Source organism: Helicobacter vulpis (genome assembly GCF_003660395.1).
Classification (GTDB): domain Bacteria; phylum Campylobacterota; class Campylobacteria; order Campylobacterales; family Helicobacteraceae; genus Helicobacter; species Helicobacter vulpis.
In genome coordinates this window covers 1-57,671 of the sequence record NZ_QXQT01000007.1, presented here as the reverse complement: position 1 = coordinate 57,671, position 57,671 = coordinate 1, and the positions used below count along the sequence as shown (strand labels likewise).

The following is a 57,671-nucleotide window of genomic DNA, read 5'->3' as shown; positions in this document are numbered from 1 at the left end:
CCAAGATAAATTTTTCAAGGTGATCCAAGGGTATTTACGCCCCGATGATGTGCTGATCGCCGAACAGGGGACTTCTTTTTTTGGCGCGCTTTCTATTCCCTTGCCCAGTGGGGTGAGCTTCATAGGACAACCCCTTTGGGGCTCTATTGGCTACACTTTGGGGGCGTTGCTGGGCAGTGCGCTAGCCAATAGAGATCGGCGCAATATCCTTCTAATTGGCGATGGGTCTTTGCAATTAGTTGTCCAAGAGCTCTCTACCATTTTAAGAGAAAATATCACGCCCATTATTATCGTGATCAACAATGACGGCTACACCGTGGAGCGTTGTATTCATGGAGCCCAACGCCAATACAATGACATTAATATGTGGCATTACTCCAAATTGCCTAGTGTTTTTGATGTGCAATTAGCTAGGGAGTGCTTGAGTTTTCAAGTGTCTAGCGTGTCTGCGTTGCAAGAAGCTCTCGATATCTCTAGAACAGAAGACTCCAAACTGGCCTTAATTGAAGTGTTTATGGACAAACATGACGCGCCCGCTTTGTTAAAAAAACTAGGCGCGCTCTTTAGCGCGCAGAACAATGCGTGATCTAGGTGAGTTCTAGGACGATTTCCCTTAGAACGCGGGCGATGTGTTGGATCTGTGCTTTATTAATACAATAGGGAGGCATGCAATAAATCGTGTTGTGTAGGGGACGCAAGAGTACCCCTTTTTGCATGGCTTTAGCAAAGATAGCTAAACTTGGGCGTTGCTCACCCCCATACCCCACCAATTCAAAAGCAAAGACCATCCCCAGCGCGCGCAAATTAGCCACCCCCTTTAGCCCCCCTAAGCAATCCTGCAAACACATTTGCATGTACGCGCTTAACATGCGGTTGTGTTCTAGGATCTTCTCCTGCTCTAAAATATCTAAAGTGGCGTTGGCGCAAGCGCAGGCTAGAGCGTTGCCCGTGTAGCTGTGCGAATGGAGAAAATTTTTATGGTGCGTGTAGGGCGCGTAAAATTGATCGTAAATGCGATTAGAAGTGAGCACAACCGCTAGAGGCAGGTACCCCCCGCTAATGCCCTTAGAAAGACATAAAAAATCGGGTTTGACTCCGCATTGTTCAAAGGCAAAGAGAGTCCCCGTGCGCCCAAAGCCCACGGCAATTTCATCAAAGATCACATGCACCCCGCGCTCTTGGCACATTTGGCTAGCTTGGCGTACATACTCTGGGCTGTAAAAATGCATCCCCCCTGCACACTGGATTAGGGGTTCTAAAATAAAGGCACTGAGGCTATTTTGGTGCGTGTCTAGAATCTCTTCTAGCGCGCGCAGGGCTTGGGGGATGTCTGTATCGTCTTTGGGCACGGGGGTACTCAAATGCTCTAAAAATAAGGGTTTGTAGGTGTCCTTATAGAGTCCCACATGGCTAATGGAAAGCGCGCCCAAAGTTTCGCCATGGTAGCTATTGCTCAAGGACAAGAATTTGGGCTTGTGCGCGCCTTGAAGCAGGTGGCTATGATAACTCATTTTCAAGGCGACTTCTATGCATGACGAGCCATTGTCTGCATAAAAGCATTTCTCAAACCCGCTTAAAACACAAAGCCGTTCTGAGAGGCGGATAATTTGGGGGTGAGTGAAACCGGCCAGCAAAACATGTTCTAGGGTGTCTGCTTGGGCTTTGAGTTGTTGGGTGATATGAGGGTGGTTATGCCCCAAGAGATTCACCCACCAACTGCTAATCGCATCGATGTAGGCATGATTCTCAAAATCGTAAAGATAGACCCCTTGGGCGCGTTGGATGGGCACTAGGGGGAGTTGTTCGTGATCGTGCATTTGGCTACAGGGATGCCAAATATAGCGCATGTCTAAGTCGTGATAGGGGGTGTTTGCGTGCATTTAAAATCTCTGTAGATCGTCATTTTTGCCAAAAAACCAAATCTTAAAGCAAATTTTAGTCAGCTTTCACTAAAATAGCCCTTTAGCATAGAAATCTTAAGCGCGGGGCTTTCGTGATCACCTGGATGCAAAAGCATAAGAAATACCTAGTTGTTACCATTTGGATCAGCACCATCGCTTTCATTGCAGCCGGGATGATTGGCTGGGGGCAGTATAGCTTTTCATTAGGAGGGGGCAGTGTGGCTAAGGTGGGGCAGGTGCTCATCACCCAAGAAGAGTTAGAGATGGAGTACAAACGCCTTGTGGACGCTTATAGCCAGTCCATCCCCAATTTTAAAGACCTAGATGCCAAGCAAATTCAGGCGATGGGTTTAGAAAAAAGCGCGTTGCGCATGTTGATCAACCAAGCCTACTTGAAAAACCTTGCCCTAGATGTGGGCTTGGGGGTGAGCAACGCCGAAATCATCGCAGAAATCCAAAAGAGCAAGATGTTTCAAAAAGATGGGCACTTTGATGAGGCTTTGTACAAACAACTCTTGCAACAAAACCACTACCGCCCCAGCGCGTTTGAAGAGAATATCAAGAATGCCCTACTCTTGCAAAAGATCTCTGCGCTGTTTCCTAAAGCCACCACACCCTTAGAGAAAAATGCTTTTGCCTATCCCTTGCAACTACAGGATCGCGCCTTCATCAAAATCTTGCATGCCAAAGACGCACCCCTCAAAATTGAAGAAAGCGCGCTCAAAACTTACTATAACCAGCACAAGAGTGCTTACAAATTGCCGCCTAGCTACACCCTAGCCGTGCTGAAAATAGAACCTAGTAGCGACATGCCTAATCTAGAGACATTGCACAAACACTACAAGGCCCACAAAGGCAACTACATGGGTGCAGATGGCAAGCTAGAGGACTTTGAGCATGCCAAGTCAAAGGTTGCCCATGACTATTTGCAAGCCCAAGCCAAAGAGCGCGCTTTGGAGCAATATTTAGCTCTTAAAAAAGGCAAGCTCACCCCCAAAGAACAAACCTTTAGCGATCTTCCCTATAGCGAGGAGATTAACGCCCAAATTGCCAAAATGCGCCCCGGGGAGGTGCTCAAACCCCTAGCATACCAAGAGGGCTACTTGGTACTCAAACTGGTTAAAAAATCTAGCGACATGCTTAAGAGTTTTGCACAAGCGCGTGATGCCGTATTGGACGCGCTCACCAAGCAAGAACAGCGGGCATGGCTTCAAGCGCAGGCGCGCAAAGAGCTCAAGGATTTTAAGGGCGATGACATCGGCGCGATTTCGCCCGAATTTCAAGGCAGCATTCAAGAGTTAGACCCCAAGCAGGCTAAAGAACTCATCACCTACATTTTTAAACGCCCCAACGCTAGGGGGTTTCTTGTCTTAGAAGACAAAGCAGTCTTGTATCGAATCTACAAACAGGATTTCCAACACGCCCTGCAAAACAGGCCCTATTTAGAGGAGATGGCCAGTAATTTTAAAGCGCAGGATTTTGATCAGGCATTAGTGGGCATGCTCAAGAGCAAGTATCCGGTTGTGATCTATGCAAAGAATTTACAGGAGTAGGCTGTGAATCCGATCGTTCTGGGCGTGGATATTGGTTCCAGCAAGATTTGTGCCATCATCGCCGAGCTCAAAGAGGGGACACCCCAGATCATCGGGGCGAGCACGCAAAAATCTGAGGGAGTACGCAAGGGGAGCATTAGCAATATCTCCCAAGCGGGCGAGATTGTCAAAAAAGCCATTGAAGACGCTAAACGCATGGCCGGTTTGGATTTTGTAGAAAAGGCAATTGTTTCTATCTCAGGGGCCTATACCCAAAGCGTGAATAGTTCAGGAATTATCAATGTGCCCAATAATGAGATCACCCTCAAAGAGATCAACCGCGCTTTAGACACCGCTTTGCACAACGCCTCTATCCCGGCCGGCATGAAGTGATCCACATTCTGCCCTATCAATTCAAGTTAGACAATCAAGACAATATTGAAGACCCCATGGGGATGAGTGGCTCAAGGCTAGAGGTCTTTACCCACATTGTTACGGTGCAACATAGCAGCTTGGAGAATCTACGCCGTGTGATCCAAATTGCTGGGGTCAAGATTGAAAACATTGTCTTGGGGGCTTACGCGGCCTCTATTGCGGTATTGAGCGAAGATGAAAAAACCTTGGGCGTGGCTTGTATTGACATTGGGGGGAGTACTTGCAATATCATGGTCTATGAGGGCAATTCCATGCGCTTTAATGGCTATGTGCCGGTGGGATCTGAGCATATTAGAGACGATCTAGCCATTGGTTTGCACACGCCCCTAGGGGCAGCCGAATATGTCAAGCGCGAATACGGGAATTTGCTCGCTGAAGAGAGCGATCAAGAGATCGAAGTACCTGCTGTGGGTGTTGAAAACAAGAAAAACCGCTTCCCGCTCAAATTTGTACATGAAATCATCAGTACCCGCGTGTTGGAAGTTTTCAACTTGCTCAATAACGCGCTCATTAGCAGCAAGCTTAAGGATAGTTTAGGGCGGGGGGTGGTGCTCACCGGGGGGATGACCCACATGCAGGGCATAGCCCATGTAGCTGGGGCAATCTTTGGCAACATGCCCGTAAGGATCGCCAAACCTATAGAAATCAGCGGGTTGTTTGAGGAACTCAAGGACTCCACCTATGCGGTGGCGATCGGCTTGATTCTTTATGGCGCAGGGGGGCATACCAATTACGAAAAAGATTCTGAAAAGACCATTCGCTATAAAGAAAGTCGGCATAATGCCCAGCCTGCTTTCACTTATGCGCCCGAGCGCAACTATATTGAAACGGATTTGACCAATCTCAAGCACAGCAGTGAGCCCCTCAAAGAGGGCGAAAAAGAGCGGAAAAAGGATATAATATACCCCTATAACACGCCTAAGAAAGCGGGCTTTTTTGAGCAGATCAAAGAGTGGGGATCGAAGTTATTTTAAAGGACAATGGGTGGCGGTATTGAATGAAGCGGGCGTAGAAATAGAAGAAGTCTTTGAAACCAATGGGGCAAAGATTGTCGTGATCGGCGTGGGGGGTGGAGGGTCTAATATGATCGCCCATTTGATTGCCACGGGCACTTATAAGGACATCACACTCATTGTTGCCAACACAGACGGGCAGGCACTCAAGTCGTCTAATGCCAAGAATAAAATCCGTTTGGGGGAGAAGATCACCGGAGGCAGGGGGGCGGGCATGAAGCCAGAGATTGGCAAGCAAGCCGCTCAAGAGTGCGTAGAAGTCATTAAAGAAATGGTCGCGGGGGCAGATATTGTCTTTATTTCGGCCGGTCTAGGTGGAGGGACGGGCACGGGGGCAGCCCCCGTGATCGCCCAGATCGCCAAAGACGCGGGGGCGTTGACCGTCTCTGTGGTAACCAAGCCCTTTAGCTTTGAGGGGCGCAAACGCACTAAGATCGCCGAAGAAGGCTTGCAGGAGCTCAAGGCGGTAAGCGATTCGATTGTGGTGATCCCCAATGAAAAACTCATTGGTTACGTGGATAAGAGCATGGGTATGAAGGATAGCTTTAAAGAGGTGGATAACATACTGGCTAAGGCGGTGAATGGTATCTCAGGGATGATTATCAATTATGGCGAAAATGATATTAATGTGGATTTTGCCGACCTTAAAACCGTGATGAATCACCGTGGGTTAGCTCTAATGGGCATTGGGGAGGCAACGGGGGTTAATGCCGCCACAGTGGCCGTAGAGAACGCCATCGCTTCGCCCTTATTTGACAATGTCTCTATCAATGGTGCGATGGGGGTTTTGATCAATTTTGAATGCCACCCAGATTACCCCCTCTTAGAAATCACCAATTCTGTGAGCATTGTCGAGTCAATGGCCGATGAGGATGCCGATATTATCTTTGGTAAATGCACTTCCACCAACACCCCTACCGATCATGTCAAGGTTACCATCGTGGCGACCGGGTTTGAAAAACCCGCCCCTCCCAAAGAAGAGCTCAAATCCGAACCCTCCTTTAGCCTTTCTAAAAGTGCTCTAGAAAATATCAAGTTGGTGAGCAGTGGAGAGACCTTTCAAGGCATCGATTTAGACAAGCCCGCTTTCTTGCGCAACCAAAAGGACTAGCCTAATCTCTCTAGCATGCAGGCTTTGTAGCTTGCATAGTTCTGTGTTAAAATGGCCTCCCTAGCCCCGCGCATTAATTCCAAGTAAAAATGTAGATTGTGCAAACTCGCCAAACGAAAATAACTCAACTCCCTAGCCTTAAAAAGATGATGCAGGTATGCCCTAGAGTAATGCGCGCAGGTGTGGCATGTACAACTAGAATCTAGGGGCATGTCGCTGTCCTTGTGGCGCGTGTTTTTAATGGCGATCTTGCCCTGCATGCTAAAGAGTGTGCCATTTCTTGCGTTACGCGTGGGCATGACACAATCAAACATGTCCACACCCAAATCAATGGCTTCTAACAAGTCTTGAGGCGTGCCCACTCCCATGAGGTATCGGGGTTTATGGGGGGGTAGGAGGGGGGCGGTGTGCGCGATAGTCTCATACATTTCTAACGCGCTCTCACCCACAGCCAACCCGCCAATGGCAAACCCATCAAAATCCAACGCGCTAAGTTCTAACGCGCTTTGGGTGCGCAAGGCTAAATGCGTACCCCCCTGCACAATGGCAAAGATATGGTGATTAGGGCTGGCGTGTTGGCGGTGGTGCTCTAAGCTCTTTTGTGCCCAAGCTGTGGTTTTTTGCACGGCTTGCAAAAGGCGCTCATAGGAGGCGGGCAAGCCTACCAAATCGTCTAAAACCATGCAAATATCGCTATTGAGAGCGTATTGGATGTCCAGCACCTTAGCGGGGGTAAAAAGGTGGGAACTTCCATCAATATGGGATTTAAACACGATGCCCTGATCGTGTTCTTTGGTATTGTGGCGCAAAGAAAAGGCTTGAAAGCCCCCACTATCGGTTAGAAAATTCCCTTTAAATCCGCTAAAACCATGCAAACCGCCCAACTTGGCGATGCGTGTGTGCGAGGGGCGCAAATAGAGGTGGTAGGTATTGGCCAAAATAATGGGAGCTTTGAGCCCATAGAGGTCTTGGGTATCAAGACTCTTAACACTGCCCTGCGTGCCTACAGGCATAAAGATAGGGGTTTGCACGCACCCATGGACAAGCTCCATGCTCAAGGCGCGCGCATGCCCGTCTTGAGCATCCAAACAAAGAGGAATCATGTGTCTTAACTTTTTTGCTATATAATAGCCAAAAACACTAGGAAGTGCTTGAAACGAGTTGCGTTGATTTTAGAGGGTGCTGTTGCTAAAAAATTCCTAGAAGCAGTGGCCACCCAATACTTTAGTAATAATTTCTATCTTGTGATCACCAAAGACGCTTCCTGTCTTCCTAGCACTCTGCCTAGCACCTTTGAAGCGCATGTTTTTGACCCCACTTCTGCTTACAGACTCCACACTGTTTTAGACACGAAGGTCAGCGATGTCTTCATTATGTTGGATAATGCCCAAGAACAACAGGCGATCTATGAGATCATCAGGCAGCGTAATAAGGATGTGCGTTTGTTGGTAAATTTACCCCATGCGGACATGTGGGGGGGAGTCAAGGACGACAGACTGCTCATCATTGACAACACCCAGATCTTAGCTAACAAATGCATCACCAAGATTCCCAATGTGCCCAATGTGCCCCAAGGCTTTGGGTTAGAGCAGGGGGAGGTGATGGAGATTGGCGTACCCTATGGAAGCGTCTTTGCTTATCGCCATGTCGGGGCGTTGCGCCAAAAAGATTACAAAATCGTGGGAATTTATCGTAAAAATAAATTCTTTTTAAGCCACCCCTCTACGATCATTTTACCTCGCGATCAGTTGTTAGTGGCGGGTAATCCAGAAGTGCTTAATAATGTGTACTTGCAGGTCAAAAGCAATGTGGGGCAATTCCCCGCTCCCTTTGGACGCGATATTTATCTTTATATAGACATGCGCCTACAAAGCCCCAAAGCTTTGAATCGCGATCTCCAACAAGCCCTTTTTTTGCATGAAAATCTCAAGAGTCTCGCGCTGTATGTGTGTGTTCTCAATCCTAAAGTGGGGATGATCGAGTCAATCCGCATGATAGAAAAGCCAGATATCCATGTCGTGCTAGATTTTAGCGGCATGCCCTTTATGAAAAAACTCTATACGGATAGCCAGAAAAAAATCGGTCTGGTGGTGGTGGGGCAGGAAATCTTTGGGCATCAAGAGCACAGAAAGGCGCTTTTTGAGATCGCCACCCCTATTTTTAAGACCAATGCCCATGGCTTGGCAGAGATCAAAAAGGGCATGGTGGTGCTCAATGAGAGCATGCAACAGAGCGAAGACATCTCTTCGGTGATGTTTGATATTTGCGCACAAATGAGCTTAGACATGCTATTATACGACTTTGACCCGGATAAGCGTTACAAGGTAGAAGTCATTGACAACTACAAACACCTCTCCCATATTTACAGCCGCAAGATCAAGATCATCCGTACCTCTATGAAAAACCCCATTTTATTTTTAAGAAAGCTGGAGACACCCATCATGCAATTCTTGCCCTTTGAATCCTGTATCACCCAGAGCCAACTTTTTTGGGCCTTTTCTACCAAAGTAGAAAAGATCGCCTTTTTAAGCGATATGCATCCCCAGCTCTTTATCCCGGTGGTGGAATGATGTACCTAGACATCCAAACGGGGCAGGGGGCTTATAGAGTGCATGTAGGGGGTCTACCTCCCATCGCACTCCCTTGTAAAGCACTCATTGTGAGTGATACAAAAGTGGGAGAATTATATTTGAGCTCTTTGTTAGGGCATGTGCAGGCTGCAGAGATCGCAACGCATTTAGTCCCTATGGGCGAATCCTTTAAAACATGGCAAACCCTAGAGGGCATTTTAGAGAGCGCCTTTGAGGCACACTTGAATCGCACGGATGTAATGGTGGCTTTAGGGGGCGGGGTGGTGAGCGATATGGTGGGCTTTGCGAGCGCGATTTATAAACGCGGGATCGATTTTTACAATATCCCCACCACACTTTTAGCCCAAGTGGATGCGAGTGTGGGAGGCAAGACGGGCATTAACAACGCGCATGGGAAAAATCTCATTGGGGCGTTTCACCCCCCCAAAGCCGTTTATATTGATCCGCATTTTCTAAAAACCTTGCCCCAACGCGAGTTTAGGGCAGGTGTCGCAGAGATGATCAAAAAGGCAATCTGTTTGGACGCGCCCTATTTTGAATGGCTACACACCCACCCCATAGAGGCGCACTTAGAAGAGGCGATCTTTAAAAGTGTGCAAATCAAAGCTAGGGTGGTACAAGCCGATGAGAGAGAGAGTGGGGCACGCATGGCGCTCAACTATGGGCACACTTTCGCGCATGCCATTGAAAAAGAGGGGCATTACACGGAGTTATTGCACGGGGAAGCCGTGGGAGTGGGTATGCGTATGGCTAATGCGCTCGCCATGAAATTAGGCTTGTTAGATGAAAAAAGCCATGCGCGCATGGAGGCATTATTGCATGCCTATGGTTTGGATTTGCCCTACAAAATTAAAAACATGGCAAATTTCTACGCCACCATGCAGCAGGATAAGAAAAATAGCACCGGTGTGCGTTTCATTTTGCCCACCGGCATTGGGAGTTTTAACATCGTGGATGGTGTGCCCCAAAGCGTGGTGTATGAGGTGCTTGGCACATGGGCTTGAAAATTTTAATGGCATTGGGCATGCTGTGCGCGCTCTTGAGTGCGCAACCAGAGCCTAGCGCGCTCAAAGCCCAGTTAGAGAGTTTGGACAAACAGCTCGAACCCAATTTATGGATCCAACAATTTAAAAATTTTGAATCTTATCAAAAACTCTCTGCACAAATCCAGCACCTCCAACAACAACTCAAAACGCTCAAAAGCAAGGGGGAACATGGCTTAAAAACAAGCGCGTTAGAACACAGCCTGCAAAGTCTCCAGCACCAACAAAAGCTTTTGCAATCCTATAAAAGCCCCCCCTTTAAGGAATTGGTAGAAAAGCCCCCCATCCTCAACATCCCCACCATCACTAACCCCTTTGCCATCATCGGGGGGCTTTCTTTTCTCAAAAGCCTACAGGCACGCTATAAAAGCATGCAAACCAATTTAGAGAGTTTAAAGCGCGCCTTACACCTTATTCAAGAAAAATACGCCCTCCTAGAACAGCTCAACACTCTAAGCCCTGGGCCCCAGCTTGGCGCGCAGATCTCCCAAGAACAGGTTAAAATCTTGGAGTTCCAAAGCGCACAAAGTCTCTTGGACGCGAGTCTAGAAAGTTACGCTAAAGATGTGCAAGCCATGCGCGCGCGCATCCAAGCCCAGATCAAAGATCAGCTTTTCAAATTATTTTGGGTGGTCTTGGCCGCGTTAGGAAGCGTGTTGTTAGCATGGTCGCTCAAGCACCTAAGCCATAAATACTTAGTGGGCGATGAGCGCGCCTACACCATCAACAAGGCGATCAACTTCATCAACGCCAATGTGATTGTCTTGATCTTTTTGTTTGCCTATTTAGAAAATGTCTCTTATTTGATCACCTTTTTAGGTTTTGCTAGCGCGGGGTTTGCCATCGCCATGCGCGATGTGTTCATGAGCGCGCTGGGGTGGTTGTCTATCTTGATCAAGGGGAGCGTGCATGTGGGGGATCGCGTCAAAATTTCTAAAGATGGGAATACCTATGTGGGCGATGTGCTAGACATCTCCATGCTCAATATCACCATTTTAGAAGAGGTGACTCTCACCACCTACACCAAGAATAACGGGCGCGCGGGGCGCATTATTTTCATCCCCAATAATTATATCTTTACCGGACTCTTCTCCAACTACACCCATTTGGGTTTGAGCGCGGTGTGGGATAGTCTAGACTTCTTATTGCCCTTTGGCTCTAATTATCAGCGCGCCATAGAGATCGCCCTAGAGATTGCCACCACCCACTCTAAACCCTATAGCCAAGCCACCCGCACACAGCTGGGCAAGTTGCGCGCTAAATACGCCCTGCGCGCCTTGGATTCTGAACCTAAAATCGCCCTCATGCCCGAAAAAGAGGGCATGCGCTTGTATGTTTCTTACTTGGTGAGTGCCTATGATACTTTGGGGTTACACTCCACCATCGCCTTAGAAATCCTCAAAGCTTTTGAGCAGGCAGAAGACATTTTTATCACTCCTAAGTCTGCCCCATGAGAAGGTGGTGGCTGTGTTGTTTCTTGCTATGGGGGGTGTTGTCCGGGGCGCAGGATTCTAGCATGCCCGGCCAGGATGGACGCGCGCAATTGTTGATGGAATTAACGCGCTTAGAAAAACACTTAGACAATGGCAACAATATTTGGTTGAAGAAATTCAACAATACGGAGAGTTACGAGCAGATCTACGCAGAAATTCAAAGTATCCAAGGCCAACTTAAGATCCTCAAACATAGGAAAGATGGCAATGCCCTACAGATTAGCGCGCTAAAACACACTTTGCAAGCCCTTAAACACCAAGAAGAACTCTTAGAGCAGTACAAGGGTAACCCTTTTAAAGAATTGGTAGAAAAGCCCCAGATTGGCGATATCCCCACTATTAGCAATCCTGTCGCCATCATCAGCGGGATTTCCTTTGTGAAAAACATCAAGGCTAGATACGCCACCATGAGGCGCAATAAAAAGCTTTTAATGGAAGCTTTGGGCTTTTTGGAAGAAGAAGTGAGTCTGCTCACCCGTTTACAAGCCCTGCAAGATGATAACAATACGGCTAAGAAACTCTATCAAGAACAAATCAAAAAGATCGAGTTGCAAGGGGCGCAAAAACTCTTAACAACCAGCATGGATCTCTATGCTAAAGACATTGAAGAAGTGGATGCTAATATCCAAACCCAAATTAAAGCCCAACTTTTTAAACTCTTGTATGTGGTGTTGATCGCTTTAGTGAGTATTATCTTAGCATGGATTTTAAAAGTCATCAGTCATAAGTATGTACAAAGCAATGAGCGCGCCTACACCATCAACAAGGCAATTAACTTCATCAACGCCAATATTGTCATTTTGATTTTTCTATTTGCCTACCTAGAAAATGTTTCCTACTTAGTCACGGTGCTAGGCTTTGCTAGTGCAGGGTTAGCCATTGCGATGCGCGATCTCTTTATGAGCTTACTAGGTTGGCTGACAATTATGGTAGGGGGTAATGTGCATGTGGGGGATCGTATAAAAGTCTCTAAGGATGGCAATACTTATGTGGGCGATGTACTCGACATTTCCATGCTCTATATTACCATCTTTGAAGATGTAACCCCTCTAGCCTATAAAGAGAATCATTGCCGCGCGGGGCGCATTGTCTTTGTACCTAATAATTACATCTTTACTAGCCTCATCGCCAATTATAGCCACTTTGGCATGAGAAGCGTTTGGGATGGGATCACGTTTCACATTACCTTTGATTCTAATTACAAAAAGGCGATGGATATTGCTTTCAACACTGTTAACATCCACGCCAAACAGTATACCGAGATGACCTATAAACAGCTAGGTAAAATGCGCACCAAGTATTCCTTGCGCAACACCAGTGTCAGCCCTAGGGTTTTCATGTCTTTGGAGAAAGATGGGATTCAAATCAGTGTGTGGTATCAGACCAATTCTTATGCCACCCTCGCGCTCAAATCTAAGATCTCTAGCGACATTATAGAAGCGCTCTTACAAGAACCCGATATTTTTGTGGCCTACAACACAACCAAGCTCGTGCGCGATGTGGGTGATGGGTTTGGCAATAAAGACTATGAGCTCAGGAAGAAACATGAAACAGAAAGTTTACTTTAAAACCTTTGGTTGCCGCACTAATCTCTTTGACACCCAAGTGATGTTGGCACACCTCAAAGATTTTGAGCACACCTGCAAAGAGGATCAAGCCGATATCATCGTGCTCAACTCTTGCACAGTCACCAATGATGCCGATTATAGCGCGCGCGCCTATGCTAGAAAGATGAGTGCTTTGGGCAAAAAGGTGTATTTTACCGGGTGTGGGTCTAATTCTCAGGGTTTAAAACTCTTTGAAAGCGGGCATGCTTTTGGAGTCTTTGGGCACGATGCTAAAGAGCAAATCAACACCCTATTGCACGCCAAAGAGGGCTTTTTTCACGCCGATAGCTTGGCGCATGTCGATTCTAGCATTGTGCCTCTCTTTGTGGGCAAAACGCGCGCCTTTGTCAAGATTCAAGAGGGCTGTGATTTCAAATGTAGCTATTGTGTGATCCCTTTGGTACGGGGTAAATCTAGAAGCTTGCCAGAGAGTCAGATCTTAACACAATGCCAAGTCCTAGCCCAAAACGGGGTGTTAGAGATTGTGCTCACAGGCACGAATGTAGGGAGCTATGGCAAGGAGACAGGGAGCAACATCGCGCGCCTCATTAAAAACATCGCACGCCTTGAGGGGATTAAGCGCGTGCGCATCGGGAGTTTAGAGCCTAGCCAAATTGATGCCGAGTTTTTAGAATTGCTCGATCACCCCATTTTAGAGCGCCATTTACACATCGCCCTGCAACACAGCCATGACAGCATGTTAAAGCGCATGCGGCGGCGTAACCGCACGCACAGCGATCGCCAACTCCTAGAAAAGATCGCACTCAAGGGTTTTGCACTGGGGACAGATTTTATTGTAGGACATCCTTATGAGAGTGAAAGCCTTTGGCAAGAGGCGTTGCAAAATTTTAAAGCTTTGCCCCTAACCCATCTGCACCCCTTTATCTACAGCGCGCGCGCGGGTACGCTCTCTAGTACAATGGGTGCGCGCGTACGCGGAGATGTTGCCAAGCAGCGCTTAAGAACGATTAGCGCATGCGTGCAAGAGAAGAACCACGCTTTTCGCATGCGCGCCCAGAACACCCCCCTAGAGGTGTTGGTGGAGAGTTACAAAGATGGGTATTATCATGGGAGCGATCAGTATTTTAACCCCGTGGTGATTAGCGCGCCGCGCGATTTGCGTGCCCAATGGGTGCGCTTAGAAAATTACCAAGTGCAAAGAGAAAGAAGTTATGCGGCGCTTTAATAAAAAGGTTGTGATCGGGGCGTTGGGGGTGCTGGTGGGGGCGATTGTGGTGGCGTTTTTATTCTTAAGAGATCAAGTAAAACTGGTGAGTATCAAGGATTTTAACGCCCTCTTGCATTCTGATAAAATCCAGAGTATTCAAATGGATGACAATTACATCTACTTGAAAGTGAATTTCAAAATCTACAAGACGCGCGGGTGGGTTGGAAAGAGAGCTTGCAATTCCCTAGCAATATCCCTATTGAGATTCTCAAGGAGGAGAACACGACCCAGCAACTCTTAGACATGGTGATCATTTTCTTTTTTCTCATTTTATTGGCGTTGATTTTGCGCTTTGCCTGGACACGCAAAAACCTCCCCCTGCAAACCAGTTATGACAGCGTTTTAAAAGCCCAAAGCCCGCCCATGCCCTCTTTGCACGCCACCTTGCCCAGTGTGCGCTTTGAAGATGTCGCGGGCACTAAAGAGGTTAAAGAAGAGCTCTATGAGATCGTAGATTATCTCAAAAACCCCAAAAAATACCAAGATTTAAAAATCAAATTGCCCAAGGGGGTGCTCTTAGTGGGACCTCCAGGAGTGGGCAAGACGATGATTGCCAAAGCCCTAGCCTCTGAAGCCAAAGTGCCCTTTTTTTACCATAGTGGGAGCGCGTTTGTACAAATCTATGTAGGCGTGGGGGCTAAGAGGGTGCGCGAACTTTTTGCCAAGGCGAAGGCTTTTAGCCCCTCGATTGTCTTCATTGATGAGATCGATGCGGTGGGCAAGGCGCGTGGACACCAACGCAATGACGAACGAGAAGCCACACTCAACCAGCTTTTAACCGAAATGGATGGCTTTGAGGAGAGCGCACAGGTGATTGTGATCGGGGCGACTAATAAAATTGATGTGATCGATGAAGCCTTGCTCAGAAGTGGGCGTTTTGATCGGCGTATCTTTATCTCCCTGCCCGATCTAGAGGAGCGCACCCAGATTTTAGAGTCGTACTTGAAAGACAAGCAACACAGCCTAGATTGCCTAGAGGTGGCGCGTATTTGTGTGGGCTTTAGCGGGGCGATGCTCTCCTCTTTGGTCAATGAAAGCGCGCTGAATGCCTTGCGCCACAACCACAACACCATTAGCATGCGCGATATTTTAGAAGTCAAGGATAAAATCGCCTTTGGCAAGAAAAAACATGTCGCCTTAAGCGAACAAGAAAAAAATCTCTATGCGCTCTACCAAAGCGCGAAGGCGCTCAGCGCGTATTGGCTAGAAGTGGAGTTTGATAAAGTCTTGTTGATGGGGGATTTTCTGATCGCTAGCGATCAAAAGGTGCGTAGCCAAAGCGAGATGAACAATAGTATCAAGGTGTATTTAAGCGGGATGATCATCTTAGAATTGTTCTTTCAAGAGCATTACACCTTAGCCAAAGAAGACCTCAAACACGCCTTTGAAATCGCCAAGCGCATGTGTGAAGAATATGCGATGGGGCGTAAATTCATTGGGGATCGCGCGGACATGGAGGCGTTATTAGGCGCGTTGTATAAAGAACAAAAAGAATTTTTGAGCAATTCTAAAATGCAGGTGCAGGCGATGGCGAAAATCTTGCTAGAAAAAGAAAAGCTTAGTAAGCCCCAAATTCAAGAGATTTTACACTCGTTTGTGTGATGGTGGGTACATACTTTAGCGGTTTTGGCTTTTCTAATGAAGACTGGCTTTTTGCATGGCTCTTAGAAAAGGGCACGCGTTACGATGTGGCTGGCTTTAGCTATGGGGCTACGCGCGCGCTAGAATTTGCCTATCATCAAGTAAAGCAGGGCAGACGGGTACAAAACTTGATGTTGATCGCCCCTTGCATGCTTGCCCACAAGAGCCAAGCCTTTAAAAACTTGCAACTCAAAGCCTACCAACAAGACCCACACGCCTACATGCGCGCGTTCTTTGAAAAAATTGGTTGGAGCGCGCTCTTGCAACAAGACCCCAGTTTGGCGCGTTTCACGCATTTGGGCAGCTTGCAAGATTTGCAAATCTTGCTCAACTACGCCTACGCCCCTGAAAAGCTAGAATTTTTATGCGCTAAGGGAGTGCGTTTAGAAGTGTTCATTGGGTTAGAAGATGCGATCATGGACGCGCAAGCTCTGAGGAGCTTTTTTAAAAACTATGGCTGTGTGTGGTGCTTTAAGGGGGCTAATCACTTGCTCTTATAGTGGCAGCTGGGATCAACTTCTGCGATTTATATTATAATGCAGAGCTCGATCGACTGAAAAGGGAAAGAATGTTACGAAGGGCTGTATTGTTGTTATGTATGGCCGTGCTGTCCTATGGGAAGGGTTTTAAGGATTACATGCGCTATGATTTGGGCTTCAATCTCTTCATCATGGATCACGAGGGTTCGACCACCTATTGGCCCAACACTAACACCACTTTAAGCACGCGTTTGACCCCTGAAGTCGGGTTTGCCTTTGATTTGGGGCGTGTGGAGCAGAAAATCATGGTCGGAGCGTTCTTGTTCCAAAATATCCATACCTATCAGATGAACTTCCCTAGCAAATGGGGCCCTACGGTCTATTACCAAGCGCGCGCCAAGTCCTTTAATTTCTATGGGGGCATTTTCCCTAGAAAATACCTTATTGGGCATTATCCCCTAAATGTCTTTGCGCCCTATTATTGGTTCTCCGATCCGAATGCGCGCGGGTTTGCCTTGCAGTACAAACCCCCTGCCAATCCCTATCAAGACACCCACATAGAAGCAGAGTTTCTACTGGATTGGTTTGGGGGCAATTGTTATACCTGTAAATATGGGCGCAATGCGCTGGGCAATGGCATGGATCGCTTCAGTTTCATGGGGGCTAGCGAATTCTCTAGTTTTAAAGACTTTTTGAAAATCGGGGCCAATGCGGAGTATTTCCATGTCGAAGATCAGTTTTTACTCAATTGGCCCGCCCCATTAAAGGCATCCGCCATGGTTCGATCTATTTGTTAGATCGACTCTATTACCAAGCCTATGTCAAAAGCGACCTGCTCAATAGTGCCCCCTTCATGGAAGCATTGAACTTCTCTGTGGGTGTGTTGGGCAATTTGGAACGCCTGCGCCGCATTGGTATCGCCGAGCCTTTCAGAATCAGCACGGGGTTATTTGTGGAAAGCCATGTCCAATTCAAAGGTTTTGGGGTGAGCGATCTTTTCTTTGCTAGCAAGCATGGTGAGGATTTCTACTACAGCAGATACGCTAAGGTGAATCTCATCTGTTCTAAGGACTATTGCCCCACCCCTATTTATCGTGGGGTACCCTTTTTCCAAGCTCCCCTTTATAATCGTCTAGACATTTATTATGAGTTTAGGAGTTCCTTTGCCAAAATCCGTACCCAATTTGTCTATAACTTGATGAGTGATTACACCACCACCCAAGATTCCTACCAAGTCTATTTCACTGTGGCACTAGATAGCTACGATCTACTCAATTTCATCTTACGCAAGGTACACCGATAATCTCTATCAATAGGAGGGGTTTAACGCCGATTTAGAGCTAAAGCAAGGAGGCGTGCATGTCCTATGTTACCGGCAATGTTACCCATGTCAATCAGAATGCCCCCTTTGGCTCTATTGTGTATCAAAATGCCCTGCCCAAACTGGATAATGAAAACCACAAGGAGTTCTTAGAGCGCTTGCAAGCAGTGCAAGAAACCCGCGCTTTAGAAAAGAATAAGGCCATCCATCGCGACAAGGATGAAAACCCCCCCCAACAGCACAACCCCCCACCCCACCAACAGCCCGACCCGCGTTGTTTGGGTGATAAACGCCATTGTTACCACGGGCACTATTACAGCGATCACGCTTTAGAACGCGCCCTAGAGAACACTCAGGAATTAGAGGGCTTTTTAGAACCCCATGTACTAGATGTGGTCATCTAAGCCTTGTTGGCTTGGCTTGGGCTTTTGGCCCCCTAGCCCAAATACCTGAGCACCAAACTCGCGTAGTAGCTCGCGCCGCGGGCTAAAAGCGCGTCATTGAAGACATAGCCAGAGGTGTGGAGATAGTGGGTGTTCTCATTTTCTAAAAAGGCGTAGGCACAGGGGCGTAACTGGGTGAAAAACCCAAAATCTTCACTCCCCATAGCCGCGGGGTGTTCAAAACAACAAGCCTCTTCTCCAAAGACTTCTTTAGCCACTTCTTGGGCGAATGCGCTAGCCTTTGGATCATTGATTGTAACAGGGGCAGCGGCTTGCTTGCTTATCTCAATTTCTACCCCTTGAGCCAAAGCGATCCCCTTAGCGATTTGTGCAATGCGTGCAGCGGTGATCTCTTGGCTTGCAGCGTCCAAAGCGCGCACACTTAGTTTTAAAGTGGCGTGATTAGGGATGATATTAAAAGCGCTCCCGGCATGGAACGCCCCCACACTCACCACCGCGCTGTGTTGGGGGTCAATATTTCTAGCCACAATGCCTTGCAAGGCCACCACCAATAAAGAGGCGGCCAAAATAGGGTCCTCGCATTTTTCAGGCGCGCTCCCATGCCCCCCCCGCCCCTTGATCTCTAGGGTGTAGCAATCCGCACTCGCCATGATCGCCCCACTCTTCAGGTAGATTTTTTTATCCGTGCCTAGGGGCATGTTATGCCAGCCAAAGATCATATCGCTATCAAATTGTTCTAACAAGCCCTCTTCAAGCATGGCTTGTGCGCCCCCCAGCCCTTCTTCAGCGGGCTGAAAGTACAGATGCAACGCGCCCTCAAACTCTTGGGTGGCTAAATACTTAGCAGCTAATAGCAAAGACGCGCTATGCCCGTCATGCCCACAGGCATGCATTTTGCCCGCATGTTGGCTCTTATAGGGCAAGTCATTTTCTTCTGGCATGGGCAATGCGTCCATATCCGCCCTCAAGCCAATTTTCTTGGGCGAATCGCCCTTTTTGAGCACCCCCACCACACCGGTTTTGCCCACACCCGTATGCACCTTGTAGCCAAATTCTTGCAATTTGTTAGCCACCAGCTTAGAGGTTTGCACTTCTTCAAAACCTAGCTCGGGGTGTTGGTGGATTTGTTGGCGAATCGCTTTAAACTCCTCTTGCATCGCGACAATCTCTGGGATCAAGGGCATAACTCTCCTTTAGGGCTTTCTTTTGAAAAGGCGTTTGATTCTATACCACAGACGCCTACGGCGCTTCTCCTCCTCTATCTGCTTGTCAATCTCTGCAACCGGTCGATCAAAGACAATTTCTATGTAATCGCTACTCCCATCCTTGCATTCTATGCGAATCACATTCTCGGGGGGAGGGTTGTCGTAATCTATGGGTTTTTTGCTCTCTTCCATGCTCGCTCCTTGAGGCTTGATGGCTATTAAATCAATAGGCGCGCTGATCCATGCACTTGATTTCAATCTCTTCGGCAATGGGGGTAGTGTTGTGGTGGAGCAAATCTACCTTGACCAGATCGCCCTTTTTGAGATCGACAAATTTCTTTGCCTTATCCCAGCCCACACCGCATGCATCTTGTTCAATTTTCGTGTAGGGCATCACCTTGATCACCATCCCATTGATCGCAATGGTCTTTTGCGTAGCATCAATATTTTCAATGATCCCCTTAAAATCAGAGGCGCAGACAACCCCCACAGCCACAAGCCCCAGCGCTAATTTTTTCATTTTCTTCCCTTTTTAGAAATATTAGAGACGAGAGTATAGGCATTTTGTACTAAAACTTTCCTAATATTTGAGCATGCTGGGAGTACTTCCCTCCCGACCTCTGCCTTAGATTTTAAACATGCTCAAAAAGCCATCCAAATCAGCGGTGTGTTCATTGAGCTCATGAGAAGACTTTTGCATAGAATCGTTAATTTTTAATAAATCTTGCACGCAGAAGGCGATCTTGTCCCCATTTTCTAGGATGCTTGTGGTGTGCTCATTGATTTTGTTGATATTGTTGATATTGACCAAAGACTGCTCCACCGCGCTAACAATCACGGCAGAGAGATGATTCATGTGATCTTGCATCTGGCTTGAGTGCTGGGCTAGGGTTTGCATCAAGCCTAGATCGTCCTTGCTCTCTTGGTTAATCTTGGCAATGGATTCTAAGATATTCTTGACAATGGACTCGCTCTCTGTGATATTCCTTTGAGTCCTTTCGGCCAAAGTCCGCACTTCATCAGCCACCACCGCAAAGCCCCTGCCATGCTCGCCCGCGCGCGCCGCTTCAATGGCGGCATTAAGGGCGAGTAAATTGGTTTGATCGGCGATGTCTGTGATCGCATCTAGCACGCTTTGGATATTTTGGGCCTCTGTGGAGAGCGCTTGGATTTTCACGACATTGCTTTCTTCATGGGACATGTTGCGTTGGACATACTCGTTGATCACGCCCATCGCACTTTTAGTTTCAGAGACATTTTTGAGCACGCCCTCCAACAGTTCCCTAGTGGACATGGACACCGCTACACTTTCATCTAGTATTTGGCGGCTAGAATGGCTCAAATCCGTATTATTATGGCTGATTTGCTTGATTTGCTTGGAATTGGAGTCCAAGTCTATAGAGATGGTGCTTAGAGATTTGGAGATAGCTGTATTGGTTTGCACCTGCGCAAAAATTCTTTGTAAGGTGTCGTGTATGTATCCTATGAAGACGTTCACAGACCTAGTCATCAAGCCTATTTCGTCATTGGCCGCAATGGTGATCTTATCGGTGAAAGTTTTGCTGTCTATGATGTGCTCTAGCGTCTTGTTGACCTTTTTTAATCTCCTAGAGATATTGCGCACCACCACAAAGGATAAAATAATGGTAATCAAAATGAGCAACACTTCACAGATCACCAAAAATCTAAAGTAATGGGTGTTCTTGGTGATCTCAATCTCTGTGAGCTTTGTGATGTGATCGCTGATGTTGTCTTCTACTTGTTTGAGCAAATTGATCTTCTGGGTAATGGTGTTAAACCACACTGTGGGCTTGATGCCAAACCCCCCGGTGAGATATTTTTTGATCAAGACTTGGCGCATCGCCTCCACATCTTTAAAGCTAGCATCCTTACGGACTTGGTGGAATAGCGCGATACTCTGCGCGTCCCCAAAGGATAGGAAAAATTTTTCAAAGACTTCCTGCTTGGCCACGAGGGCAATAAAATGCGCGTAATTGGGATCAGCAGGGGCATTTACGTTGAAGATTTGATTAGCCGTGGCCCGTTCTAGCCCAGCTGCTTCTTTCGCGTAAAGAAAACTAATATAGCCCATCACCGCATCAGAGATTTTAGAATTAGGGATGATCTTGATGGACTCTAGCACCGTGTCTAAGAACATCGCAATGCTTTTTGTGAAGTAGGTTACTGTGCTGTCCACAAGTGCCCTTTTATCCTTAGCTTGCATAGCGCTACGGATTTGGGGCAATTTGTCTAAGGAGCGCAACCCCTCTTGCAAAACCCGCATATAAGCTGCGTCTAAATCTGAAGCGGAGCTTAGAAATCTTTTGAGCTGTTCTAATCTGGCATCTGTGTGCGCTCTTTGTTCTTGCAACGCGCTGGCAAATTGTACCCCATTACTGGACAAGAACCCCGCGCTCATTCCCCGCTCTTTTTGCATCTCATGCACCAGCAAGGACAAGTATTTAGACACCTCTATTTGGCGCGCCAAATCCTTATTGCGCGCCAAGGAACTATAGGTGTTATGCAATTGCCAAAACATAAAGGACAACAGGGCGACCACGGGGACAGAAAGGATCAAGATAATTTTGCTTTGCAGTTTTAAACCATCAAATAGGCGCAATGGAAACTCCTTATAAAAGGAATCGGGGTTTCTAACTCAAAACCCCCTGCTTAAAACTTTTTGCGATGGGCCTCATCTAAGATATTTTGCGCAATCTTTTGCACATTTTCGCTAATGGTGGAGGAAGTGGTAGCTATTTTAGTGTTGTTGGCCATCGTCTGTTCTAACTCATGTACAGCAGTGTCGATCAAAGTGATACTATGACTCTGTTCTTCTATAGCGCTGGCAGCTTGGTTGATGGATTGTGTGAGGGCTTGGGTGTTGGCCTCAATTTCACCCAAAGACTTTTGGGTGCGCTCAGCTAGTTTGCGCACTTCATCAGCCACCACGCTAAACCCACGCCCATGCTCGCCCGCGCGCGCCGCTTCAATGGCGGCGTTCAAGGCCAATAATGTGATTTGATCGGCAATCTCTGTGATGACAACGACCATGTTCTGAATCCCTTGGGATTGCGCGATCATCTCCTGACTCTTAGCGTTCACACTTTGCATGCCTTGACTGATCTGGACTAGGGCGTTGGTGGTTTGTTCCAAAGAGATCACCTGTTGTTTAGACGCATCCTGCATCGCATGCGTGGCTTGGTTGAGGATATTGGTTTCTTGAGTGAGCGCGTTAGCAAAATCTAAGGAGTTTTTCAAAGAATCGACAATGCTTTGTTGTAAGGTGTTGATATTATTGGCCAATTGTAAAAACCCACCCTGTAGCGAGGAAGTGTCCATGCCCCTTGTGAAATCGTTTTGCGAATACGTTTCAATAGTTTTAGAAATATGTTGGAAAATATTATTTAAAAAGCTAGAAAAATTATTGAGATTTGCACCCAAGTGTTGGAGCTCTGGATTGATTGCTTGCGCGTGGATATTTTGGGTGAAATCGCCCGTACGCGCGCTATCAAGCACCATCAAAGCTTCCTTAGAGAGATTCTGATCGGCTTGCAAATAAGCCACCGCCTCTTGGATGTTCTCATTGAGAGCGCGCGCCATCTGCCCCAATTCGTCCTTAGAGTGCAAGATAATCGCTTTGGGGACTTCTTGTTGTTTGTAATTGACAAAGGCAAAAAAATCCTTGAGCCCCTTGTTGAGCGCGCTAATATTGCTCGTGATCTTGCGATAAAAAAGATAGTAGAGGGGAATCACCACCACAACCAAAAAAACCAAGGCAATCAACACATAAAAATTAAAGCTGCTGCTGAGTTTGTCCTTGATGTCCCCAGTGATGGTCTGGGTGCGTTGTTCCACATTGTCCATATACACACCCGTGCCCACCCACCAATTGGGCATGCCCTGAATTTTTTGGGCATAGGAAACCTTATCTGTATAACGGGTGGTGCCATCGGCTAGGGGTTTGGGGGAGACATAGTAGACAAAGCCCCCTCCAGCCATGGCCGCTTCGTAGAGTTTTCGCGTGTAGAAGACTCCGTTTTTATCTTTGACATTTTCTGCGCTCACACCCGCGCGGTACTTGGGGTTGGCCGTGTAAATAGGGCTGTATTTATCATAGGCAAAGAAATAGCCAGACCTGTCTTTTTCAAAGCGAAACCCCTTGAGCATGGCTATTACAATCTGTTTTTTGGCTTCTAGGGTGGGCGCGTCCTTGATGGCTTGGGCGAGATCGAAGCTCACGAGGTCTACAGCCAGTTGAATCTTATCTCCTAGCATGCGTTTTAAATCCACACTAACCGATGTGTTCACGCGGTGTACCGATTCTCTATTGTTTTGCGCAAAGAGCAAGAGGGTCGCCACCATCGCCACAATGGTGAGCATCCACAAAGCGACAATCTGTTTACCTAGGGAAAAGGAACGCATCAAAACCTCTTTTGACAACTTTTCTTAGAATTTCTTGCTATTGGCTTCATTGAGAATATTTTGGGCAATGTGTTGTACATTCTTGCTAATGGTTAAAGAAGTGCTCGCGATCTCAGCGTTATGAGTCATGGTCTGCTCTAGGGTTTCCATAGCGCTGTTGATCTGGGTAATGCTCTTTGTTTGTTCTTCTATAGCGCTGGCAGCTTGGTTGATGGATTGGGTGAGGGCTTGGGTGTTGGCCTCAATTTCACCCAAAGACTTTTGGGTGCGCTCGGCTAGTTTGCGTACCTCATCGGCCACCACGGCAAAACCCCTGCCATGTTCGCCCGCTCTAGCGGCCTCAATGGCGGCGTTCAAGGCTAACAAACTGATTTGATCGGCGATTTCATTGATGATGAGTACCATATTTTTAATCCCCTCAGAGCGTTCGATCACCTCTTGACTCTTGGCGTTCACACTCTGCATAGACCCACTAATTTGCCCTAATGCGCTCACGGTTTGCTCTAAAGAACTCACCTGTTGCTTAGAAGCGTCTTGTAGGCGGTGTGTGGTTTCATTGAGGGTGTTGGTTTCTTGATAGAGCGCGTGGGCAAATTCTAGGGAGTGCTTGAGCGAGGCGACAATGCTTTGTTGCAAGGTGTTGATGTCATTGGCTAGCTGCAAAAACCCGCCCTGCAAATGGCTTGTGTCTATGCCCATTTTAAAATCATTTTTAGAATAAGTTTGAATAGTGTTACAGATATGCCGAAAAATGTCATTTAAGAATTTAAAAAAGGCGTTGAGATCCGCTCCCAAGCGTTCTAGCTCCGGATTAGCCGCGTGGGCGTAGATGACTTGGGCAAAATCGCCCGTGTGTACATTGTCTAACACATTGAGCGCGTCTTTAGAAAAGTGCTGATCGGCTTGGAAATGCGCTACGGCTTCCTTTACATTGTTTTTGAGCGCGTGCGCCATCTCGCCCAACTCGTCCTTAGAATGCAAGACGATCTCTTTGGGCTCTTTTTTGGCGTGGTAATTCACAAAGGCAAAAAAGTCTTTGAGAGCCACGCTCAATGTGCGGATATTCCTTGTGATTTTGCGATAGAACAAATAGTATAGGGGCATCACCACGATAAACAGGAATAAGATCACAATAGCGCCATAGAGATAAAAGTGGTACTTCATGCCTTTGTCAATTTCTTGCATAATGGTGCGCGCACGGGCGTCTACATTGTCCATATAAACTCCCGTAGCAATCCATAAATTAGTCGTACCTTCAATTTTTTGGGCATAGGAAATTTTATCCGTGTCGCGCATGCCCCCCTCTATTAAAGGTTTGGGGAAGACATAGTAGACAAAATTCCCCCCTGCCATCGCTGCCTTATAGAGTTCTTGCACATAGAAAACGCCGTTTTTATCTTGGACATTCTTAAGACTTGTGCCTAGCTTGTCCTTAAGATTGGGGTTATAAAAGGGGACATATTCTTCATAGGCAAAGAAGTAGCCCGACTTGTCTTCTTCAAAGCGAAACCCTTTGAGGACATCTGCAATAATTTTCTTTTTGAGCGCGTCTGTGGGCGCGTCCTTGATGGCGTTAGAAATGCTATGGGCTAGCGCGTCTGTGGCGAGCTTGAGTTGTTCCCCTAGCAAGTGTTTTAAATCCACATTGACCAGCTCGTGCACATGGCGGACAGATTCTTTATTGCTTTGGGCAAATAATAGTAGAGTCACTCCCATAGTGATGACAGAAAAGGCCCATAAAACGATGATTTGCTTACCTAAAGAAAAAGAAGTCATGGCCACTCCTCAAATGACTTTTAAACACATAGACATCCGCAACGCTCTAAACAGCGCGTACCCACTCTCAAACTTCCTTAAGTAAAATTGTATCATTTTCCACATCAAATAAGAAACTCTTGTCGCTCAAATCCGTGCTATCCGTCTTTAAAAGCAGCGTGGCGAGGCGATCCTCTACTTCCTCATACAACGCCCGTTTTAAGGGGCGTGCGCCATAGATGGGATCAAAACCGCTCTTAGCGATGTACTCTTTAGCGCGATCGCTCAAAGCGATTTGTACGCCCCGCTCGCCTAGCTTGTCTTGGATTTGGGCAAACATCAAATCCACAATCTGCACAATGCTTTCCATGTGCAAAGGGTTGAAGATCACAATCTCATCTAGGCGGTTTAAAAACTCGGGTTTGAAATAGGCTTTGAGAGCTTCTTGCACCACCTTTTGTTTGTCGTATTCCTCGCTCAACTCCATGATCTGATCGTTTTGAATATCATAGGCTTTTAACACTTCTTGTTCAGCCTTGTGCTTGGCGTGTACATTCTCTAGCTCTATGATCTTGTCGCTGGCAATATTGCTGGTCAAAATAATGATGGTGTTTTTAAAATCCACCACCACGCCCTTATTATCCGTGAGTCGCCCATCGTCTAACACTTGCAAGAGCATGTTAAACACCTCCGGGTGCGCCTTTTCAATCTCATCAAAAAGCACCACGCTATAGGGGCTACGCCTCACCGCCTCAGTGAGTTGCCCCCCCTCTTCATAGCCCACATACCCGGGAGGCGCGCCCACCAGACGACTCACCGCGTGCTTTTCCATGTATTCGCTCATGTCTAGTCTAATCAAATTCTTTTGGCTATCAAAGAGAAATTGGGCTAAGGTCTTAGCGCTTTGGGTCTTGCCCACCCCACTAGGTCCTAAGAATAAAAAACTCCCAATGGGTTTATTAGGATCGCTCAGACCCGCCTTATTGCGCTTAATGGCTTTAGCAATCGCGCTAATGGCTTGGGGTTGTCCGATCACGCTCTTAGCTAGCTCCTGCTCGATGTGTAAAATGCGATCCTTTTCCTCTTGCAACATCTTTTGCACCGGGATTTGGGTCCACTTGCTCACAATGCGCGCGATGCTATCCTTACTCACAGCGTGCTGTAACAAGCTCCCATGCTCTTGCATGCGCGCCCATTGCGCTTCTAAATCGCGCACCGCTTGCTCCAATCTAGGGATCTCGCCATGATCGATCTTAGCCGCCCTTTCAAACTCCGATTGGCGTTTGGCTAGCTCAGATTCGCGCTTCAAGCTCTCAATATTGTTCTTAGCCTGCGCGATGTCTTTGAATACCCGCCTTTCGTTTTCAAATTGCGCCTCTAGGCGTTGCTTCTCTTCTAGCGCGTTGCTAAGTTCTTTTTGCACCTCCTCTAGGCGTTGTTTGTTGCTGGGGTTCTCCTCCATCAAGAGGGCTTGTTTTTCTACTTCTAGTTGTTGCACTAGCCTTTTGGTGTGGGAGAGCGCGTAAGGTTCGGATTCGATTTGCATTTTCAACTCGGCAGCGGCCTCATCGATCAAGTCAATGGCTTTATCGGGCAAAAAGCGATTGGTGATATAGCGGTGTGAAAGCTTCGCGCTAGCCACTAGCGCGCTATCAGTAATGCTCACATTGTGGTGGGCTTCTAAACTCTCTTTGAGTCCTCTTAGAATTTGCAAGGTTTCATTCACGCTGGGCTCCTCCAATGCGATGGGCTGAAAACGGCGCGTGAGCGCGCTATCTTTTTCAAAGTATTTACGATACTCCTTAAGCGTGGTCGCCCCGATGGTGTGCAACTCCCCGCGCGCTAAGGCAGGCTTTAAAATATTAGCCGCATCCATGCTCCCCTCAGACGCGCCCGCGCCCACGATGGTGTGGATTTCATCAATGAATAAAATCACATTGCCCGCTTTTTTGACCTCTTCTACTACCTTAGTTAAACGCTCCTCAAACTCGCCCCGATACTTGGCCCCGGCAATGAGCATGCTCATATCCAACATCACCACTTGCTTGTGTTGCAAGGATAAGGGCACTTCTTTTTTGGCGATGCGCTGGGCTAACCCCTCCACAATGGCGGTCTTACCCACTCCTGGCTCCCCTAATAAGATGGGGTTATTCTTAGTCTTGCGAATCAAGATTTGCATCATGCGCAAAATCTCTTCATCGCGCCCGATCACCGGGTCTAGGGTGTTTTCTAGGGCTTTGGTGGTCAAATTGATCCCGTATTTTTCTAGAGCCTCTAGGGTGGCATCATCGCTAGCTTGGGTGATTTTAGCCCCCTTGCGCAACCCCTGCAAGGTTTTAATCAGTTCTGAAACATCTAAGAATTGCTTGAAATAATGGCTAAAAAGCTCCGCATTGGCGCTAATAAAACTATCCACCGCCACAAATTGATCCCCATTTTTCACGCTCAAACCCAAGGCGTTGTGCAACGCGTCTAGAAGATTCTTGCCCAAACTAATCCCCTGCGCGCTCACACTCGAACTCTTGGGCAAGCTGTCCACCACACTTCTAGCCTCTAACTCTAGGGGTGTTTTCTCCACGCCCATTTTGATCAAGGCATGACTTAGTAAAGATTGGCTATTGCTCAAGAGCGCCCAAAAAAGGTGGATGGGTTCGATCTCTTGGTTCTTGGCGTGCAGGGCTAGAGAGAGGGCTTGATCCAAGCTTTCTTTGAGCTGGTGGGTGAGTTTTTCAAAAATACTAGAGCTGTGCATGGAGTTTCCTTTCTTTCAACAATCTAATCATAGTGTAAGGTTTAAAATAGATTAGAAACTTTTTATAAAATCTATGTTGGTTTAAAGGAGGACTGGCTTTAGAACACGCAACTTAACAGAGTGTCTTTAAAAGCGTGCATAACGCGCTTAGGCGTTGCAAAGTGTTATGGGGTTGGATGTTCAAAGACACCCGCAATAGGGGTTTTTGCACGGTGGGGGGGCGGATGGGCGCGCATAAAAAGCCCGCTTCAAGCAGGCTTGAATGGGCACTCAATAGGGCTTGAACGCGCCCAAAGGGTAAAGTTAAAATATTACTAGGGGTGCTAAAGCCTAGAATCTGCGCACAACACGCGCGCATTTTTTCTAAGATAGACACATAGCTAGGCAAATGGGCATAGAGGTGTTCTAAATGGGCTAGGGCTAATGCGCTATCTAGTAAGGATAGACTGGTGGTGTAGATCACGCTCTTGGCGCGGTTGCATAGAAAATCTACCACCTGCACGCTAGCCCCAATGAACGCCCCATAACTCCCATAAGCCTTAGAGAGAGTGCCTAAGATGATGATCTGGGGCGTGGGTTTTAGGCGGTGGTGGCTCAAATACCCCCCCAAATCATGCCCCAACACGCCCAAGCTATGCGCTTCATCTACAATCAAGTAGGCTTCATACTCTTGGGCTAGGTGGTAAAACTCTTTGGGCGCGACCTGTCCGTCCATAGAATACACCCCCTCAATGGCGATAAAAACGCGCCCCTTGGTGTGGCAAGCGCGATAGCTGGCAAGTTGCTGGGCTAAATCTGGGGCATTATTGTGGGCAAAAAAGCGCGCATTGGGCAATTTCTTAGCCAAGAATTGCCCGCTGGCGTGGTAATGCGCGTCCATAAAGAGCATGTCGCGTGGGCGCACCAGCGCATCGATTAAGGCCACATTGCCCAAAAACCCACTCCCCACTAACAAGCAGGCCGCATAGCCCAAATGCGCACATAAGAACGCCTCAAGTTGGGCATGCAGGGGGTGGTAGCCATTGAGCAACATAGAGGCCTTGGGCGCGTGGGCGCTCAAAGGGCGCACCTTCTCAAAAGCGCGCTCTAATAAAGGGGCATGGGCACTCAAGCCCAAATAATCATTGGAGGCAAAATCGGCTAAATGATCGGGGTAGAGATGGCGTTGGCGGTATAGATGCGCGCGCTCAAGGGCGCGCAACGCGTGCGTGTAGGGGCTCATTAATGCTCAGAGGTTGTCTTAAGCTGTACGTTCAGATTGTCTACTTTTTTATTGATCTCATCTTGTTTTTCAAAGAACATCTTGTCAATGACCTCGCGCACACTGGAGGCATTTTGTTCTACGGCGCGAATCCCCTGTTCGACGGCACTCAAGGAAGCCTTAGCGGGTTCTTTGATGAGATTTGCCAGCGCATTGGCCTCATCATGCACGCCATTATGGCAGGATTCCAAATTGCGATAACTCGGCGTGTTGGCGAAACGCTCCTTGCCCTTACCCTCATAATACCATTTGCCCAAGCGACATTCATGGCCATTGATCATTTTAAAGGCGTTGGGCACGCCAAAGATCAAGCCATAAAGATTGCTTTTATAGACAATGTGATCCACCTTTGCTAGCCCGCAGAAAGTGCGGTTATTGGAATTCTCAATGGAAAAAAGGGCAGCATCGGCAACGATCTTATTGTTGTGCGCAAAGCTATGGATATTACTCACATCGTCTTTAATACTCCCCACGATGTCATTGGTCTCATAGGTGTTGTTTTGGATATCGCTAGCTTCTTGTTGCATGGATTTGACCACCACGGCGATTTCTTTAGTGGCCTTTTGGGTCTTCTCGGCCAATTTGCGCACTTCATCGGCCACCACGGCAAAGCCACGCCCATGTTCGCCCGCGCGCGCGGCCTCAATGGCGGCGTTCAAGGCTAATAAATTGGTTTGCTCGGCGATATCATCGATCAAAGAGATCACCTGAGTGATTTCGCTACTGCGCTGGTTGAGCGAATCGGCTAAAGTGGTGGCGTTTTGCATTTTTTCATAAAGGGTGTCGATCTTTTGGCCGGTTTTGGCCACCTGCTCTAAAGCACCTTGGGAGTGTTTGCTCCCATTGTTAGCGGCTTCTACGAAGATGTCAGAATCTTGCAAAAGGTTATTCAAGGTCTCTTGAATACCCTCAATCCCCCCCTTCATGCTATTGTAGTAGAGATTGAAAATGCTGTTCTTACCCAATTCAGCTAGGGTTTTAAAGTCCTCACTTAGGGCGCAATAGAGGGTGTCGTCAATGCGCGTGCTCTTGATCTTGTAGGTGCGGTTATTCCAATCAAAGCTTTGATCAGCGCGGGCCAATTCGCCCGCCCTCTGCTCCAAATCCCCCATTTCTGCGATATTCCCGCTCTTGAAAACGACTTTATTGTCCTTGATCCCAACAAGACCCTCATGGGCGCACAATTCTACAAGTTGCTTGTAAACCTCTAGCTTTTTCTGCAAGGAGCGAATCTGTGCGTCTTTATCGTCCACTTGCTTGCTACGCTCTTTAGAAAAAAACATACAAACCCTTTTTTTTTTAAATTATGGGAACCATTGTATAGCAGTTTAACTTAATTTTGAGAAGTATTACAACTCGTAGCTCAGAGATGTCATCAAATAGGAGCGATCTTGAATAGTGGGCGCAAAGTTTGGATTGGACGCGCCAAAGTAGGCCACCTTATAGCCCCGGTGCATGGAAACGACATAGCCATTGAGGCGAATCATCGCGTGGATGTGTTTAGTGATATTGTAAGTACAGGTTAAACCCAGACTTTTGGAGCTGGCGCGTGGGGAATAGGTGAGTTTGCCCAGCAGAGCGCAACTCAAATTCTTGTAGCTAGTGCCTAGGAAGGCAAAGGGAGTAACAGAATTGGCGTTATAAATATTGGTGTAAGCGTCTTCATAGGGGGTGTCGTCTGTCGCGTCAAAGGGAATGGGCGAACCATTCCAGCCTAGCTGGGCGCTGGCGTTGCCAAAATTTTTATACACGCCCCAGCCAAAATTGTAACTTTTTGTCTCAAAGCGTTGGCGCACCAGCAGACTAGCGCTGGTCTCATCGATGCGATTCCCGCGATAATAGGTGCGCGCCAAAGCCACGCTATAGAGGGGAAACCACACATACACACGGGTTTGGATCTTCCAATTTGCCGGTTTAAACAGCGCGCTCACATAGAGCCCGGGGGCATTAAAGTTCTTGGGATAGAACCAAAAAAAGGGCATAATCTGCCAGTGTTTGGACTGCCAAGCCGCGCTTAGAGCGTGCATGCCATAATTGGTGCGCCTTCCATTGGCAAAATGGAATTGCACAGGGGCGTAAAAATCGCGAATAAACTGGATATTGGCCAGCCCGCGCCCATAGGTGCTAAACCAATCCAATCTGAAATTTCTCCAACGCACAAAGGCCTCAAAACCCTGGTTATAGCCGCGCAAAAACAAAGCGCGATCGCTTTTATAACGCCCCAGTTTGATCCCAAAAATGTCTTTGTAGCGGTAGTCCAAATAGGCGTTGTAAAGAATGTAATTGCGCGCGTGCACCCCATCGCCATAGCGCGATGTGTGCCAGGGCGCGTCCATTAAATAGCCCTCCCAACGCCCCATATAATACCAGTTGGCCGGCTGAAACCCCGCACGCGGATCGCTTTGATCGATCAAGGTTCTAGTCGAATCAAAGGCCAAACCCCCCACCTCCCCCCCCAGCCCCGCGCTGAGTTGGTGCGCGCTGATGGACTTGGGCAATAAATTGAGATCAATTTGCAACGCCCCAATAGCCGTTACATAACTACCGGTTGGGTAAATCCCCTTGTTGGAATTGATGCTAGAATTGTTAAAGCCAATGCGCGAGAAGGAGCCCATGCGCCCCCCGATTTTATAATCCAAAGCGTGCAGACCTCCCACCACCAATAAACCCAAACTACAAATTCTAGGGACACTACAGCCGTGATTTTTATCGCGCATGCCTCAAACTTGACTTCCGATTTAGCGCGTTTTTAACATGTGATTCCTTAAGCGATAATCATTTAGAATCTCTGCGTCTTTCTTAACGATTAAAAAAATTAGGATATCCCGTATGACTTTCAAAGCTAAGATTTTATTGGTATTGGCAGGGTTGTTGGTGATCACATTTACCCTTGTGATCTATGTGATCAGTGTTACGACAAGCGCTGGGATTGCCAAGACGGTACGCCATTCTTTAAACACGGCCGTGGGCTTGGTGTCTTCCTCCTTAGCCGGGTGGAATAACGACCTTAGCAAAGGCTTAAACGCTGTGTCCAAAAGTTTAGGACAACTGAATTTGACAGACTTGGTTCGCTTTAATGAAGTTCTAAAATTTGTGCACGATGGCATGGGGGCAGAAAACGCGTATGTGGGTTTTAAAGATGGGCGCATTGTGGGTACTATGAAATCCCTCCCCTCAGACTACGATCCTAGAAAAAGACCTTGGTATCAAGAAGCCAAAAAGCACAATCAACTGACAACCTCCTCTCCTTACAAAGACATGTTTACCAATAAGATGATCATCACCTACAGCGTACCCTTGTTCGTCAATGGGGTTTTTGAGGGAGTGTTGGGGCTTGATATGAGCTTAGAACATTACAATCAAGAAAAATTTTACTTTGACGCGATTCGGGTCCACGTGTTGGATCGGGATGCCTTTGTGATTTATTCGAGGCGTTTTCAACCCGGCTCTAGCTATCGCGATACCCACGCTTATCCGGGGGGTAAAGAACTTGTTGACCAAATCATGAGTACCAATTCGGGCTTTATAGAACACGATGCAGCTGGGGTGGATAAATTCTACGTATACACCACCATACCGGGTTTGAATTGGAAAGTTCTAGGAGTCATCAACAAGAAAGACGCGTTCAAGGATTTGAGCAGCCTACAAAAGATGTTGCTCATCATTGCCCTAAGTGCCATTGCGATCGTCTTGGCCGTGCTCTTTGGGGTGATTCATTTTCTCTTTAAACCTCTCTTGCAATTGCGCGACTTGATCATTGAACTAGTGTCCAAAGAGGGGGATTTAACCAAGAGACTCGCAGTGAAAGGCAAGGATGAAATCGCCATCATTTCTAAGAATATCAACGCTTTTTTAGAGAAAACCCAGGGTGTGATCGCCAAGATCAAGGAACTCAGCGCGCAAAATACCAAGATCGCCAGTACATTACAGGCTAGCTCTAATGATGTACAACAACACACCCAAGAGGAAACCCAGCGCATTTCTCTCACGGTGTCCAATGGCAATGAGATCGCCAACAGCATTTTAACCGGGGTGGCTAACGCCCAGCAGAATAATAATAACTTGGTACAAACCGGGAACACCTTAGAGGAAGTGCGCGCCAAAATCCAAGACTTTAGTACGAATTTAGCTAGCAACGCGCGCGTGGGTGTAGAGTTTTCTAACAAGCTAGAAGAGACTTCTCAAAACACGCAAAATATTAAAGAGGTGTTGACCATCATTTCAGACATCGCCGATCAAACCAATTTGCTAGCCTTGAACGCCGCCATTGAAGCGGCGCGCGCGGGCGAACATGGGCGTGGTTTTGCCGTGGTGGCCGATGAAGTGCGCAAATTGGCCGAGAAGACTCAAAATAGTTTGAGTGAGATCGATGGGACGATCACCCAAGTGGTGCAAAGCGTGAGCGATATTAGCCAACACCTGCATGGCAATGCCCAAGAGATTCTCAAAACCTCTGAGCTCACTTTGGGCTTACAAGAAATTGTGGACACCAATGTACAGAGTATTCAAACGGTGATCAACGCCACGACTCAAGATGTAGAAAAATTTAGACGCGTGGCAGATGCGACCAAGACCATCGTAGAGGACATCAAAGAAATTAGCAAGTTGGCTTCTTTGAATTACCAAAGCGTACAAGATGTCTCTAAAGCCAGTGCGTCCCTCAACGACATGGCCAATGTCTTTAACCAAGAACTGGGCAAGTTTAAAGTATAGGGGCACAAGGGGGCTCTTTCACTCCCCCTTGTCTGACATTTCTATCCTCTCCACATCTTTGCCTTTCTGGTGGTAGGTGTAGGCAAAATCCGCATCCCCACCCATACAAAGGTCTGTATGTACAGAGATGGTTTTGGCATCAAGGCGTTTGATCTCTAAGCCATAAAAATTCTCTTCTTGGGGTCCAAATTTTTGATTTTGCAAAAGGGACTTGGAGGCTAGTACCCGCTTAAAAAATTGTATGCAACGCGCATCGCCCCCATTAGGGTCGCGACTTGTCTTTTCTAACCAATAGTTAAGATCGTTTTTGAGCGCGCCTAAAAGATTTGTATTTTTGATCCAACATTTAGAAGCCCCGCAACTAAAATCATCGCCGCATTGTTTTTCTTGATAAGACTTGGCGCACACAATCTCCAATCTCCCCTGTGCTAAAACAACACCCCCTAGCAAGCATAAAAGCCCAAGTATTCTCTTCATCTTTTTCCTTCTTATTTTAATGGTGCGGACCAAAGAAAACATATGCCGCAAAGCCCATGCCTCCTATTAAAATCACCCCATTAAGCCCGGCGATCGCCAAACAAGCCCCCTTCCACACCTTGCTAGGTTTTGTTTCATCATAAACCACATAAATTATCCAAAAGGAGGGCAAACTACAAAGGGGTGCGCTCAAAAGCGCTAAAATTTCATGCCCCAAATAAGATAATCTGCCCCCCACTCTAGCGCATAAAAAAAGCGTTAAAAAGGGTGTGATGAAAAGAAAAAGCCCTAAATAAAACCGATATACGCGCTTGATCCACTTCTTCATAACGCCCCTTTAATCATGCGGACCAAAGAAAACCCATGCGACAAAGCCCATGCCTCCTATTAAAATCACCCCATTAAGCCCGGCGATCGCCAAACAAGCCCACTTCCACACCTTGCTAGGTTTTGTGTCATCATAAACCCCATGAATTGTCCAAAAGGAGAGCAAACCACAAAGGAGTACGCTCAAAAGCGCTAAAATCACATGCCCCGAATGCAATAATATGCTCCCCACTCTAGCGCATAAAAAAGGCGTTAAAAAGGGTGTGATGAAAAGCAAAACCCCTAAATAAAACCGCTCTATGCGCTTGATCCACTTCTTCATAACGCCCCTTTAAGTCCTGTCAAATCAAGAACACCAATCTTAACAAAACGGCTTTAAAGCCACCAGCCCCATGTAAAACCCACCTACCACCACCAAACCATTAAAAAACCCACTCAGCGTACAGCTAAAAGCCCAGTTGGTGTATTTGTAAATCTGAAAAATAGGCAGAAAGGACAAAGAGCCTAGAATGATTTCACTAAACACTGCTAAATGAGAATGGCAAGCCTTAGCCAGCCACGCGCCCACCACACCGCACATAAACAAAGTGATAAAGGGCATGAGCACCAACACTAGCCCTAAGAAAAATGTTTTCATCCTATTAACCCCACGCGTTTTAACAAGGGTAATCCAAATACCCCAGCCCTATAAAAAACCCACTCAGCACGACCAGCAAAGTAAAAGTCGCGCTCATTTTACAGCCAAAAACCCAACCTGTGTGTTTGTAAATTTTGACAATGGGCAAAAAGGACAGCGCGCCTAAGAGCACCTCACTCAAAAGCGCTAGGTAAGAATGGCAAGTCATAATGAGTTGTGCCCCTACCAATGCACACACCACAAACACCAAAATAGGCATGAGCACTAGCGCTAGCCCCAAGAAAAATGTTTTAACATCCATGCACATCCCCCATACACACCAAAGCTTTTTAACTTCATCTTAACAAACTCGCCTTAGGGTATTCAAAACTAGAAACACCCACCAATATAGGTCTAAAAACACAAAAGAGCAACCCCCAAAAGTTTAGAGATAACACATAAAACAAAAAGATTATTAGCCTTGCTAACAAACATCCACAAAAAAGCGATAAATCTTTTAGTTTTAGAGAATTTAGCCATAGGCATGATCACCTCCCCAATAAAAACTGCTCCATAAGATTAAAGGGTATCAATAGATTGCATAAAACAAAACAGGCAAGGATAAACACATGCGCCTTAGGCTTTCTAAGCCCAAACCATAGTAGAAGTGTATAGATTATCAAACAAACACCCTTATATAGTAAGAAGACACTTTTAGAAACCCGCAACTCGTGTTGCAATAAGCCCCATATGTTGTAATTATCCTTAAGAACATCATAAAAATCTAAGGTGTTAAGCAAGAACATCGGAGCAAAAGCCAAGATGAGGGCTAGCGACCTAAACTTGGGTTTATGAACAAAGATCAAAATGGGTATGAGTGCAGAAAGCAGGCATGGAGCAAAGATAGAGAACACAAACTTAAGTCCCAATATATGGCTTCAAATACTTTAAGGGTTCAAAAACAAATAATATACACCAAAAAACAAATGTAATAACCAGAACGCCCAAGAACCTCAAATACCAATGGGCGTTTCTAATGGGATATGTGCAGAGCATGGGAAAAAGCAGGAGGACATAATATACCAGTGTCCCTGATACTGACAATTTACGCCCGGATAAAGAAAAAACAATGCCGATTAAAAGCGGTATAGGGAGAAGCCACCATTTTTTATCCCCAAAACACGCCCAAAAAACAAGAGATGCTACACTCCCTATAACATATCCCATATACCTTGCAGGAGGCACGAATACGCAGTAACACAGCACAAACCCCAGAGCGATAATTCTTAGAGAAATGTGTTTGTCAGGGCATAACACTAGAATGATAGCGCCTATGTAGGCAAGCAAGCCAAATAGCATGATTGCCATTCCACCTCCTACTCCATGAGGGTGGTTAGGGGCCATCATTGTATTGACAATAACAAAGAACCAAATTGTATTAGCAAAATGCAAAGCTTGTTTAATAAATGCTTTGTCCATGAGAATCCTTAGACGAGTTCAGAATAAGATTTTTTGCGCGCCTCCCCCATTGTGCTACGGAGCAATCCATGCCACTAGGCGCGCAATTCGGAGTCGTTGCCTTGTAGCGTGCAACTTATCTACCAAAAAGGAGAGACACCATGAGCGATCCAACTTGAGCATTGAGAAGCCCGAAAACAACTATGGCCACTAAACAGCGCAAAAACCAATGCGCGTTTCTAATGGGATAAGTGCAAAGCGTGCAAAGAAATACAATGCTATAGCAACTCAGCGTGACTTTTAACATTTTAAACAAGAACACGAACGCCTTCCACGCATCATGCGACTCAAACAAGATAAGAATAATAGCGATTAAAGGCGGGATGGGAAAAAGCCACCATTTTTTATTACCAACATATGCCCAAAAGATGAGAGCTCCTACGCTAAGTACGATTGTTCCGTGTTTTGGGGGAGGGATAAATGGAGCACAACATAGCACAAGTCCTAAAGCAATGAGTCCTAAAGAGATGCGTTTGTTAGGGTATAACGCTAAAATAACAGCACCCATTTCAAGGCATGCTACAAAGAAAGTTGCATCAAGTTCCCATCCCCATGCGCGTGAATCGCGAGTAAGAACGATGTAAAACACGATCAAGGCGAACAAAAAAATATTGGCGGCATGCAAAGATTGTTTAATAAATAGTTTGTCCATGAGAATCCTTGGCGAATCTAGAATAAGATTTTTTGCGCGCCTCCCCCATTGTGCTACGGAGCAACCCATGCCACTAGGCGTGCAACTAATGGTTAATTTACAATCATCATTATGGGAAAGAGACACGATAAAATAGCTATAGCTATGGAACAGCGCACAAGCCAATGTGCGTTTTTAATGGGATAAGTGCAAAACACGCAAAAAAGTATAACGCCACAGTAGATTAGCGTGGTTAACATGATGATAGCGATTGAAGGCGGAATGAAAAAGAGCCACCATTTTTTATCGCCAATATATGCCCAAAAGATGAGAGCTCCTACACTAAATGTGATTGCTCCCATATATCTTGGGGGAGGGGGAGAGCCATAGTAACACAGCACAAATCCTAAAGCAATGAGTCCTAAAGAGATGTGTTTGTTAGGACATAACGCTAAAATGATAGCACCCATCTCAAGGCACATTACGAAAGGAAATACATCAATCCATCGTGCGCGCAAACCATCGTGAATAAAAACGATGCAAAACACGATCCAGGCAAACGAAAAAATATTGGCGGCATGCAAAGCTTGTTTACCAAACAGCTTGTCGTCCATTAAAATCCTTGCTGAGTTTGAACTATAACGCTCCAAACACAATCGCTCCAAACCCAACCTATCATACACAAACAAAATGATGAGAGATATCAACACTAACCCCAAGAACAAGAAAAAAATTTTCAACATTTATCCTTACTAGGGTATAGAATGCAAGACTTAAATAAATAATGCATACCACACCACCACAGCTAGAGCATTAAAAACCCCGCTAATAGCACAACGCCGCGCCCAAACTTCGCTAGGCGCATGGCACTTGTAAATCTTAAAAATGGGGTAAAAGGACAAGCCCCCTAAGATCAATGAAGCGATAAGGGCGAGGTTAAGATCAAGAGTAATAACAAGAACCAGCGCATAAAAGAAAATGCACGATGCAAAAGTAACAAAGGGCATGAGCACCAACTCCAAGCAAAACAATGTCGTCTTTTTCATTTTATGCTCCTAACAACGAAACGATTGCATGTCTAAAAGTAGTCCCCCTATAATCAGCAAGTACACCACAACCATCATATTAGTGTACATACTGATCTTGCAATTCAAAGCCCAAGTCTTACTAGAGGCGGTGTATTGATAGATTTTGACAAGGGGCACAAAAGAGAGAGCCCCTAAGAGCACATCACTCAGACAGGCTAAACGCACATGGCAAGGACCAAAGTATATCATCGCTTTTGAACACACCCAAAAAGTTAAAAGGGGCATGAGCACCAACACCGCCCCCAAGCAAAACGCCTTAGTCTTTTTCATAGCCCCTAAAATTCTTAGTCGGGAAACCTAGTAGGGCGACCCAAACACTCAGGACACTGATCTTGGACACATCCACTATAGTTAGGACAAGGGCTCTCCATACACATCCCCTCACACACGCACCGCTCTGCATAGCAAGGGCGATCCCAAACCCCCAGCCCCACAAAAAACCCACTCAGCACCACTAATAAGGTGAAAATCCCGCTCATTTTAGAGCCAAAAGCCCAGCCCGTGCGCTTGTAAATTACAAAAACTAACAAAAGAAACAGCGCGCCTAAGGGCACTTGGCTTAAAGCTGCTAAGTGAGAATGGCAGGCATTCACAAGTTGCCTCCCGACAAACAAACACGCCCCAAACGCCAAAACAGGCATCAACCCCAACACTAGCCCCAAAAGCTCTAGAAACCCTTGTCTATTTTTCATCACCAACCTTTTTAATATGAATATGTGTGGGATGCTATCATATAGCAGAATACCACCACTAATCCATTAAAACCCCCACTCAGCACACAGCCAAAAGCCCGACCCGTGTGTTTATAAATCTCTCTAATGGGTAAAAAAGACAGCGTGCCCAGCACCGCTACGCTCGCACTCCCCAAAATATGCGCGTGGCAACCACACTCATGCAATGTTTCTATCACCCCAAAACACATACACAGAGTGAAAAAGGGCATTAACACCAACACTAGCCCTGAGAGAGATTCTTCTTCAGTTTTCACCACTCACCTTTTTATATTGTATGGAGTGCCATCAAAATATTATGTGTAATAATATTGTAGGAAATAATATTACGCTCCCTGCATTAACAATCCCACTCAGCACACAGGCATCACGCCAACCCGTGTATTTATAAATCTCCCTAATGGGCAAAAAAGACAGCCCATACAACACCCATACACCCATTGAGGCTATATTTCCCAAAACCCCGCAACTATAATCAAACGACATTGCGATTATCCCAAAAAACATACATGTCGTGAAGAGCGGCATTAATACCAACACCAGCCCTAAGAGCACTTGTTTAGTTTTCATGGCTTACCTTTTAATGTAATTTTATATATGGAGTTCTATCATTATCATTTTTATATAGAGTAATATCATGGGGACGAGTATTACGCTCCCTGCATTAACAATCCCACTCACCACACAGGCATCACGCCAACCCGTGTATTTATAAATCTCTCTAATGGGCAAAAAAGACAGCCCATACAACACCACTATGCCCATCAAGACTATATTTGCCAAAGCCCCGCAACTATAATCAAGCGATATTACGATTATCCCAATGCACATACACGCCGTGAAGAAAGGCATTAATACCAACACCAGCCCTAAGAAAATTTTTTTCTCCACACTACAACCCTCTAATCCGTGCGATCTCATCGCGCAATCTTGCCGCCTCTTCAAAGTCCAACACCTTAGCGCGTTGTTGCATTTGCGCCCTTAAAGTTTTGATTAAGCGATCCTTTTCACTCTTGGGCATTTTTTCTAGGGCTTTGGAGCGTTTGGGCTTTGCAGGCAGGCTATCAATCAACTCCTCTTCCACATGCCTTTGCACACTCTTAGGCTCGATGCCATGTTCTGCATTAAAGGCTTTTTGTTTAGCCCGTCTCTCATCGCTAATTTGCATCGCCCTTTGCATGCTTGCTGTGATCTTGTCTGCATAAAAGATCACCTTGCCATGTACATGCCGTGCGGCGCGCCCCATTGTCTGAATTAAACTCGTTTCACTGCGCAAAAAGCCTTCTTTGTCCGCGTCCAAGATCGCCACTAAAGAGACCTCCGGCAAGTCTAACCCCTCTCTTAACAAGTTGATCCCAATGAGCACATCAAAAACCCCTAATCTAAGCTCTCTAATCAAATGATTGCGCTCAATGGCATCAATATCGCTATGCAGATACTGCACCCTCAAGCCCCATTCTAAATAGTGCTTGCACAACTCCTCAGCCATGCGCTTAGTCAAGGTAGTAACTAACACGCGCTCCTTTCTAGCCACCACGACCCTAATGCGCTCAAATAAATCTCTAACTTGGTTAGCCACGGGGCGCACTTCGTATTCGGGGTCTAGTAACCCGGTAGGGCGGATGATTTGTTCAGCGATATGACCTTGTGAGAGTTCTAACTCTAGGGGGTTGGGGGTGGCTGAGACAAAGAGAAAATGGGGGGGTTTGGCGATAAACTCCTCGTATTGAAGGGGGCGATTATCCAGCGCGCAAGGCAATCTAAAGCCATAATCTACCAAGACCTGCTTACGGCTCAAGTCCCCCGCATACATCCCCCTAAATTGGGGCAGACTCACATGCGACTCATCTACGATCACCAAAAAGGGGCGTTGCTTTTGGGCGAAGTAATCCATGAGGGTATAGGGGGTCTCCCCCTCTTGTTTGCCCGTGAAGTGGCGCGCGTAATTCTCAATGCCCTTACAAATGCCTGTGGCACTAATCATTTCTAAATCAAATTCAGTACGGGTTTTGAGGCGCTCATACTCTAGGGGCTTTTGGGCTTGTTTGAAAAAGCTTAGGCGCGCTTGCAATTCTTGCTCAATGTCTTTAATGGCTTGTTGCAAACGCTCCGGGCTCACAATAAAGGCGTTTGCCGCATAGAGGGGGTAAGAGTCTAGTTGCTTTAGGGGGGTGTTTTCTAACGCGTCCATGCTAGTGATGCGCTCGATTTCATCGCCAAAAAATTCTACACGGATAAAGTTTTCATCATTGTAGGCGGGGAAAATATCCACGCACTCCCCCACCGCCCTAAACTTGCCCCGCTCTAAGATGTCTTGGCGACTATAACCCATTTCTACCAGTTTGAGCAAGAATTGCTTATAAGGGCGCACCTGCCCCACTTGGATTTTTTCTAGCATGCTCAAATACTCCCCCGGGTTGCCCAGCCCATAATTAGCCGACACGCTAGCGACCACAATCACATCATCATAGCTTAATAGTGAAGTTACCGCGCTCAAGCGCAGGCGTTCTAAATCCTCATTGATCGCGCTATCCTTTTCTATGAAGAGATCGCGTCTAGGGATGTAGGACTCGGGCTGATAATAATCAAAGTGGGAGATAAAGTATTCTACATGGTTTTTAGGGAAAAAGCCTTTGAACTCGCTATAAAGCTGGGCGCAGAGGGTTTTATTGTGGCTCATGATCAAAGTGGGCATTTGCAAGCGCGCGATCAAATTCGCCATGCTAAAGGTCTTGCCCGAACCCGTAACCCCGATCAAAGTTTGATAACGCGCCCCTTGTGCCACCCCCTCGCTCAAAATTTGCACGACTTTTTCTTGCTCTAAACTCATCGTATAGGGGGCGTGTAGATTGAATAAATCCATATTGACTCTTTGCAGTTTTTAGCGCGATCATAGCGTAAAAACAAACGCAATCTTTAAGAATATTCTTGTTTAGTTTAGTAACATTTAAAAGTGTGCAAAATTTTGCCGTGTGAGTCATCAAAACCGCTTGCTTAAGGTTTGTGTTAAAATGAAACCGTGTCGGTTGGCACAGGAAAATACAAAGGAGCAGTTATGAGGAAGTTGTTATTAGTTGTCCCTGCAGTAGTGGGTTTTTCTTGTGTAACAAATTTGGAGGCGCGTGAGCCCTATCTGATGTATGCGCACGATGCCAAGCAGTTCCACAATATAATATCTGCTAGTCAGAAGCCACAAAATGATCACAGGACACAAGGCCATGATAGAGCCCAGGGAGGTTATCTCAAATCGCTTATAGAGCCCCCCACTTGCTGTACAAGTGCTGAAATGCGGGGCACATCCACAGTGGGTAAGACTGTGGGAGAACATGCATTTGGTGTAGGAGGGGCTGTGCTTGGAAATGCCCTAGGCAACAATTCTAATATAAGAAACCCGATCATTAGGGCAGCGATCTCAACGGGTGCTACAGATGCCGGAAGTCGTGCAGGTTCTTATATCGGCAGGCAATTTGGCGGGTTTATAGATCGCGTCATTGAAGATAATGCCCTGCCGCGCAACACCTCCCACCACTGGACTGGGTGGTATATGAAACTCCCTGAGGGAGTAAAAGCTAGGGAGGAGTGATGGGCAAAGAAGAAAAGATGGTTCTTGTAGACAGCGCGTTCCACTGGAGTATGCTCATTTATCTCTGCACAATGTGGGTTTTTGGGCATTTGGCAGCCCAGCCCGAGCGAATCGACTTTGTGATCGACCCTGGAAGTTCCATATTCGTGTGGACGGCCTTTGTGCTGGGGACATTCTTGAATGAATGTCTCTACAGATTTAAGTGGAAAAAATGGCGATTCCAATCCACCTTAGGCATGCTTCTAGCTCTAGTCCCCATTGCTTTGATTCACTTCTTGTTTGACACCCCCCCTTGGCTAGAGGGGTTGTTCTTGCTAGGTATAGTGCTGATCAATAACAAGCTAATCGTCCCCAGGGTGGCGTTTTTGCGTAGCAAAGAAGAGGATACTCCTGTGAATACAGGTATCTCCTCGTTGCGCGCGGTTTTTTACTACTCCGCGCTTGTTACCTTTGCAGATAAGGCGGGCGATGAAGCCCAGGGGTTTAACTACTTCATCGACCCTAGAAATTCTGTATTCATAGGGGCAGCCCTTGTTGTTGGCGCATTCTTTGGCGATTGCTTTTGCAGTCTTAAGGGGAAGTTGGCGGCTGATTTTAAATTCCAACCCAGGCCCATCAAATGGCAATTCCAACCCACTTTAGAAATGCTCCTAGCCCTAGTCCCCATTGCTTTGATTCACTTCTTATGCAACACCCCCCCTTGGCTAGAGGGGTTGTTTTTGCTAGGTGTCTACTTGCTCTACCGCGGGGCGATTCTTCCCAAAATGGCGTTTTTACGCACTGCGAGCTCCTAAATTCAAGGGCGCGCCAAAGGAGGGGTTTTTAGCGCAAGAGATGTTTATTTTTGTAACATTTAAAAAGATATGTATTTCTGTAGCGATTTATCAAGTTATATTTCTTAAAAATTTATGTTAAAGCTGGATCATGTCGGTTGGCACAAGAAATAGGGATGAACGCGGTCTTGCTAGTGCCAGGGAGCTGGGGGGGCGGTTGGAGAGCGCGTAGGTACTTATCTTGGGGGAAAGATCGGCAGTGCTATTGAAGATGGCATGCACAAGATGCCCGTAGAGCACTACGCACCCCGGTTTAGAAAAGTGGGAGTCTTTGCACTTTTACCAGCATAAGGAGGTCTTTATGGCGGGTGGCAATCCTGAGGATAGAATATACGATCTGCTTTGGCGGGGGAGGGCCATTTGTATGGCTTCTTCTATCTTGTATTGGCAAAACACAGGGGATCTCTCTGGCAGTTCTAGGTATTCTTTTGTGTTTTTTACTTTTGAGAGTTCTTGGGAAAATTCTCTAGTCTTCTTTGGCGCGATGGTGTTGGGGGTGTTGATGGGCGATATATTCTTTAATGTTACGGGGTATAATGAGGTGAGTTGGCGTTTTCAGCCCAGTTTGGGGGTTGCGCTTCTATGCCTTTTTGGCATATTCTTGCATCTCATTGTAACGCAACTGGGCTATCCTAGCCCGGTTTGGTTTGAGTGTTTAGTCTTGATTATCCTGCCCAAAGCCCTAGATGTGCTCAAGATCAGGTGTTTTAAGGGTTGGTTTTGAGCCCCCTTGGCTAGAGGGATTATTCTTGCTAGGTGTCTGCTTGCTCTACCGTGGGGCGATTCTCCCCAAGGTGGCGTTTTTGCCATTGCAGAGCCTTTTAAAGCGCGCGCTATTCTATTTGATGGGGTTCGCCATCATTGGGGGCGACTTTGGGAGGTTTTTTATGGTGTTTGTGCTTTTTAGGGGGGTTGGTGGGGTTGGTGGGGCACTGGCAACATCCAACCAAACACAACGCCAAACCCAAGCATGCTAGAATTTTACCCATGTCCATCCTTTTTTGCGCAACTCTACTCTCTTAAAGCCAATACTCATTAAGTCTTTTGACTCCCCCTTTTGAGCACCCAAACAATCCCCACAATCAAAGCCAAAATAAACACAGGCATCAAGTAAGCGTATGCGCTGAGACGATCGGCGATATGGCGCACCCACGCACTGGCATAAAAGGCAACCGCACCTACCACCACCGCCCACAGCGCACACGCGCCCACATTTAATAGGGCGAATTTCTTCAGATCGTATTTGCTAAAGCCAATTGCTAGGGGTAAAATGCTCTTGATGCCATAAATGTATTTATTAAAAAAAATCAGCCATATCCCGTATTTTTGCAACCACAAATGTACGAGCGCGAATTTACGGCGGTGCTTGGCAAAATAGCTATACAATTCCTTTTTTTGGGTGCGCCCCAGCAGAGCTAACCCCACACTCCCTACAAAATTGCCCGCACCTGCAGCGAGCATGCTCAATTTAATGTCCATCTGTCCCATAGAGCTTAAAATCGCCGCCACCACAATCCCCACATAGCCACTTCCCAAGGAGTAGGCAAATAATAACAAATACCCCCAAGTGCTAAACAGGTGTTGAAAATGCGCAATACTCTCTTGCACGCCGATCCTTGTATTTTTTGGTTATAATAGCACACGCGTACAATTAGGAGTAAAACGATGACAAATGGGTATTATGACGCAGCCGGGGGGATGGTTACTGAGTTTAACCGCTTGGATCAAATTTCTAACAACTTGGCTAACCTCAACACGGCTGGATTTAAGCGCGATGATGTGGTGGTGGGGGATTTTTTGCGCCTGTATCAAAATTACCGCGACAAATTGCCCCTAGCCAACCAAACCAAGCATGCCGCCCAGTATCTAAACCGCAATCTCAACCGCGTTCCTATTATCAGCGAACGCTACACCGATTATAGCCTAGGTCCGATGGCTAAGACCGACAACGAGTTAGATTTTGCCCTCAGTGACCCTAACGCTTATTTTGTGGTGCAAACCCCCCAGGGGATCGCTTTCACGCGCGATGGGAGTTTTACCATTGATTCGCAAGGCTTTTTGAGCACCAAAGAGGGTTACCATGTGCTCAGTCGTGGGGGGATTGAAAACCACACGGGGATTCAAATGCTCCCTGGGGCGCGTTTGAGTGTGAATGATACGGGGAATCTATTTTTCCACGATGACAATGAAGAGGTACCCGGGGGCGCGCTAGCGGTGGTCGGATTTCAAAGTCAAAGCTTTGAAGAAAATAGGTGATAATCTTTACACCTATCCACAAGAAAGAATGAGTGAACGCGTGGAGCTCAACGCACCCATTGTGCGCCAACATTTCTTAGAAAAAAGCAATGTCAACGCAGTTACTGAGATGACACGTTTGATTGAAGCCAACCGCCTTGTAGATATGTATTCTAAGGTCTTGCGTACGCATATGGACGACTTGCATGCCGATGCGATCAGCAAGTTAGCCGCGAGGGCTTAAGGTAAATAGGGTTTTTCCGATCTCCTGGTTTCACATTAAGAAGGAGTGCGCATGCGATTGACAATCCTAAGCATTGTGGGGGCGAGCGCGTTATGGGGGGGCTTACAGGCAGAAGAGAGCGCGTTTTTCGTGGGCGCGATGTATGAAATGGGGGGTTCTACCTTTAAGGCCAAAGTACTAGGGGGGAATGCGCCCAAGGTGAACAACAGCGCGATCACACAGGGTGTGGGGGTACATATAGGTTATAACCAACTCTTTGGGCAAAAGGGTTGGATCGGCCTGCGCTACTATGGCTTTTACAACTGGGGGATCACCAATTTTGGAAAGGTGGTGTACAACAATAACGCCGCCTTTGTAAACAACACTTTCAACCTATCTGGCTATGGGGTGGGGATAGATTTGTTATTGAATTTAGTCAATGCTGAGGGCTTTAGTTTGGGCTTTTTTGGGGGCTTGGCGGTGGGGGGCAACACTTGGTCGCTGGTCAAGGGAAATACCCCACAAACCAAGGCCCAATGGTTGTTCAATGGCGGGATTCGCGCCGTCATTGCTAAACATAACGGGATTGAATTGGGCTTTAAAGTACCCATGATGCGTACGGATTATATTAGAAACTACGATGGTACCCGCGTGGATAACACTGTCATCTCTCTTAAGCGCGATTGGGCGTTCACCCTCGCCTATTACTTCTACTTCTAATGTTGGGCAAATTGTGGGGCGTGGTGCTCTTGCTGGCGCTGGGTATGGGCGTGGGCGTGGTGCTCTTTGCAGGCGCAGGGGTGGCTCCTGTGATCTTTAAAGCCCCTGAGATTGCCCATGTCAATTTGAGCACCCCGGAGGCGGGGGCGTTGATGGGACAGATTTTCGTGCGCGCCAACGCGCTTTTAAACGCTTTAGGGGTGTTGTTGCTCTTAGATAGCCTCTTGCTCACTCTTGTTGCGCGCCACAGGAGAGTTATTTTAGCACTCTTAGCTCTAGCTAGCGTGGCGCTCATCGCGCTTTTTAGTTTTTACTACACCCCCTTTATTTTAAACGCCCAAGCTACCAACACCACCGCCACGCCCGAGTTTGCGCGCATGCACGCCCAAAGCGAAATACTCTTTAAAGTCCTGCTCTTTTTGCTCTGCGCGCTCTTTGTGGGGCGTACTTGGCGTACTAGCTAAGATGTTTAAAGCTCGCCACGAGATTTTCAGTCAGCAAGTTAAACCCATCCACCAAGATAAAAATTAAAATCTTAAAAGGTAAAGAGATCATCACGGGGGGCAACATCATCATCCCCATAGCCATCAAGATGGAGCTAACCACCATGTCAATGACCAAGAAGGGCAGATAGAGCAAAAAGCCGATCTGAAAAGCTGTTTTGAGCTCGCTAATCATAAAGGCCGGTACAAGCACGCTTAAAGGCACACTGTTGACATCTTTAGGGTTATCCAAATGGCGGATTCTAAAAAAGAGCGCTAAATCTTTCTCCCGCGTGTTTTGGAGCATGAACTCTTTAAAAGGCACAACTCCCTTTTCAAACGCCTCTGTATAAGAAATCTTTTCAGCCAAATAGGGTTTGATGGCGATTTCATAACTCTTTTTGGCACTAGGCTCCATGATAAAAAAAGTCAAGATCAACGCTAGAGAAACTAGAATTTGCGTGGGGGGGGTTTGTTGTGTACCCAAAGCGGTACGCAAAAAGGAGAAGACCACAATCAAGCGGATAAAACTTGTCATCACCAAAATAAGAGAGGGAGCAAGCACCAAGAGAGTGAGCACCAAGACAACATTTAAAGTGGTTACTAATTGCGTGGGGGTGTGGGGCGCGCTTAAAGAGAGATCGATGGTGGGGATTATAGGGTCTTTGATCCCAGCACCCAGCAACAAGTCCAGCCCTACAAGCCCTAGCAAGATCAGTTTGAACAATCCAAAACCTTTTTACATGGTGTCTTAAAGTATAATGCCCTAGAAGTTAAAAAACTCTAAAGGATCTTGATGAATCTCTCTGTGATCATACTAGCAGCGGGCAAGGGGACGCGCATGAAATCCAGCCTGCCCAAAGTGTTACACCCGCTTTGTGGGCGCGCGATGCTTTTTTATGTGCTAGAAAGCGCGTTAGCACTCAGTGAGGATGTGCATGTTATCTTAGCCCACCAACATGAACGCATCCGCGCGGCTTTGCAAGAAGCCTTCCCTAACGCGCCCATTCATATCCATATTCAAGATGCCGCAAACTTCCCGGGCACGGGCGGGGCGTTGCTCCAACAGGGCGCGCTCATCGCATGCGCTCATGAAAAAATCTTAATCTTAAATGCGGACATGCCCTTGATCAACGCGTCCATTTTGCAACCCCTGCTAGAATATAGCCATGCAATCGGGGTGTTTGAACTAGAGGGCGCGCGCGGGTATGGGCGCGTGCGCATCAAAGAAGGTTTAGCCCAAGCCATTGTAGAAGAAAAGGACGCGCCTACAGAGATTTTAAAATTGCCTAGTTTGAATGCGGGCATTTATGTCTTTAGCAAGGCGTTTTTACAGGCGTATTTGCCCAAGTTAGACGCGCAAAACGCCCAAAGAGAATACTATTTAACCCAGCTCATCGCCTTAGGGGCACAAGGGGGGGTAGAGATTGCGCCCGTGCATGTCAGTGCCCAAGCGTGCATGGGGGTAAATTCTTTAAGCGAGCTAGCCCGTGCCCAAGAAGTACTCTTAGAGCGTTTGCGTCAAGAAGCGATGGATCAAGGCGTGCGCTTAGAAATGCCCCATACTATCTATTTGGATTGCCAAGTGCGCTTTGAGGGGGATTGCGTGATCGAACAGGGGGCGCGCTTGGTGGGCTGTATGCTCAAAGATACCCATATCAAAGCCCATAGCGTGGTTGAGCAAAGCACCATAGAAAATAGCACCATCGGTCCCCTAGCCCATGTGCGCCCTAAATGCCATATTGTGGATAGCCATATTGGCAATTTTGTAGAACTCAAAAACGCCCAGCTTAAGGGGGTGAAAGCGGGGCACTTGAGCTATTTAGGAGATTGTAGGATTGATGAGGGGAGCAATGTGGGCGCGGGGGTGATCACTTGTAATTACGATGGCAAAACCAAGCACCAAACTACTATCGGCAAGCATGTTTTCATAGGGAGCGACACCCAACTCATCGCGCCCCTAAACATCCCCTCGCATGTACTCATCGGGGCGGGGAGCACTATCACGACTGCCATGCAAGAGGGCGATTTAGTCCTAAGCCGCACCCCCCAAACCAACAAGGCGCAGGGGTATTTCAAGTTTTTCAAGTCTTAGCCATGCATGCAATCAAGCGCGTTATTAGTCATTTGGTGTTAGAATGGTGCAAAATTTTTACTTAAGGAAGAATGGTGCGTCAATTTTTGTGTGTACTTATGCTGTGCGTGGGGATTGTAGGGGCTAAGACGGGGGTTAAAGAGAACAAGGATAACAAGGCCATTAGTGCCAGTATTGTACAGCTCATCCACAAACAAACCAAGAGGTCTGTACAAGTTTTGCAAATGCAACCCCTGAAATCCAATAGGGATTTTCAGATCGTGGTGGTGGAGGACCCAGAGACCAAGTACCACATCCCCCTATTGGCTAATAAGAATGGGACCTTGATAGTAGGGCTTAGCAATGTGTTTTTCAGCAATAACGATCAAGACATCAAATTGATCAACACGATCTACCATGAAACCCAAACCCATAATTTCAAACAGGCCAATGGGGCCAAGATCAACGCTCTATTTGACGGGTTGCCTAAGGATTATGTGATCACCCTCACCTCTAGCAATAAGAACGCCAAAGAGCTTTATATCGTCTCTGATCCCATGTGCCCGCATTGCCAAAACGAATTGCGCCGCGTGCAAGAACGCCTTAAGGACGCGAATGTGCACATGGTCGTAGTCGGGTTATTGGGCGAAAAGTCTGAACTCAAGGCTGCAGACATTCTAACCCAAGTCAAACAGGCTCATAGCACGCAAAGCAAAATTGATTTGCTCAACAAAGTGTACGCCACCGCCTACACCCCCGCAGAAGTGCCCGATGACAAGATCAAAGAAGTCAAAGAGACCACTAAGAAGGTTTTAGCGACAGGCATTGAGAGCGTACCCTTTTTATACGAACGCCAATAAATCCTAATGGTTTAGAAAAAAAAGCTATAATGCGGGTCTAAATTTTACAAAGGATGCCTATGAGGTTTATGAGTGTTGTTTTGGCTTCGGGATTGGTGGGTGTGCTGGGGGCGCAAACCATCGGGTTAAATGTCTTCCCAGAATACCATGCCAAGCCGGACCAGGAGATGTTGGACATGGCCGGTAAGGTGGAGGCTAGCAAGGTGATCACCTATTTGAGTGAAATGAAGAATCGCTATCTCAAGATGACACCCAAGCGCCAAGCGGAGTTTCAAAAGCATTTTCAAGATGTCTTGGCAAAAAATATCGCTAAACTCAGCCCTTCGCAACGCCAAAAACGCCTGAACGCGATCGAAAAGGCCTTAGCACTGAGGGTGCGCAATGTGGACAACCTCAAAGAAGAGGTGGATGCCGAATACGACTACTTGAATCACTGGAAGGCGACTTTGAAATCCAAGACTTTCTATGAGGATTTACAAAAGAACGGCTTTGTGCCCGCTAGTATTGCGCAAAAATCCAAACAACCCACCCACTAGCGCAAACGCTTTTTGCGCGTGCGCGAGAGCTTGACAATGCTTGAGGGGGGGGCTTTGTAGAGTCCGCGTCGATCTTCAAGAACGATTTGTGCCGCCTCTTGCGCCCATTGCAAATCAAAATCCATACCGCTTAAATTCGCCGAGGTGCTGTACAATGCGCCAAAAAATCTTAAAAAGCCACGTACTTGGGTATCTCTTACCACCCTATAGGCTTTGGGGGGGGTGGTGGGGTAAATACAGCTAGCGCGGGTGTGGCGTACAAAATGGCGATGGATGGAGGGTACGCGCACGGGAAGTTTGTGCAAACTCTCCACCACTTGCAAGAGCGGTTTATGGCGCGGGCTGTGCTTGATGTCATTGAGCGCGCGCGCGTGGGTGCTAAAAAGCCCGGCGGTGGTGTCGCTTTGGGCTAAGATGATGCGGGTTTGTACTTGCATGGGCGTATCTTAGCACATTCATGCTAGAGTAAAGATTTAATCCTAAGAATAGGAGCATGCATGAGTCTTGGGGCTAAAATCATCGGGGCGATTTTCTTGTCCCTCTCTGTTGTGGGGATGGCGGTGATCATGATCGCCAATCACAAGCAACATCGTCTGATAGATTCGATCATTGGCAGTGAGAAAAAGGGCGATATGACCCATAGAGAGAAGACTTTAGAGTACGACACGCACCTGATTGAACAGGCGATTGCAGGTTTTTATGAGCGCTACCCCAAGCCAGAAGCTAGAAAGATGGCTTTAGAGTACTTTGGCAAGATCAACAACGATCAGGGCATGATTTATATGGTGGTGGTGGACATGCAAGGCACGGTGCTCTTTGACCCAGTCAACCCAGATACAGTAGGGAAGAGCGGGTTGAATATTTTAAGTGTGGACAAGGTGTGCTATGTGTGCGGCTACGTGGAACAAGCCAAAAAGGGAGGGGGGTTTACCTATTACCAAATGCCCAAATTTGCCGGGGGCAAGCCTGAACCCAAAGTAGCCTACAGCCATTATGATCCCACAAGTGGTATGGTGATCGTCTCCACTTCCTATTTTAGCGACATCTTGAGTGCCACCGCTAGCACCCGTAAAGAGATCCGCCAACAACTTTCGAAGAATCTCCGCAGTCTTATTTACTACATCGTGCTAATTGTCTCGTTCTTCATTGTGCTGACCTCTGTACTCACCTATTACACCATTGTCAGACGCCTGAATACGCTGGTATTAATGATGTATGACTTCAATCAGGGGGAAAAAGACCTAACCCAGCGTATTCAGATTAGGGGTAAGGATGAAATTGGCAAGGTAGGGCAGGGGGTAAATCACTTTGTAGAAACGATGCAGAAGTTCTTCAACTATATGAAAGAGACCAGCAAAAACAATAGCGAAGTGGCCAATACCTTAAAGGCAACTATTCTAGCGGTGCTAGAAGAGATGGGCAAGCGTACTTCGATGATCAACCAGATCAAAAGCAGGACAGAGGAGATCAACCAAATTTTAGGCAAGTCTCTAGATCAAGCCCAAGAAAGCCAAAAGAGCTTAACAGAGGTGCAAGGTTCGATTCAAACTTCTAATGGGGTGATCTCTAGTCTCTTTGGGCAAATTACAGAGGCCTCAAAAACGGAGGAAGAATTAGCCTGTAAAGTAGAACAACTCAGCAAGAACGCTGACAGCGTGAAGAATATTTTACACATCATTGATGACATCGCCGATCAAACCAATTTATTGGCCTTGAACGCCGCCATTGAGGCCGCGCGCGCGGGTGAACATGGGCGCGGGTTTGCGGTGGTGGCTGATGAAGTGCGCAATTTGGCCGCGCGTACCCAAAAGAGTTTGGCAGAGATCAACTCCACCATTGGGGTGATTGTACAGGAAATTAGCGATGTTTCCACGCAAATGAATTTGAATTCCAAAAAGATCGAAGAGCTCAATAGCGTGGGCCTAGAAATGCAAAAAAAGTTTCAAGATATGAATGACAATCTAGAATCCGTTGTACAGCGGGTGAGCACCTCTATTGGAAATTTTGTAGGGACTAAAAAAGACATTGAGGACATGACTCCCCTCTTTGAGGGGATTGGAGCGATCAACGCCAGTAACGCCGTAGAAGCCGCCAAAATCATCAAATCTACGGAGAGTTTGCGCGAAACTACGGATAGTTTGGATCACAATATCAACCAGTTCAAATCTTGATGATTTTGGGCATCGATCCGGGGAGTCGCAAATGCGGCTATGGGATTATAGACATGCAGAGTAAATTGGTGGGCGCAGGTTTTATCCATATCCACGAAGCCCCCCTGCAAACCCAGATTTTAGAGATGGTAGAGGGCTTGGAGCAAATTTTAAGCATCTATCCCGTTGCAGAGGTGGCTATTGAGGATATTTTTTACGCCTATAATCCTAAGAGTGTGCTCAAACTCGCCCAATTCAGGGGGGCGTTGAGTTTAAAGATCTTGCAGCGCATAGGGCATTTTAGCCAATACACTCCCTTGCAGATTAAGCGCGCCATCAGTGGGCATGGCAAGGCGAGCAAGGAACAAGTCGCGTTCATGGTTAAAAAAATCTTGGGTTTGAAGAATACCATCAAACCCCTAGATATCACAGATGCCCTAGCTGTCGCGCTCACCCACGCCCAGCAACGTGGCAGATCAAATTCTTTTCACACAAATTAATGCAGGCATGCGCTTTTTACTCATTTTTCCACTCCGAATGTCTTTTTTGGTTTGCTCGTGAAATATTTAAGAGGGTGGGTATCCACTGCATAGATCGCACTACGATCGTCTAAAAACTTAAGTCTTCTGATCCGACTGCTCATGGGTGGATTGGGTGGATACCAATCCTCATCGCTATACTAAATGTGCAAGCGTTGGGATTTTTGTAAAAAGATGAAAAATTTCATTTTGTTCCTCATTTGCCCATGTTCTGCTAATCAACACTATACCAACAATAGTCTTGCGCAGCTATATTCTTATCGCGCACCTCATGCAAGGCTTTGGGATTAAGAAACTGACATTTTTGATTTCTAAAGCATGCTCTTCTTAGCTCATACAAGAGTCCATCACTGCCAAAAAATTTCCAATAGCTATTATCTCCTCCTGACTTAAGAACCATATAGTCGCTACCTCCTTGTACAAAACTATCTAGCCCCTCCTTGCCCCAAAAATACAAAAAATCTTGCATAGAAATTCTAAATTTGCCCTGCGGATCGTCCCTAGGTTGGCTGTAATAAAGATGGCTACCAAGAAGTTTTATCAGATCGCCTCCCAAATAGTCGAGATAAACTAGACCGGGATCGGGGCATCTATGCGCATTATCTGGATCGTGGCAAGAAAAAACTTGTTTGCTATAAGTGCGCAGATAAAAACGCCCCTGTAACATTTCAAAGGCGTATTGGTTGGCGGAGTAATGCCCGGTTTCAACCTCCTGATATTGTTCTGAGATCACCAAGAGATTATTTTTAACCTCAATGATTAGGGGTTTGTTGGTGCAAAACCCCTTAGATAATTGCCCCTTATGCAAAATACCCATGCATGTATACAAATAATCGGGGGGTTGAGCCCCCGAAAACACAACACAGCCTTGATAAAAAATCAAAGTGTAGACTTTGGACTTATTGGGCTTGTCATGGGGGGTTTTGGTTAATGCGCGGGCATCTTCTTGATTATAGATCGTTTCGCTCCACTGCAAGCTGTTATCATTGTAGATACATGCCCTTTTTTCTATCGCATCCGCATACTGCTTCCAATAGTCATTGACTCATTTTTTCACTATTACTTGCGCCTCTTTGGGCTCTAAGGCGTGTAGGCTGTGCCAAGAAAGGCATAGACTAAAGATAAAGACTAGCACCCTTGTAAAAATCTCTTGTGTGTCCATGGGTCTTAGTGTAATTTGGGTTTTTAGATTGGATGGATTAGATTTTCAAAATTGCCATTGTTGAGGCTCTCAAAGAAGGTTTGCAAAGAAATAGGGTGTTGGTTTTGGGGATCGTCCCTGCTTTGGCGGTAAAAAATTTGGGTGCGTAGTACCGATGTGTCATAATCTAAATCATAACAACTCCCCCGACAGGTAAGCACTTCTTGGCTGTATTGGTGCAAATAAAACTGATGACCTACCAGCTTGAAGGTGAAATAATCCCTATGAGCAAGATCACTGCCTGGCTTTAAACGATCGCTCAAACGGAGAGTAAAAAAGGTCCCTTTGGTGGTAAGTTGCATGCCCACACCTAATCCCTTCCTATCAGTGCAAAACCCACGCTCTAAGTGTTTAGCGTGCAAAATACCCATGCAGGTGTAATAATGTGTGCCCCAATGATTAAAATCTGCAAAAATAAAGGTGTAAGTTTCTTGATGGTGTGTCATGGTTTGCATGTTAGCTGTGAATTTCTGCGTGTGCTTGCCTTTTAAATAGGTGGCTAACCATTGTTGCACCTGATCGTGCGCCTTTTTAAGCTCTGGCTTGAGCCATCTACCCCTTTGATCGATCAAATTATCCTGTGCCACCTGCCCCATAAAAGTATATGAGTAGCCATAGTCAGTAGGGTCTCTATTGGCTAATGCCTCTTTGTCTTTGCTCACAAAAATGAGTTTGCGATATTTTGACGCATTAGGATAGAAAAATTGCGCAAAAATGGGCGCGTATGTAGGATTGTTGAAGAGTAGGCGCGTGATCTCTTGAAAAGCACTGAGATAATTCTCCTCCATACATCTGATTTCTTCAAAAAAAGGCATGGTGTGCAGATTGATGCCCTCTTTTTCTGCCAAGCTGTATTGTTCATGCATGGTGGCACTGCACTCCTTACCCTCCTTATAAATGTATTTCAGGGAGATCTGGCGCACCTTTTGGCGATCCTCTGGGCTCACGCGCGCGCGCACATATTGGTAATAATCTGTATAAAAGCGATGGAGCATAGTTAAAGCGATATTGTTAAACTCTGTCATGCCTACATCAGAAACATCGCAGATCACCTGATCGTGCAGGGCTTGATCTTTAGCTTTATAGCGATCACAAAACCACTCCGGATAGGTAGCTTGGATATGCGCATTAGACCTGCCATCACCCAGCCAAAGTACCTCTTCTTCAAAACTAAAGGCACAGGCGATTCGCAGACATAATAAAAAAACGACAACCCAACGCATAAAACCTCCTTTAATCAGTGCTATACAAACAACGCCCTTGCGTGTATATATTCTTATCGCACACTTCATGTAAGGCTTTGAGATTAAGAAACTTACATTTTTGACTCTCAAAACACGCGCTTCTTAGCTTATACAAGAGTACATCCCTGCCAAAAAAATCCATGTAGTCGTTATATCCTCTTACATAATCATCTAGCCCCTCCTTGCCCCAAAAATACAAAAAATCTTGCATAGAAATTCTAAATTTGCCCTGTGGATCGTCCCTAGGTTGGCTATAATAAAGATGGCTGCCAAGCAATTTCATCGGATCGCATCCTAAAAAACAATAGAGATAAGCTAGACCAGGATCGGGACACTCATGCGCATTATCTGGATCGTGGCAAGAAAAAACTTGTTTGCTATAAGTGCGTAGATAAAAACGCCCCCGCAACATTTCAAAGGCATATTGATCGACGGAGTAATGATCATCGATTTCAACCTCTTGGTATTTTGCTGAGATCACCAAGAGATTATTTTTAACCTCAATGTCTAGGGGTGTGTCGGTGCAAAACCCCTTAGATAATTGCCCCTTATGCAAAATACCCATGCATGTGTGCACGCCATCAATGGGTCTAGCCCCCACAAACAAAGCACAACCCCGATAAAAAATCAAGGTGTAGGCTTTGGATTTGTCCGGTTTGTCATGGGGGGTTTTGGTTAATATGCGGGCATCTTCTTGATCATAGATAGTTTCGCTCCACTGCTTGCTATCATCATTGTGGATACATTCCCCTTTTATCCCATCCGAATCTTTCCAATAATCATCTACCCATTTTTTCACCACCGCTTGCGCCTCTTTGAGTTCTAAGGCATGTAGGCTTTGCCAAGAGAGGCATAGACTAAAGGTAAAGACTAGCACCCTTGCAAAAATCTCTTGTGTATCCATGGGTCTTAGTGTAATTTGGGTTTTTAAGCGCGGAGTAAATTATTGAGGGGTTTTAGGATGTTTGATCGCAAAATAGGCGTTGATGTCTTCATCAGATAGGTCGGAGAAAAACTTAATAGGCTTGCCGCGCGCATAAAGCCAATAACCCCATTTATTCTCCATTTTGACTCTTTGCTGGGGTGTAACCAAATAATTATAATCCTTATCCACGACAATATAGGGGATATGATTAGCCTCTGCATAGTTCCTAGTTACATAGTTGTCATAGCTGACATCGTCAGCCATGACATAAAAAGCCTCTTCGCCCATTTCTTTTTTGGTTTGGGCGATCTCTGCATCGCTAAGATTAGCCGTGATGATACATTTCTGACACTGGATCACAAAATCCTTAGCTTCAAGACACATCAGAACTAACAACAAGACAAACGCGCATCTAACAAACACAGCTACCTCCAAGCTTGAAAAGTTTCAAGATAGAAACAATTTTTTAGCATCTATAAACTTTGGGTTTTTTAATGCTTCAAGTCCATGGATTTCTCTCTTAAAACTTAGGGTTTGCTTCAAAAACATAGTGCCTACTTAATCTAGCTTCATAGATGACCCTAGCATGGTTAATAAACTTCTGTCTCTGCGCGCGGATGGCAAGCTAAAGCCCGGCAAACTAAATACTTGATGGCTGTATTGGGCGGCCACTTGTGCCTGTGCCTAAAAACTTGGGGTGCTTGGGGTCTTGTTGCCAGTTAAAATACAATTTAGCCATAATGTGGTTTTGATCCCATGTGTCTATGTAAT

The 57,671-nt window shown here is 46.5% G+C and carries 57 protein-coding genes and 3 pseudogenes (1 of these 60 running past the window's edge); 27 read left to right on the top strand and 33 right to left on the bottom strand.

The window, feature by feature from the left end:
• Positions 1–586, top strand: the final stretch of a protein-coding gene (locus EAO38_RS03660; RefSeq protein WP_407927414.1) for an alpha-keto acid decarboxylase family protein. 761 nt of this gene lie to the left of the window's left edge; 586 of the gene's 1,347 nt are visible here — the last part of the coding sequence; its start codon lies beyond the left edge, outside the window; the stop codon is at positions 584–586.
• A 1-nt stretch (position 587) separates the two neighbouring features.
• Here the strand turns inward: EAO38_RS03660 and EAO38_RS03655 are convergent, their stop codons facing one another.
• Complete coding sequence (locus tag EAO38_RS03655) at positions 588–1,880, bottom strand: adenosylmethionine--8-amino-7-oxononanoate transaminase (protein WP_121021213.1); 1,293 nt, start codon at positions 1,878–1,880, stop codon at positions 588–590.
• A gap of 113 nt (positions 1,881–1,993) precedes the next feature.
• On the opposite strand from EAO38_RS03655, the gene EAO38_RS03650 reads away from it, so the two are divergent.
• From EAO38_RS03650 to ftsZ, 4 genes are read left to right on the top strand one after another with little or no spacing between them, the layout of a single operon-like run.
• Positions 1,994–3,454: a peptidylprolyl isomerase gene (locus tag EAO38_RS03650; protein ID WP_121021211.1), complete on the top strand. Its 1,461-nt coding sequence runs from the start codon at positions 1,994–1,996 to the stop codon at positions 3,452–3,454.
• Between the two features lie 3 nt (positions 3,455–3,457).
• Positions 3,458–3,826, top strand: coding sequence for a cell division protein FtsA (locus tag EAO38_RS09140; protein WP_235852500.1), 369 nt, complete (start codon positions 3,458–3,460; stop codon positions 3,824–3,826).
• Positions 3,823–4,842, top strand: a complete 1,020-nt coding sequence (gene ftsA, locus EAO38_RS03645; protein WP_235852499.1) for a cell division protein FtsA — start codon at positions 3,823–3,825, stop codon at positions 4,840–4,842. The genes EAO38_RS09140 and ftsA overlap by 4 nt, the downstream gene beginning before the upstream one ends.
• 10 nt (positions 4,843–4,852) lie before the next feature.
• Entirely contained in the window at positions 4,853–5,992 is a 1,140-nt protein-coding gene (gene ftsZ, locus EAO38_RS03640; protein ID WP_121021209.1) for a cell division protein FtsZ, read from the top strand.
• On the opposite strand, the gene tgt is transcribed toward ftsZ, so the two are convergent.
• Entirely contained in the window at positions 5,989–7,092 is a 1,104-nt protein-coding gene (tgt, locus tag EAO38_RS03635) for a tRNA guanosine(34) transglycosylase Tgt (RefSeq protein ID WP_121021256.1), read from the bottom strand. The genes ftsZ and tgt overlap by 4 nt on opposite strands.
• A 51-nt stretch (positions 7,093–7,143) precedes the next feature.
• On the opposite strand from tgt, the gene EAO38_RS03630 reads away from it, so the two are divergent.
• The 10 genes and pseudogenes from EAO38_RS03630 to EAO38_RS03590 all read left to right on the top strand — a co-directional run bounded on the left by EAO38_RS03630 (position 7,144) and on the right by EAO38_RS03590 (position 17,799).
• On the top strand, positions 7,144–8,562 hold the full coding sequence (locus EAO38_RS03630) for a COG3400 family protein (RefSeq protein ID WP_121021207.1): 1,419 nt from the start codon (positions 7,144–7,146) through the stop codon (positions 8,560–8,562).
• Complete coding sequence (aroB, locus tag EAO38_RS03625; RefSeq protein WP_121021205.1) at positions 8,559–9,587, top strand: 3-dehydroquinate synthase; 1,029 nt, start codon at positions 8,559–8,561, stop codon at positions 9,585–9,587. The genes EAO38_RS03630 and aroB overlap by 4 nt, the downstream gene beginning before the upstream one ends.
• Positions 9,578–11,080 carry a mechanosensitive ion channel domain-containing protein gene (locus EAO38_RS03620; protein WP_121021203.1) on the top strand — a complete coding sequence of 501 codons (1,503 nt, stop codon included), beginning with the start codon at positions 9,578–9,580 and terminating at the stop codon, positions 11,078–11,080. Before aroB ends, EAO38_RS03620 begins: the two co-directional genes overlap by 10 nt.
• Entirely contained in the window at positions 11,077–12,687 is a 1,611-nt protein-coding gene (locus EAO38_RS03615; RefSeq protein WP_121021201.1) for a mechanosensitive ion channel domain-containing protein, read from the top strand. The genes EAO38_RS03620 and EAO38_RS03615 overlap by 4 nt, the downstream gene beginning before the upstream one ends.
• A complete protein-coding gene (gene mtaB, locus EAO38_RS03610; protein ID WP_121021199.1) occupies positions 12,665–13,912 on the top strand; it encodes a tRNA (N(6)-L-threonylcarbamoyladenosine(37)-C(2))-methylthiotransferase MtaB in 1,248 nt (415 codons plus the stop codon). The genes EAO38_RS03615 and mtaB overlap by 23 nt, the downstream gene beginning before the upstream one ends.
• On the top strand, positions 13,899–14,195 hold the full coding sequence (locus EAO38_RS09505; protein ID WP_235852498.1) for a hypothetical protein: 297 nt from the start codon (positions 13,899–13,901) through the stop codon (positions 14,193–14,195). The genes mtaB and EAO38_RS09505 overlap by 14 nt, the downstream gene beginning before the upstream one ends.
• Positions 14,129–15,556, top strand: a complete 1,428-nt coding sequence (locus tag EAO38_RS03605) for an AAA family ATPase (protein ID WP_235852497.1) — start codon at positions 14,129–14,131, stop codon at positions 15,554–15,556. Before EAO38_RS09505 ends, EAO38_RS03605 begins: the two co-directional genes overlap by 67 nt.
• Entirely contained in the window at positions 15,556–16,095 is a 540-nt protein-coding gene (gene bioV / locus EAO38_RS03600) for a pimelyl-ACP methyl ester esterase BioV (RefSeq protein ID WP_121021197.1), read from the top strand. The genes EAO38_RS03605 and bioV overlap by 1 nt, the downstream gene beginning before the upstream one ends.
• A 170-nt stretch (positions 16,096–16,265) precedes the next feature.
• Positions 16,266–17,377, top strand: a pseudogene (locus EAO38_RS03595) (hypothetical protein).
• Between the two features lie 56 nt (positions 17,378–17,433).
• Positions 17,434–17,799, top strand: coding sequence for a hypothetical protein (locus tag EAO38_RS03590; protein ID WP_121021195.1), 366 nt, complete (start codon positions 17,434–17,436; stop codon positions 17,797–17,799).
• 32 nt (positions 17,800–17,831) lie between these two features.
• On the opposite strand, the gene EAO38_RS03585 is transcribed toward EAO38_RS03590, so the two are convergent.
• The 10 genes from EAO38_RS03585 to EAO38_RS03540 form a co-directional block, all read right to left on the bottom strand.
• Positions 17,832–18,983 carry a M20 aminoacylase family protein gene (locus tag EAO38_RS03585; RefSeq protein ID WP_121021192.1) on the bottom strand — a complete coding sequence of 384 codons (1,152 nt, stop codon included), beginning with the start codon at positions 18,981–18,983 and terminating at the stop codon, positions 17,832–17,834.
• A 9-nt stretch (positions 18,984–18,992) separates the two neighbouring features.
• Complete coding sequence (locus EAO38_RS03580; protein ID WP_121021190.1) at positions 18,993–19,196, bottom strand: hypothetical protein; 204 nt, start codon at positions 19,194–19,196, stop codon at positions 18,993–18,995.
• A 31-nt stretch (positions 19,197–19,227) separates the two neighbouring features.
• A complete protein-coding gene (locus tag EAO38_RS03575; RefSeq protein WP_121021188.1) occupies positions 19,228–19,524 on the bottom strand; it encodes a DUF5666 domain-containing protein in 297 nt (98 codons plus the stop codon).
• A 105-nt stretch (positions 19,525–19,629) separates the two neighbouring features.
• Positions 19,630–21,624, bottom strand: a complete 1,995-nt coding sequence (locus EAO38_RS03570) for a methyl-accepting chemotaxis protein (RefSeq protein ID WP_235852496.1) — start codon at positions 21,622–21,624, stop codon at positions 19,630–19,632.
• Positions 21,625–21,674: 50 nt separating this feature from the next.
• Positions 21,675–23,426: a methyl-accepting chemotaxis protein gene (locus EAO38_RS03565; protein ID WP_121021186.1), complete on the bottom strand. Its 1,752-nt coding sequence runs from the start codon at positions 23,424–23,426 to the stop codon at positions 21,675–21,677.
• Positions 23,427–23,450: 24 nt separating this feature from the next.
• Positions 23,451–25,202: a methyl-accepting chemotaxis protein gene (locus EAO38_RS03560; RefSeq protein ID WP_121021184.1), complete on the bottom strand. Its 1,752-nt coding sequence runs from the start codon at positions 25,200–25,202 to the stop codon at positions 23,451–23,453.
• 67 nt (positions 25,203–25,269) lie between these two features.
• On the bottom strand, positions 25,270–27,933 hold the full coding sequence (locus tag EAO38_RS03555; protein ID WP_121021182.1) for an ATP-dependent Clp protease ATP-binding subunit: 2,664 nt from the start codon (positions 27,931–27,933) through the stop codon (positions 25,270–25,272).
• Between the two features lie 112 nt (positions 27,934–28,045).
• Entirely contained in the window at positions 28,046–29,155 is a 1,110-nt protein-coding gene (locus EAO38_RS03550) for an aminotransferase class I/II-fold pyridoxal phosphate-dependent enzyme (RefSeq protein ID WP_121021180.1), read from the bottom strand.
• On the bottom strand, positions 29,155–30,477 hold the full coding sequence (locus tag EAO38_RS03545; RefSeq protein WP_121021178.1) for a methyl-accepting chemotaxis protein: 1,323 nt from the start codon (positions 30,475–30,477) through the stop codon (positions 29,155–29,157). The genes EAO38_RS03550 and EAO38_RS03545 overlap by 1 nt, the downstream gene beginning before the upstream one ends.
• A 66-nt stretch (positions 30,478–30,543) precedes the next feature.
• The gene (locus EAO38_RS03540) at positions 30,544–31,911 is read right to left on the bottom strand and encodes an outer membrane family protein (RefSeq protein ID WP_121021176.1); all 1,368 of its coding nucleotides are present in this window, start codon (positions 31,909–31,911) and stop codon (positions 30,544–30,546) included.
• Positions 31,912–32,023: 112 nt separating this feature from the next.
• On the opposite strand from EAO38_RS03540, the gene EAO38_RS03535 reads away from it, so the two are divergent.
• Positions 32,024–33,907 carry a methyl-accepting chemotaxis protein gene (locus tag EAO38_RS03535; protein ID WP_121021174.1) on the top strand — a complete coding sequence of 628 codons (1,884 nt, stop codon included), beginning with the start codon at positions 32,024–32,026 and terminating at the stop codon, positions 33,905–33,907.
• 18 nt (positions 33,908–33,925) lie between these two features.
• Here the strand turns inward: EAO38_RS03535 and EAO38_RS03530 are convergent, their stop codons facing one another.
• The 13 genes from EAO38_RS03530 to uvrB form a co-directional block, all read right to left on the bottom strand.
• A complete protein-coding gene (locus EAO38_RS03530) occupies positions 33,926–34,384 on the bottom strand; it encodes a hypothetical protein (RefSeq protein WP_104751620.1) in 459 nt (152 codons plus the stop codon).
• Between the two features lie 16 nt (positions 34,385–34,400).
• Positions 34,401–34,712 (bottom strand): hypothetical protein, encoded by a 312-nt coding sequence (locus tag EAO38_RS03525; RefSeq protein WP_121021172.1) that lies wholly within the window; start codon positions 34,710–34,712, stop codon positions 34,401–34,403.
• Positions 34,713–34,721: 9 nt separating this feature from the next.
• Entirely contained in the window at positions 34,722–35,033 is a 312-nt protein-coding gene (locus EAO38_RS03520) for a hypothetical protein (protein ID WP_121021170.1), read from the bottom strand.
• Positions 35,034–35,072: 39 nt separating this feature from the next.
• The gene (locus EAO38_RS03515; protein WP_121021168.1) at positions 35,073–35,348 is read right to left on the bottom strand and encodes an iron transporter; all 276 of its coding nucleotides are present in this window, start codon (positions 35,346–35,348) and stop codon (positions 35,073–35,075) included.
• Positions 35,349–35,367: 19 nt separating this feature from the next.
• A complete protein-coding gene (locus EAO38_RS03510; protein ID WP_121021166.1) occupies positions 35,368–35,649 on the bottom strand; it encodes an iron transporter in 282 nt (93 codons plus the stop codon).
• Positions 35,650–36,245: 596 nt separating this feature from the next.
• Positions 36,246–36,806 (bottom strand): hypothetical protein, encoded by a 561-nt coding sequence (locus tag EAO38_RS03500; RefSeq protein WP_121021162.1) that lies wholly within the window; start codon positions 36,804–36,806, stop codon positions 36,246–36,248.
• A gap of 115 nt (positions 36,807–36,921) precedes the next feature.
• Positions 36,922–37,497, bottom strand: coding sequence for a hypothetical protein (locus tag EAO38_RS03495; protein WP_121021160.1), 576 nt, complete (start codon positions 37,495–37,497; stop codon positions 36,922–36,924).
• 92 nt (positions 37,498–37,589) lie between these two features.
• Complete coding sequence (locus tag EAO38_RS03490) at positions 37,590–38,090, bottom strand: hypothetical protein (RefSeq protein WP_158654409.1); 501 nt, start codon at positions 38,088–38,090, stop codon at positions 37,590–37,592.
• A gap of 159 nt (positions 38,091–38,249) precedes the next feature.
• Positions 38,250–38,522, bottom strand: a complete 273-nt coding sequence (locus tag EAO38_RS03485) for a hypothetical protein (RefSeq protein ID WP_121021158.1) — start codon at positions 38,520–38,522, stop codon at positions 38,250–38,252.
• Positions 38,523–38,531: 9 nt separating this feature from the next.
• Positions 38,532–38,834 (bottom strand): iron transporter, encoded by a 303-nt coding sequence (locus EAO38_RS03480; RefSeq protein WP_104751630.1) that lies wholly within the window; start codon positions 38,832–38,834, stop codon positions 38,532–38,534.
• Between the two features lie 14 nt (positions 38,835–38,848).
• Positions 38,849–39,256, bottom strand: coding sequence for a hypothetical protein (locus EAO38_RS03475; RefSeq protein WP_235852495.1), 408 nt, complete (start codon positions 39,254–39,256; stop codon positions 38,849–38,851).
• An 11-nt stretch (positions 39,257–39,267) separates the two neighbouring features.
• On the bottom strand, positions 39,268–39,552 hold the full coding sequence (locus EAO38_RS03470; protein ID WP_235852494.1) for an iron transporter: 285 nt from the start codon (positions 39,550–39,552) through the stop codon (positions 39,268–39,270).
• A gap of 635 nt (positions 39,553–40,187) precedes the next feature.
• On the bottom strand, positions 40,188–42,158 hold the full coding sequence (gene uvrB, locus EAO38_RS03455; protein ID WP_121021154.1) for an excinuclease ABC subunit UvrB: 1,971 nt from the start codon (positions 42,156–42,158) through the stop codon (positions 40,188–40,190).
• A gap of 486 nt (positions 42,159–42,644) precedes the next feature.
• On the opposite strand from uvrB, the gene EAO38_RS08870 reads away from it, so the two are divergent.
• From EAO38_RS08870 to EAO38_RS03440, 3 genes are all read left to right on the top strand, one after another.
• Entirely contained in the window at positions 42,645–42,878 is a 234-nt protein-coding gene (locus tag EAO38_RS08870) for a hypothetical protein (RefSeq protein WP_162982667.1), read from the top strand.
• A complete protein-coding gene (locus EAO38_RS03445) occupies positions 42,878–43,672 on the top strand; it encodes a hypothetical protein (protein ID WP_121021150.1) in 795 nt (264 codons plus the stop codon). The genes EAO38_RS08870 and EAO38_RS03445 overlap by 1 nt, the downstream gene beginning before the upstream one ends.
• A gap of 340 nt (positions 43,673–44,012) precedes the next feature.
• The gene (locus EAO38_RS03440) at positions 44,013–44,435 is read left to right on the top strand and encodes a hypothetical protein (RefSeq protein WP_121021148.1); all 423 of its coding nucleotides are present in this window, start codon (positions 44,013–44,015) and stop codon (positions 44,433–44,435) included.
• Between the two features lie 109 nt (positions 44,436–44,544).
• Here the strand turns inward: EAO38_RS03440 and EAO38_RS08865 are convergent, their stop codons facing one another.
• Positions 44,545–44,700 (bottom strand): hypothetical protein, encoded by a 156-nt coding sequence (locus tag EAO38_RS08865; RefSeq protein ID WP_162982666.1) that lies wholly within the window; start codon positions 44,698–44,700, stop codon positions 44,545–44,547.
• Positions 44,701–44,746: 46 nt separating this feature from the next.
• Positions 44,747–45,319, bottom strand: coding sequence for a DedA family protein (locus EAO38_RS03430; protein ID WP_121021144.1), 573 nt, complete (start codon positions 45,317–45,319; stop codon positions 44,747–44,749).
• 57 nt (positions 45,320–45,376) lie between these two features.
• Here EAO38_RS03430 and EAO38_RS03425 point away from each other — a divergent pair.
• The 3 genes and pseudogenes from EAO38_RS03425 (at position 45,377) to EAO38_RS03415 (ending at position 47,353) form a co-directional block, all read left to right on the top strand.
• A pseudogene (locus EAO38_RS03425) lies at positions 45,377–46,190 on the top strand (flagellar hook-basal body protein).
• Between the two features lie 51 nt (positions 46,191–46,241).
• Positions 46,242–46,889 carry an outer membrane protein gene (locus EAO38_RS03420; protein ID WP_121021142.1) on the top strand — a complete coding sequence of 216 codons (648 nt, stop codon included), beginning with the start codon at positions 46,242–46,244 and terminating at the stop codon, positions 46,887–46,889.
• Positions 46,890–46,912: 23 nt separating this feature from the next.
• A complete protein-coding gene (locus EAO38_RS03415) occupies positions 46,913–47,353 on the top strand; it encodes a DUF4149 domain-containing protein (protein ID WP_235852493.1) in 441 nt (146 codons plus the stop codon).
• On the opposite strand, the pseudogene fliP reads toward EAO38_RS03415, so the two are convergent.
• Positions 47,346–48,017: pseudogene (fliP, locus tag EAO38_RS03410) on the bottom strand (flagellar type III secretion system pore protein FliP); the annotation flags it as partial. The gene EAO38_RS03415 and the pseudogene fliP overlap by 8 nt on opposite strands.
• Positions 48,018–48,167: 150 nt before the next feature.
• Here fliP and glmU point away from each other — a divergent pair.
• The 3 genes from glmU (at position 48,168) to EAO38_RS03395 (ending at position 50,841) form a co-directional block, all read left to right on the top strand.
• On the top strand, positions 48,168–49,466 hold the full coding sequence (glmU, locus tag EAO38_RS03405; protein WP_121021138.1) for a bifunctional UDP-N-acetylglucosamine diphosphorylase/glucosamine-1-phosphate N-acetyltransferase GlmU: 1,299 nt from the start codon (positions 48,168–48,170) through the stop codon (positions 49,464–49,466).
• Positions 49,467–49,540: 74 nt separating this feature from the next.
• Complete coding sequence (locus tag EAO38_RS03400; RefSeq protein WP_205588339.1) at positions 49,541–50,305, top strand: disulfide isomerase; 765 nt, start codon at positions 49,541–49,543, stop codon at positions 50,303–50,305.
• 59 nt (positions 50,306–50,364) lie between these two features.
• Positions 50,365–50,841, top strand: coding sequence for a DUF1104 domain-containing protein (locus EAO38_RS03395; RefSeq protein WP_121021136.1), 477 nt, complete (start codon positions 50,365–50,367; stop codon positions 50,839–50,841).
• On the opposite strand, the gene EAO38_RS03390 is transcribed toward EAO38_RS03395, so the two are convergent.
• The gene (locus EAO38_RS03390; RefSeq protein ID WP_205588338.1) at positions 50,838–51,278 is read right to left on the bottom strand and encodes an L-threonylcarbamoyladenylate synthase; all 441 of its coding nucleotides are present in this window, start codon (positions 51,276–51,278) and stop codon (positions 50,838–50,840) included. The genes EAO38_RS03395 and EAO38_RS03390 overlap by 4 nt on opposite strands.
• Before the next feature lie 60 nt (positions 51,279–51,338).
• On the opposite strand from EAO38_RS03390, the gene EAO38_RS03385 reads away from it, so the two are divergent.
• Positions 51,339–53,012 (top strand): methyl-accepting chemotaxis protein, encoded by a 1,674-nt coding sequence (locus EAO38_RS03385; RefSeq protein WP_121021134.1) that lies wholly within the window; start codon positions 51,339–51,341, stop codon positions 53,010–53,012.
• Complete coding sequence (ruvC, locus tag EAO38_RS03380) at positions 53,012–53,491, top strand: crossover junction endodeoxyribonuclease RuvC (RefSeq protein WP_121021132.1); 480 nt, start codon at positions 53,012–53,014, stop codon at positions 53,489–53,491. The genes EAO38_RS03385 and ruvC overlap by 1 nt, the downstream gene beginning before the upstream one ends.
• Before the next feature lie 253 nt (positions 53,492–53,744).
• Here ruvC and EAO38_RS03375 read toward each other — a convergent pair whose 3' ends face one another.
• The 4 genes from EAO38_RS03375 to EAO38_RS03360 form a co-directional block, all read right to left on the bottom strand.
• On the bottom strand, positions 53,745–54,506 hold the full coding sequence (locus EAO38_RS03375) for a hypothetical protein (protein ID WP_121021130.1): 762 nt from the start codon (positions 54,504–54,506) through the stop codon (positions 53,745–53,747).
• A gap of 209 nt (positions 54,507–54,715) precedes the next feature.
• Complete coding sequence (locus tag EAO38_RS03370) at positions 54,716–55,954, bottom strand: hypothetical protein (RefSeq protein ID WP_121021127.1); 1,239 nt, start codon at positions 55,952–55,954, stop codon at positions 54,716–54,718.
• Positions 55,955–55,964: 10 nt separating this feature from the next.
• Entirely contained in the window at positions 55,965–56,879 is a 915-nt protein-coding gene (locus EAO38_RS03365; protein ID WP_121021125.1) for a hypothetical protein, read from the bottom strand.
• Positions 56,880–56,918: 39 nt separating this feature from the next.
• Positions 56,919–57,323, bottom strand: coding sequence for a hypothetical protein (locus EAO38_RS03360; protein ID WP_235852492.1), 405 nt, complete (start codon positions 57,321–57,323; stop codon positions 56,919–56,921).
• Between the last annotated feature and the right edge of the window lie 348 nt (positions 57,324–57,671).

Excerpts from the sequence above, each read along its gene's own strand:
- uvrB (WP_121021154.1), bottom strand. The coding sequence starts at position 42,158 with ATGGATTTATTCAATCTACACGCCCCCTATACGATGAGTTTAGAGCAA.
- EAO38_RS03445 (WP_121021150.1), top strand. The coding sequence starts at position 42,878 with ATGGGCAAAGAAGAAAAGATGGTTCTTGTAGACAGCGCGTTCCACTGG.
- EAO38_RS03500 (WP_121021162.1), bottom strand. The coding sequence starts at position 36,806 with ATGGACAAAGCATTTATTAAACAAGCTTTGCATTTTGCTAATACAATT.
- EAO38_RS03390 (WP_205588338.1), bottom strand. The coding sequence starts at position 51,278 with ATGCAAGTACAAACCCGCATCATCTTAGCCCAAAGCGACACCACCGCC.
- EAO38_RS03615 (WP_121021201.1), top strand. The coding sequence starts at position 11,077 with ATGAGAAGGTGGTGGCTGTGTTGTTTCTTGCTATGGGGGGTGTTGTCC.
- mtaB (WP_121021199.1), top strand. The coding sequence starts at position 12,665 with ATGAAACAGAAAGTTTACTTTAAAACCTTTGGTTGCCGCACTAATCTC.
- EAO38_RS03420 (WP_121021142.1), top strand. The coding sequence starts at position 46,242 with ATGCGATTGACAATCCTAAGCATTGTGGGGGCGAGCGCGTTATGGGGG.
- EAO38_RS03485 (WP_121021158.1), bottom strand. The coding sequence starts at position 38,522 with ATGAAAAAGACGACATTGTTTTGCTTGGAGTTGGTGCTCATGCCCTTT.
- EAO38_RS03520 (WP_121021170.1), bottom strand. The coding sequence starts at position 35,033 with ATGAAGAAGTGGATCAAGCGCATAGAGCGGTTTTATTTAGGGGTTTTG.
- EAO38_RS03655 (WP_121021213.1), bottom strand. The coding sequence starts at position 1,880 with ATGCACGCAAACACCCCCTATCACGACTTAGACATGCGCTATATTTGG.
- EAO38_RS03535 (WP_121021174.1), top strand. The coding sequence starts at position 32,024 with ATGACTTTCAAAGCTAAGATTTTATTGGTATTGGCAGGGTTGTTGGTG.
- EAO38_RS03585 (WP_121021192.1), bottom strand. The coding sequence starts at position 18,983 with ATGCCCTTGATCCCAGAGATTGTCGCGATGCAAGAGGAGTTTAAAGCG.
- EAO38_RS03530 (WP_104751620.1), bottom strand. The coding sequence starts at position 34,384 with ATGAAGAGAATACTTGGGCTTTTATGCTTGCTAGGGGGTGTTGTTTTA.
- EAO38_RS03365 (WP_121021125.1), bottom strand. The coding sequence starts at position 56,879 with ATGGATACACAAGAGATTTTTGCAAGGGTGCTAGTCTTTACCTTTAGT.
- EAO38_RS09505 (WP_235852498.1), top strand. The coding sequence starts at position 13,899 with ATGCGGCGCTTTAATAAAAAGGTTGTGATCGGGGCGTTGGGGGTGCTG.
- EAO38_RS03575 (WP_121021188.1), bottom strand. The coding sequence starts at position 19,524 with ATGAAAAAATTAGCGCTGGGGCTTGTGGCTGTGGGGGTTGTCTGCGCC.
- EAO38_RS03385 (WP_121021134.1), top strand. The coding sequence starts at position 51,339 with ATGAGTCTTGGGGCTAAAATCATCGGGGCGATTTTCTTGTCCCTCTCT.
- EAO38_RS03515 (WP_121021168.1), bottom strand. The coding sequence starts at position 35,348 with ATGAAAACATTTTTCTTAGGGCTAGTGTTGGTGCTCATGCCCTTTATC.
- EAO38_RS03565 (WP_121021186.1), bottom strand. The coding sequence starts at position 23,426 with ATGCGTTCCTTTTCCCTAGGTAAACAGATTGTCGCTTTGTGGATGCTC.
- ruvC (WP_121021132.1), top strand. The coding sequence starts at position 53,012 with ATGATTTTGGGCATCGATCCGGGGAGTCGCAAATGCGGCTATGGGATT.
- EAO38_RS08865 (WP_162982666.1), bottom strand. The coding sequence starts at position 44,700 with ATGGGTAAAATTCTAGCATGCTTGGGTTTGGCGTTGTGTTTGGTTGGA.
- EAO38_RS03560 (WP_121021184.1), bottom strand. The coding sequence starts at position 25,202 with ATGACTTCTTTTTCTTTAGGTAAGCAAATCATCGTTTTATGGGCCTTT.
- EAO38_RS03540 (WP_121021176.1), bottom strand. The coding sequence starts at position 31,911 with ATGCGCGATAAAAATCACGGCTGTAGTGTCCCTAGAATTTGTAGTTTG.
- EAO38_RS03370 (WP_121021127.1), bottom strand. The coding sequence starts at position 55,954 with ATGCGTTGGGTTGTCGTTTTTTTATTATGTCTGCGAATCGCCTGTGCC.
- EAO38_RS03495 (WP_121021160.1), bottom strand. The coding sequence starts at position 37,497 with ATGGACAAACTATTTATTAAACAATCTTTGCATGCCGCCAATATTTTT.
- EAO38_RS03480 (WP_104751630.1), bottom strand. The coding sequence starts at position 38,834 with ATGAAAAAGACTAAGGCGTTTTGCTTGGGGGCGGTGTTGGTGCTCATG.
- EAO38_RS03395 (WP_121021136.1), top strand. The coding sequence starts at position 50,365 with ATGAGGTTTATGAGTGTTGTTTTGGCTTCGGGATTGGTGGGTGTGCTG.
- EAO38_RS03510 (WP_121021166.1), bottom strand. The coding sequence starts at position 35,649 with ATGGATGTTAAAACATTTTTCTTGGGGCTAGCGCTAGTGCTCATGCCT.
- glmU (WP_121021138.1), top strand. The coding sequence starts at position 48,168 with ATGAATCTCTCTGTGATCATACTAGCAGCGGGCAAGGGGACGCGCATG.
- EAO38_RS03555 (WP_121021182.1), bottom strand. The coding sequence starts at position 27,933 with ATGCACAGCTCTAGTATTTTTGAAAAACTCACCCACCAGCTCAAAGAA.
- bioV (WP_121021197.1), top strand. The coding sequence starts at position 15,556 with ATGGTGGGTACATACTTTAGCGGTTTTGGCTTTTCTAATGAAGACTGG.
- EAO38_RS03440 (WP_121021148.1), top strand. The coding sequence starts at position 44,013 with ATGGCGGGTGGCAATCCTGAGGATAGAATATACGATCTGCTTTGGCGG.
- EAO38_RS03620 (WP_121021203.1), top strand. The coding sequence starts at position 9,578 with ATGGGCTTGAAAATTTTAATGGCATTGGGCATGCTGTGCGCGCTCTTG.
- EAO38_RS03545 (WP_121021178.1), bottom strand. The coding sequence starts at position 30,477 with ATGTTTTTTTCTAAAGAGCGTAGCAAGCAAGTGGACGATAAAGACGCA.
- EAO38_RS03525 (WP_121021172.1), bottom strand. The coding sequence starts at position 34,712 with ATGAAGAAGTGGATCAAGCGCGTATATCGGTTTTATTTAGGGCTTTTT.
- EAO38_RS03550 (WP_121021180.1), bottom strand. The coding sequence starts at position 29,155 with ATGAGCCCCTACACGCACGCGTTGCGCGCCCTTGAGCGCGCGCATCTA.
- EAO38_RS03490 (WP_158654409.1), bottom strand. The coding sequence starts at position 38,090 with ATGGACGACAAGCTGTTTGGTAAACAAGCTTTGCATGCCGCCAATATT.
- EAO38_RS03580 (WP_121021190.1), bottom strand. The coding sequence starts at position 19,196 with ATGGAAGAGAGCAAAAAACCCATAGATTACGACAACCCTCCCCCCGAG.
- aroB (WP_121021205.1), top strand. The coding sequence starts at position 8,559 with ATGATGTACCTAGACATCCAAACGGGGCAGGGGGCTTATAGAGTGCAT.
- EAO38_RS03475 (WP_235852495.1), bottom strand. The coding sequence starts at position 39,256 with ATGAAAAATAGACAAGGGTTTCTAGAGCTTTTGGGGCTAGTGTTGGGG.
- EAO38_RS03590 (WP_121021195.1), top strand. The coding sequence starts at position 17,434 with ATGTCCTATGTTACCGGCAATGTTACCCATGTCAATCAGAATGCCCCC.